A 57,671-nucleotide genomic window follows, 5' to 3' on the forward strand; every position below is an offset into this window, starting at 1 on the left:
ACCACCATTAAGTTGACTTGCTGTGCCACCCTGACCTCCTTGACCACCACTACTTCCCCCTGTTCCTCCCGCTCCACCACCAGCTCCACCGCCACCGCCAAAACCGGTACCATTTCCACCAGCTGTACCCATATAACCGCTGCCACCAGATCCGCCGCCAGGACCACCACCTGCTCCACCATCAGCCGAGACTATATGCGGTGTTATAAATAAGGGTATCATCGCAAAAACAGTAAAAGAGAGTCGAAATTTATCTTTTCTATTCTTCTCAATTAACTTGGGGTAGGGATTATGTTGACTAGTTTTAAAATACATTACCTCTCCTTGGCTATCCTATTGCATTACGTGAATAAAGACCTTGCCATCAAAAATTAGTAGGTGCGGCGGTCATTAAGCTAAAATTTGCAAGATCAAATGTAATATAATACTTTATTTTTAGTAACTGAATAAAATTTTAAGTGAACAAATTAAACTAAAATTATTAACTCATTTATTAGGAAGATTCAATGACTATAGCCCTTCTGGCAACTGGCGATGAAATTGTTCACGGGGACACGCTCAATACAAACAGTCATCAAATTGCTCATATACTTAGTTCTGAAGGCTTACCTTTAGGCTTTCACCTTTCTTGCAGTGACAAAGAAAAAGACATTGTTAATTGCCTGCAGTTTTTAACAACACACCACGATATTATTATCATTACAGGCGGTCTTGGTCCCACTACAGACGATTTAACTCGTTTTGCCCTAGCTAAATTTACTAATTCCTCTTTAGTGGAACATGCACAAGCCTTAGAACATCTTAAAATGCGCTTACAACATATAAAGGTCCCATTTAACCCAGGTAATCTGCAACAATGCTTATTTCCAGAGTCGGCAAAATTATTGCCCAACCCCAATGGAAGCGCTATGGGTTGTTATTACCGCTGGCATGATAAAATTTTTATTTTATTGCCTGGACCACCTCGTGAATGCTTACCGATGTTTAATCACCATGCATTTCCTTTGTTGCAAGAAACGTCACACAGTCAAAAACAAATCCTGAAATGGCGTGTCTTTGGCGTGCCAGAAAGCGAGTTAGCACAAATGCTAGAAGATGCATTGCGTGATGTGAACTGCCAAACGGGTTATCGCTGGGAATCTCCTTATATTGAATTTAAAGTCCGTTGCAAACACGAAATGGTGGCGCAGGTAAAACAAATTGTTGACCCTATTGTGGCACCGCACATCATCAGCAGTATTGATAAAAAAGCCTCAGACAGCTTACGTGAGTATCTTTTACAAAAGAATCAATCGATTACTATTATTGATGAAGCAACTGGTGGTTTATTACAAGCTGTTCTTTCTAAACCAAAATTACATCATTTATTACATTTTCATGAGGTAAAAAAAATCGAACCCTATTTTTATATTACCGGTTTAGAAGAATATTGGCAGCAAAAACCCATTACGGGTACAACGCAACTAACGATTCATTACAATAATGGGAAAAAAGAAAGAGCAGAAAGTCATATTATTCCTTATCGTACTCCAGCAGTTCTGGAACATGCTACGGAATGGCTAAGCTTCCGACTCTTTCAGCTCATCAATGAGTTGCATTAGGGAATAACACAGTTGTTGGGTTCCTTGCCCACTGATAGCAGAGATTGCAAAAACTTTGCCGCTCCACTCCAGGCCATCGATGATGGCTTGGATACGCGCTTGGCGCTGTGCTTCATCTGGCAACATATCGATTTTATTTAATACCAACCAGCGTGGTTTATCTAATAACTCTGGATTATAATCTGCCAGCTCTTTAAGAATGGCTTTGGCGGATACTACTGGATCACTCTCATCTAAAGGAGCAATATCAATTACATGTAATAAAACGCAGGTACGAGATAAATGTTTTAAAAAGCGGTGTCCTAAACCTGCACCAGCCGATGCACCTTCAATCAAACCGGGAATATCAGCCATAACAAAGCTTTTATGTGAAGAAACACTCACTACACCTAAGCCTGGATGTAACGTAGTAAATGGGTAATCAGCAACCTTGGCTTTAGAGCTAGAAACAGCACGAATTAATGTCGATTTACCCGCATTAGGTAACCCTAAAAGCCCTACATCCGCTAAGACTCGAAGCTCCAGGCGTAAATATCTGGATTCACCAGAACTACCAGGAGTAGTCTGTCGTGGAGAACGATTGACGCTGCTCTTATAGCGTGTATTCCCCAAACCATGAAAGCCCCCTTGTGCAATTAAAACAGGCACACCAACTTGATTAATATCACCCAATAATTCATTAGTATCAGCATCAAAAATCATGGTTCCGACAGGAACTTTGATGATGAGGTCATCTCCTTTTTTACCCGTACAATTGCCACCCATTCCTTGCTGGCCATTACCTGCTTTATAGTGGCGAGTGTAACGAAAATCGATGAGTGTATTCAGATCACTGCTGGCTTCAAAGAAAACGCTGCCACCATCGCCGCCATCCCCGCCATCTGGGCCGCCACGAGGAATAAATTTTTCGCGTCTGAAGCTTAGGCAGCCATTGCCACCTCGACCGGCTTCTACATTGATTAGCGCCTCATCAACGAATCTCATGACTTATCCTCAATATAAAAAAAACCCCGCTACTATCGGGGTTAGTAAAAAAACTGAAGGAGAAACATCAATTAAATTCAATAAATCAATTAATGTTAATCAAACTATTCGTTAACAGCTTGTTCTTCTTGCTCTGGAACAATAGTAACAAATTTACGATTTTTCTCGCCTTTGATAACGAATTTAACCAAACCACCAACCAAAGCATATAAGGTGTGATCACGGCCAACACCAACGCCTGGACCCGCATGAAAGCGTGTACCACGTTGTCTTACAAGGATTTCACCTGCATTAACATATTGACCACCATAGCGTTTCACGCCAAGGTACTTAGGATTCGAGTCGCGGCCGTTACGTGTACTACCGCCTGCTTTTTTATGAGCCATTGCTATCCCCTCTTACTTGCTAATAGCAGTAATTTTAATTTGTGAATAATACTGTCTGTGCCCCATCTGTTTCATGTGGTGCTTACGACGACGGAATTTGATGATTCTGACTTTTTTGTGACGACCATGGTCAAGCACTTCTGCTTTAACAGTTGCCTTAGCAATCAATGGTGTGCCGCAAACGATTTTGTCACCATCAGCGATCATTAATACTTCTTCAAATTTAATTTCATTGCCAACATCTTCAGGCAGCAATTCGATTTTAAGTACATCACCTTCCTTCACGGTGTATTGCTTACCGCCAGTTTTGATTACCGCATACATAATTTTTCTCCAAGTCGCCTGATTGGCTACCAAAAATTCAACAAAGTTGCATATTCTATGAAATTATGTAACTAACTTCAAGTGTAATTTCTATTTATGTTCATCTTAAATTATTGTATACTTCACCTCCCTTTCTGAATTTTTCACTAACAGTTAAATTTGGTATTTAATCTGGTCGCGGATTAAGTAAGGGGTAAATATACAAACTTTTGGAGCATTATATAATGTCAAACATTCTTTTAGAAGCAGAAACAAGAACGGATATGGGGAAAGGTGCGAGCCGCCGCCTACGTCGTCTTGAAAATAAAGTACCTGCGGTAATTTATGGCGGTGACAAAAAGCCAACGTCTATTCATTTTAACCACCACAAAGTAATCAAGGCATTAGAATCTGAAAGCACTTATTCAAGTGTTTTTGATATTACTGTTGATGGAAAAGTAGAACACGTTATTTTAAAAGCCTTACAACGCCATCCATACAAGCCTGTAATTTTACACATGGACTTGCAACGCGTATCTAAAAAAGACGTTCTGGTTAAATTGGTACCTATTCACTTTATCAATGAACAACAAGCTCCTGGTATAAAAGCTGGTGGCATGATCAACCACACGATGACTCAAATAGAAGTTCGTTGCCAAGCGCAAGATCTTCCAGAATTCATCGAAGTCGATATGTCTAAGGTTGCATTAGATGATGTAATTCACTTATCTAACTTGAAATTACCTAAAGGTGTTCACTTAACTGTTGACGTGACTGATGGCAGCCACGATGCTCCTGTTGTAAGCATCCATATGCCACGTGTCAATATAGTTGAAGAAGAAACTACAGCTGAAGAAGTTCCAGCATCTGATGTGCCTACTGTCAGTGCTGAAGAGAAAAAAGACGAAGAGTAATATCTCGTCCGCCTATAATAGACCTCTTGCCTAGCCTGCGGATTTTGCTGGTTATCCATGAGGTCTAATAAAAATATAACCCACAATAATAATCCATGTAGTAACATCAAAACGAGCTGAACATGGCTATAAAACTCATCATCGGATTACGAAACCCTGGCTCAGCTTATGAGCATACACGACATAATGCTGGTGCTTGGCTAACTGAAACATTAGCGCATCGACATAGCGCTTCATTCAAATTAGATAAAAAATTACAGGCTGAAATTGCGCAGCTTAACTTAAATAATCATTCAGGCAAATTGCTACTGCCTCTTACATTTATGAATCATAGCGGTCAACCAACGCGACTTGTCAGTCAATTTTACCGTATTCAGCCTGAAGAAATATTAGTCGTACATGATGAATTAGATTTACCGGCTGGCCGCATCAAGCTAAAAACCGGTGGTGGTCATGGCGGCCATAATGGTCTTCGTGACATTATTGCCCACTTGGGCAATCCTAATTTTCATCGTCTGCGCATCGGTATAGGTCATCCAGGCCATAAAGATTTGGTGCACCAATACGTACTTGGCAAACCCTCAGTACATGATCGGCAACAAATTTATGATGCCATCGATCGCGGCATTGTGGTGATACCACTTGTATTATCTGGCGATTTGGCCAGAGCAATGAATCAATTAAATGTTTAATAGAGGTACTATTCATGGGATTTAAATGTGGAATCGTGGGCTTGCCCAACGTTGGTAAATCAACTCTATTCAATGCGCTGACAAAGGCAGGTATTGAAGCAGCAAACTATCCTTTTTGTACCATTGAACCCAATGTAGGAATAGTTACTGTACCCGATCCTCGCCTTGATGCATTAAATGACATTGTCAAACCACAGCAGGTTCTTCCTGCCACAATGCAGTTCGTTGATATTGCCGGAATTGTTAAAGGGGCATCTAAAGGTGAAGGTTTGGGAAATCAATTTCTTGCCAATATTCGCGAAACTGATGCAATTGCTCATGTAGTACGTTGCTTTGAAAATACAGAGGTTGTGCATGTGGAGGGCAAAGTAAACCCTTTAAGTGATATTGAAGTCATCAATACTGAATTGGCTTTGGCAGATATGGAAACAATTGATAAAGCCATGCTTAAAGCAGGAAAAAACAGTCGTAGCGGTAATAAAGAAGCTCTTGCTGAAGTAAAAACTTTAGAAAAAATCAAAGTGCATTTAGATGAAGGCCTTCCTGTACGTACTTTGGAACTGTCTCCAGATGAAGAACTTATCGCCCGTCGTTTGTTTTTACTCACCGCAAAACCCGTATTATACATCGCTAACGTGGATGACAATGGTTATGAAAATAATCCATTGCTGGATGCAGTTAAATCCCTTGCTACTAAAGAAAATGCGAAAATAGTTGCCTTATGTGCGGCCACTGAAGCAGAACTCGTTGAGTTGGACAATGAAGATCGCAAAGAATTTATGGAAAGCCTAAGCTTAAATGAATCCGGTTTACATCGTGTGATTCGTGCAGGTTATGATCTTTTAGGTTTACAAACTTACTTTACTGCTGGCGTTAAAGAAGTAAGGGCCTGGACTATTCGTAAAGGTGCTACCGCTCCTCAGGCAGCTGGCGTGATTCACACTGATTTTGAAAAAGGATTCATTCGCGCCGAAGTCATTGCCTATGATGCCTTTATTGCTTTTGGTGGCGAGCAGGGTGCTAAAGAGGCGGGAAAATTGCGTTTGGAAGGCAAAGAATACATTGTTTGTGACGGTGATGTCATGCATTTTCGTTTTAATGTGTAATATGTTTGTTGGCCAATCGCCATTAATCTTCAGCAAAATTGCGCTTTGATTCACGGCGATGGTTTATACTTCATGCCAAGTTATGCACAATAACTCATGTTTACTTGACAATTCACATGTACAACTTTAGCATTTGTTCATCGAATGGTTGAGGATAAGCAATGACGATTGAGAGTATACGCGCGGCAGTAATTGATGATTTTAACGCGGTTAATGCCTTAATTGTTAACAAAATTGAATCTCAAATTGGTTTAATTGACGATATGTCCCATCATGTCATTGAAAGTGGTGGGAAGCGCTTACGTCCTCTATTAGTACTGTTAACCAGTAACGCCTGTGGTTATCAAGGCAATCGTCACATTGACCTTGCAGCCATGGTTGAATTTTTTCACACGGCAACTTTATTACACGATGATGTTGTTGATGAATCAACTTTAAGAAGAGGTCGGAAAACAGCAAATAATATTTGGGGTAGCAAAGCCAGTATTTTAGTTGGCGATTATTTATTTACCCAATCCATTCAATTAATGGTTAGTTCTGGCAATGATGAAATTCTAAAACTATTTGCCAATACCGCTTTAGATATTAGTTGTGGAGAAGTAAAACAACTCTCTAACCGTCATAATCCAACCTTAACCTTTGCTGAGTACTTTGATGTAATTCGCGCGAAAACGGCCTTATTATTTGCTGCAGCAGCTTGTATCGGGCCAATGCTTAGCGGTTCATCAAAAGAAGTTCAAGACAGTCTCTATGCTTATGGCTTGCATTTAGGTAATGCCTTTCAGCTTATTGATGATGCTTTAGACTATTGTTCGGATACCAAGACCATTGGCAAAAACATTGGTGATGATTTAGCAGATGGCAAAGCAACACTTCCTTTAATTCATGCCCTGCAACATGGTACAGAAACGCAAAAACAACAAATTATAGGCAGCCTTAAAAAAGGTAGCCTTAAATTTTTACCAGAAGTTCTTATTGCCTTGGAAGAAACTAAGGCCATTGAATATACTAGAAAAATTGCTGCTCAGGAAATTGATTCTGCTCTGTCGTTCTTAATGATCTTGCCAGAATCCAAATATAGAAATGCTTTGGCTGAATTAGCTCAGTTTGCATTGAAAAGAAGCTTTTAATGGAATAAAAATCCAAAAAGGTCAAAATAATTCCAAAATAAACTATACTCTCCTTAAGAACCGTACAATAATAAACCACTAAGGAGTTATATATGTTATCAACACATTTTAAAAAAATTTTAATGATTTTGGTAGTTAGTAGCTTTACCACCAGCAGTTTTGCTGCTTGGAATTGGAATCGTAATGTCACTAAATGTTATGGCAATAATTGTCATCACACGGTAGTGCATAAACATTGCAAAAATGGATATTGTACTGTTTGGCGCCACAATAATAGTTGGCATAGGTAAGCAAATATATTTCCGCGAACTCAATTTTGTCTAGGTTATAGCCCTCACTCTAACCTAGGCAAAATTGAGAGGGTATACCTGTTAAATTTATTCACAATGAAAATCTCATCCAAAAATATCACAGGAGTTTTCATAAAATACCTTCAGAGAAACATAATAATAACTTAAAAAAGGAATGGAAATGTCTTATTTTGTCTGTATTGCACAAATAAAAATCAATTCAGGTAAAGAAAAAAGATTACTTAAGGAGCTGTCCGCACTAATTAAACCAACCACGGCAGAACCTGGTTGCGTCAGTTATGAATTGTTCCAAAATGTGAATCAACCGCAAAGCTTTACGATGATTGAATTTTTTCACTCGAAAGAGGATTTTGATTTTCATCAATCGCAAGATTATTTGTTACATTATCGTGAAACCTCTAAAAACTTGATCGAATCATCACAGTTGATATTTTGCCTGACTATTGATTAAAATGCTGACCACATAGCAAATATAATCTGCATGCGGCATCGCATAAAGAAATATCAGCATCAATAGGAAAAAATTAAGACAAGAAACTCCATTTTCTTGCTTACATGATTACAAAGATTCCTTTATAGCAGCTTCATTGTCATTTTTAATCGTCTCATCTACGACTACATGCGAGGGCTCTGGTTCTACCTTAAAAAATCGTAACTGTGTGGAACTATTAACAACATCTTTAGGCAGCGAACACAATAAAGCAGAATCCATTTCAAGCATAACTACTTGCTGTGATATATCGTTCTCTGCAAGAGGCATTGAAACTTCCGCTTTTTTTGCCCTCTTAGCTAAAATAAAATCGTTAACTTGGCTTTCAGATTGAGAATGCCTTAAAATTTTATCAAGAAGATTATCATCATTAGGTGATTGTTCAGTCAAGAGTTTATAAAGAACAGTTGGTGTCAAATCCTTTCTCTCTAAAAACCTACTAATTAATTCATTAGTTGAACATTTGTTCGCTATTAAAGTTAATAATTCTTCATCGAATACATTAGTTTTATTAATCAACTCAAGCAATAGGGTTCCGATAAACTTAGGATGAGTAACCATCTTCTTAAGATTATCAGAATTAAGCTCCTTTTGAATCAAAATGTTAAAAGCCTGCTCGGTAAGATCTGGTCTTTCTAAGAACGTACTAATTAACTCATTATCGCTGCATTTATTTGCCAATAAAATTAATAGCTCTTCATTGCTTTCACTATTGATCGTTTTTTTATAAACCAACTTTAAAAATTGATTATTTTTCGCTTGATTAACTAGCAAGGTAATATGCCTTGAGTCAAGATTTTCTTTTTCTAAAACCAGAGACAATATTTTTTCATCTCCATTCGCCTTTTCAAGTACTAATTTAATGAGCTCTTTTGATTGCGCCTGCTTTGCTAATACTAACCAATCTAATTTAATAGGTTGTAGATGCATAAATGCGTTGACAATAACGTTATCAAAAATGAGTGAAGGCGTTGATTGATATCGTTTTAAAACTTGAGCCATAACTTTGTTTACAGTGCTAGAACGTACAAGTTTTTGCGTTGTTGTCAGTTGTTCTTCTCGCGGCATCATTTTGATTAATAGCTCCTGCGCTACCTTATCTGAGAAAAAAGCATGATTAGCTACTTGAGTAAGAAGAGGATAAGTTGCATTTGGTTGTTTGACTAATTCTACTAAAACTTCTTCACTTAAAGGTTGTGTTATCATTGTTTTTAATACCCTCTCTTCCGCAGTATTCTTTAAAGCATGCATTAATAAATTATTAGTTATTTTATTAGCATTTACCAAATTATTAATAATTTCAGAAGAAACAGGATAGTGATCCAGGATAAAATCGATTGTTTGAGCATTACAATAAGGATTGTTTAAAATGGACGGAATAACTTCTGCAGATATATTATTTTGTAATAGTTTCTGTAAAACTTCCGAAGAAAGAGCTTCCTTAGCAACAGCAATTAAATAACTGGTAAAATCCCTATTTTTCAACTTATCTTTTAATACAGAGTGACTAAATAAGACATTAAGAACAGTAATATTTATAATTTGCCAGGTTTTCCAGTGTTTATTACATTCTTTTGATATCTCTTTATCAAGGTTACTATGTGTAGGCACATGCTCAAACCGTTTATAAAAAATAGAAAGTGGCAACCCTAAATATACCTCCAACGTACTCTTTTCTTTTTTAGGTAAATCGACTAAAAACGATACTTCTTCGCAAGATAATATATGGAAAAGTAAATTTTTTAATGCATCTAATGTCTTGATATGCTCATTAATATAATTAAGTGTATTTATTGGCACATTAAACATGCTTTGGATGGCATTAATTGAAATATCCTTTTCTCTTTCTAAGAAATTTTTATTTACATAAATAAATGCCGCAGCCACTTGCTCGTACGCAGCAATTATAATTGGCATCGTTTTAGGAAATAATTTTTCCCAATTAACCTCTGTGAAATCATCAAACGGATGATTAACTATATAAATAAATCCTTCGTTATTACTTTCGCTTAATAACGATCTGAGAAGAGGAAACTCTCTCTGACTACCAGGCCTGTAGCGCATTAAACAAGTTTCAAAAAGATTAAGTTTTTCAATGGTATTTTGTGGTAACCACTGTAAAGGCACTTTTTGATTTAACAAAACTTTAAACTCCCCATTAAAAAATAAGGCTTGCTCACGTAAAGAATAATACATACGATTATTCTTTAATTTTTCTGGATGGTTACCTTCAAGAACAGTACCTTGAGTAGTAACTAACCAATTATTGGGTGAATTTTTTATGAAAAAAGTTAACTCTTGCGCTTCTTGGGGCGTCACAATTATGGCTTGTAACTTATCATTTTCATGCAGTCGATACCAAAGCAGAAAAACTGGTTTTAAAAACACATTAATATAGTTATTTTGTTCTTTATAAGTTGCTGTATAATTTTTGCTAACGTACATTTCATCATCAAAAAGGCCAGAAGAAATTTTATCCGAAGCAAAAAGTTTATTTAACTTTAAAATCATTTCGTCAATGGAAAATTGACGCCAACTCCACGTCGGGCTTTCGGTTAATTCAGGGTCATAACAAGCATCAAGCGCTAATAACTCCACTTGTATTTCCTTTTGAATTTCTTTTTGAATCTCAACTTCATTTCCTAAAGAATCATTGACCCATTCATATTCAGTTAAACAAACGGGTATCGCTTGATTAATAATTTCATCCAAACTGTTAGTAATCTTAATTAAGTCCTCGGGAGGCAAAGTTAAATTAGCGTTTTTAGCACAAGAAGACCAATAATTAATTAATTGGTTCTTCGATTGATTTAAAATTTCAGCAATAGGTACTTTTTTATGAATTGCCCCGTATAGCGCAAATAAATCGAAAGAAGGTGTCTCGACAAAAAACAATTTTAAATAGTGTAACAAAGTTGCCTTTTTCTTTGCCTCTTCTGCAGGTAAGTCTTGGATAACAGAAAGGAAATAACGTCGGAAGATATTAGCCATTTTCCCTTTGGCCGCAAAAATATTATCAACGAGTAGTGTTTCTTTCTCCTGCTTGACTAACTGTTGGCTCAATTCTTGTAGTGTTTTATTATTCCAGTATTTTGGTCCAATGAGTTCAACAGTTTGTTCTTGAGCCAAACGTCGCTGGCGCATATTACCTTGAATATAACTTTGAAAAGTTATCTTCTCATCCACCAATACTAGAGCATTTGCATTATCACATTGGGTAATATCTACTCCCATGATGTGAAGTTGGTCATAATAGGTAAATCGTTCAGCAGGCGTAGTTCTGAGAATAGTAGCTATTGATTTTTCATCACTGGTTCCTAATTCAATAATTTCCTCGAGTTTAGCAACTGCAAGAGCACACAAAACTTGATCCTCATTAAAATACAACACATGCTTAATAGTGTTGCTAAAATAGGAAGGATGCTTTTTTATAAATTCCGCTATCTCTTTTGCAACGCTGAAATTGCTAATTCCGGTAAAAGTCGCATTAATATCAATGATTGTGCGCGTTCTTTGTTGCGCTTTCGAGCCCATTAATATTGTTTCGATAAATTGGGATGCGCTATTATAATCATAACTTAAAATGGGCGTATTTTTACGGTTTAATACCTCAACAATATAGCCATCACTTCCAAGTGAAGTTGTCGCATCATAATTTAAACGCTGATGATAAGTAGTATAATTTGCAGGAGTACCAGTTAGCCCTTGCACACTTCGGTAAAGATCAACATGATTAAATGCATTGCTAGAAACAATAGTGGTATCATGTTGAATTTGTTTTAAAACTCGTTCAGCTAAAATTGAAAAAATTAATGCTCGGTTATATTTAAGAGACTCATGCAATTGATTTATTTGTGCTTCATCATGAATATTAATTTGACTTAAAGTAAGGTCGGATTGCCCTGTATAAAATTTAAACCCTTGGGCTGTGGGTGTCTCTTCAATTTGCTTTAACTTTTCATCTTGAAATAACTCTTGACGAGCTAATGCTTGCCACTGTGTTAATTTTTCTATGAGAAGATCTTTACTAATCCCTTTAATAAGCATCATTTGAATAGCATAATTAATTGATTCAAACTCATTACCAAAACGACTACGTTCATTCGGCAAATTATTGCCCGCATAAGGAATCGCTAGAGTATATTCGATAGGAGATAAATCTTTTCTTTTTGAAGCTCCATAATGTTCATTAAGCCTTTTCTTTAGAGTTACCGGCAGCACCTTGTTAATTTGTTGTTTATAAAAAGCGAGTATCGATTTTTCTTCCAAGGTTGCTTTTTGAATCGCTTGATTAATGGATTGGGATTCATCAGTAAGATAATCTATGAGTTCTTGTTGAATAAACTCCTTCTGAACAGCACCATCATAGTGTATTACCGCATTAGCAATAAATTCTTTTGCGTTAAAAGGTTTTGTTGATGTTTCAACAAGCTTTTTAGCCAGATTCCTTTTAAATTCGTTCCAATTATAATTATCTGCAAAAAACGGAGCTTCTTTAATAAGATTAATATCAATTAAATTAAAAAGCGCAACAGAACCTTCAATAAGCAAAGGGTTAATAGGCTTAGATTCGCCAATCGTGTAGTTTAATTTTTTCTTAATCCATAGACCTTGATGAATTTCATCTATTACACAATCAGCATAATCACGAAATAAAACAGTAAGCTTATCTAACCAAAATACTTGCTGTTGCCAATTATCATCGTCCTTAGCTTCTAACAAGAGCTCAATATATTTAAGTTCTAGAGACTGAATTGACTCGCTTGTAGTCACCAAATAGCTTTTAGTAGTCATTACTTCAATAAACCGTTGGTATAATTCTTCAAGTTGTTGGGGTGAACAATTACTATCTCTACTAAATTCAAAGCGATAAGCACGCTTACCAAACAAACGTTGCGAGGTGCGATTAAGGTCGACATAATTAGTCGCAAATAAAGCTGCTGGTACCTCCACCACCACTAAATTATCGCCACGGGCTTTTCTTTCTACAAGAATGGGCAAAATAACTTTTGACTTGCCACCACCAGGGATAATTTTTTCTACTGTCTCATGGATTTTTTCAGCTTTATCATTTCCAAGTAACTTTTTAAAAGCATTAACCTGACGTTTACGTAGTAAAATCGCCTCTTCATGTTGCATAAGAACAGTTGAAGGCTCGTCTAAACCAGGAATATCTTCAGTAGATAACAGTTCTAAAGCGTGTAACGTTGCATCCATATCATTAATATTATTTGCTTGCTCAATAGTACTCTTTAATTTTTGAGCCAGTTGATGCTGAATTCCATTTAGTAGTGCTCTATGGATTAAAGAATGCAGCTGGTTTGCTTGTTCTTGACTTAGTCCAGTCCTTTCAATGGTTAACGTGATATCACCTCGACAATACAAGGCTACCAAATCTTTTTTAGTTAATTTAGGGCGAACTTTCGCTCTCCTTTCAATTAACCATTGCTGTGCCTTTAAAGCATTTTCTGGACCTTGATTTGCAAATTTTAAAGCCTCTTGCCAACTTCTTTCACTTTTACTTGTTAAAGCAACTAATTCTACGTCAATGATATTTTTAATAATTTGTAGCAATTCTTTATCATCATTTAAGTGCTTAGCTAATCGTTTTTTCTCTTCTTCCGTAGCCGCTAACGTTTTACCCGCTTGTGTTTCAAGAGTATAATAATCTGCAGAATTCTCAGTTAGCTTTTTACCTAATACATTGATTTCGGCATTACCTTTTTCATCCATTTGTTGATAATTTTTAATTAATTGCTCCAACTCACTTCTTTTTTTCTCATCCGCAATCTGATTAAGTATTTTCTTAATAATATTCGGCACCAAAGAAGCATTATTTTGTTTTTCAATTACATAAGGGATACATTTAGGTCTCGAATGCGTAACAATTTCCTGCGGGGTTGCTAAAATTTCCTTATATACATCTTTAGATTGATATACTTTTATTGGAGTTACTTGATATTGACTGACAATATGAACTAATAATTTAAAATTAATTTCTTTTCCAATAAAGGATTTAAATTTATTATCATTTTCTATTACTCGATACAATATATTAGTTAAAAAAGGTATATAAGATGTTTGTTTTTGTAGATTGATATGTCGATTGGCAAGTAAAGTTTTACTACAGAAATTACGCAATGCTATTTTTTGTGTTTCATTCTCAGAATAGGCAATTTGCATTAACGCTGGAAAATGAATAAAAAACTCACTTTCTGATAGAGAACAGCTAAGTTGCTCAAGCGCCAACGTCAGAGCATTTTCATCTGGCAATTTTAATCCAGGCAGTTTATTGCGCCAATTATCAAAAGCAGCCCATGCTTTTGAACCAATTTTAAATTCATTTATTTCTATTTGAGTAGGTAGTGTTAAATCAATCTCAACAAGCTCTAAAATAGAGGTCTTAGCCATCACAGGGTGTAATTTTTTTATATACTCATCAATACGTTTTAATCTTTTTTTATCGCTAGGTGCACCATTATTTAGCTCAATACGTGCAGCAAGTGTTTCTCGTTCTTGCAATGTGGTTTCAAGGTTTAAAGTGAACCATTCGTAACCTAAAGCACCCCAAGCAACTCGATCTTGTGAGCGATAATAATAATTCAATAATTGTTTACGCTCACGATTGGATAGCTTATAAATATGCTCTAAATGTCGACGCATATTTTGTAATTTGCAAAATGACTGGTAGATAGTTTCGGGTAAATTAGTTAAAAAACTTTGTAACTGATGATATTGAATTGCAGCATAAATAGAATTGACTGTCCCATCTTGCTTTGGTTCAATTAAAGAAAATTGACGGTCTTGTAACAGATAATCACTTAAAAGACCCATTGCTTTAAGTTGACAAGCCACATATGGGGGAACTTTTCTAATGGCATCCTCTTTATTTATGCCCGATGAAGGTAAAATATGGGGCACATCATTGCAAATCCAAGCAATAAATTTTAATTCGTTTGAATCGCCTGTTAATCCGCCCCAATACTTATCGCAATGCTCTAAGACATGCCAGGTTTTCGCTGGTTGATTAGTTGCAAGATAAATATAAGCTAAATACAGTGCATCAGCGACCGTGTCAGCCATGGGCTCATTATTTTCTAAACGAAAACTGACAAATTGTTCGCTTTTTTCATAGTTCCACATTGGAATAGTTAACGGTGGACGACTTTTCCATTCCTCACTAACGGATTGATTGGCAATAATTCCATCAATATCATGGATTACCGGAAAAAAATCACTTTGTTCAGCATCTACCGTTGTTGCATAAAAGCGCGTAATCGGTATTAAATTACGCATTTGAGACTTTGTTTTACCTAGAACAACACCTGCCACTGTGGAATGAATAGGAGAGCCTCCTTTAATAATAAATTCGCCAGTTTGTCCAAAAATCAAGTCAAACTGATTATTATTTGCCTCAATAATTTCAAATTGTAAATTATATCGAGGTAAATTAATAAAATATCGAATTTCGTCAGATTGAGTAACAATAAATTGCCCACATTCAAAACATTTGATGGAAGAAAAAATGAACTCAGAGAAAGGCATTAATTGCTGAGCTGTTTCTCTACCCTCTTTATCAAGAAGAACCATTCTGTCCTGATAAACGGTACAATAAGGAATATTATTTTTAACGAGTAAACCATAATTAGGATAAGTAGTACTTTGCCAATAATCCATGGAATTATCTTTCAAAATGAAAGGAAGCCAAGAATTAACCAAGTTTTGTTTTAATGCGGCATTAAAGGCCAGGTGTCTATCAGAAAGTGCTTGTAATTCAAATGGTTGAGGTTGGTTTTGAATATTCCAGTTTTTATGTACAGTTAACTTACCCTGAGCGTGCCATAAGTGTACTTCATTTTTTTCATCTTGAAAAATCAGATAAGTACCCTCAGCGTTGGCTAAACAAGTATGGCGGTTGGCTAACTTTAAATGGTGTATAAGTGGGTGATTTTGAATCGCTAAGGGGACACCACTATGAGCTAAGTCTCGCTCAAAAAGTTTACCTAACAAAATATTCAAGGTTACTTTTTGCTCGCTAGAGCTCAATGTATAAAGAGGAAAAGTTCCTTGTTCAATAGCAAGACCTTTTAAAGTAGGTTGATTGAGAAGCATTGTTTCAATGACGGCCTTAATCTTTGCTTCGGGCTGCAAACTGGCTAAAATTTGAAATTTTGCAATGCTTCGCTCTATCTCGGCTCGGTGGGCTTCATCTTCTAAAATACGTGGGTTAGCATGACGTTGTATATAAACGTAAGCTTCAAAAGCCTGCGCAAATAATTCACTGTTTTCTTTTTCTAAATCCACTTGCACCATCAATGTCAAAAATAAGTATTGCTGCATAACGAACGTAACTTGTGGATCATGAGCTTGCAACACTTGTTTTTGTAATTCTTCTTGCATGCTTTGTATCAATACAAGTCCAGAAGCTTTGTTCATTAAATAAAAGTACTGCGTTACTAAAAAGTTAAGTCGTAGAAAGAAAAGAGACTCACAAGTATATTGTTCATCCTTATTATAAAAACGAAAACCCACTTCTAAAAAAGAGTTAAATTGCTTAAAGAATTCAGGAGATTTTAACGCCTCTAATAAAAGTCCTGGCTGAAACAGATTCGCCTCCACATAACGCTGATTCGCTTCGTCACTTAGCCTATCGATGTTGCATTTAAAATAATCTAAAGTAAGAGCAATTTGCAGTGACGTATTACTACGTAAGTGAAAGTAATCACGAGCTATGATATCCGATTGAGTTACAGGTTGTTGCTTTTCAGTAACTCGATTAGGATTAAGTTGAATTCCATTAGCCGTTCTTACGTCTATTTTTTTTTGATACAAAGTGGGAACATCGTGATATAAAGCTGCTTGCGCAGGAGAAAATTGCAATTTATATTTGTAATTTAAAATTTCTCTAGATAAAGATTGAAAGCTTCGTGTAGCAGTTTGTAAAGGAGTCTGAATCAAAAATTTTTTTGTATTATCACTAAAATGCACAAAATCAAGCGTCAACTTATCAGGACTCTTGAATTGATTTAAATAGAAAGGATTTACAACGTTGTTAATCTGAGCTTCATAGTCAGCATGTTTTTCAATTTTTTCGATAAGAAGAGTGAATTTACTATCTAGCTTTCTTTTTTCTAACAAATGCAAAGAAATCATATAAAGTGATTGAAATCCATGTTTTCTAATTTCTTGATGGTACTCATCATTTTCATTACCGTAATTGCTTGCATAAAGTTGATTTAACTCTTCATTTAAAGCTCTTTCAGAATCTAGAATTTGTTTAAAATAGGGAAAATATTGTTCTTCATTTACTAATGAAGCCCCTGTTGTTTTTAAACGTACTTGCATTCGCTGTAAATTTTTATCTATTTCAGGATGATTAGTAGCCCAAAAAGGATTACGGACTTGCTCGCCGATAATTGATTCTATAATGGAATTGGTAAACAATGTAAATTGAGGTGCATTATTTTTTTTAGCAATGTGAAATTGCGCATCGGTTTGTAATAGTAAAACGTGTAATCTTAAGATATTCAATGCGGGTATTTGTGCTTTTTTTAGCCAGTTTTCTTGCAGGTGTTGGATTACATTTTGAATTGCGTCAAGCTGTTTCTTAAAAGTCTCATAATGTTCTAGTGTGGTTAATTCTTTATAAAAATCTGTAAGTCCTACCATTATTGTACTAAACGGCAAATTTAAAACTAATTGTTTCACATAAAAGTACTGCATTGGTGCATCATTAATATTTTGAATAAATTGGACAATCGCGTTTAAATTTACTAATAAATTCGTTCCATTGTTTAAATTAACAGCCTGAAATGATAGCGCTTTATAAGTCAGCTGTTCAGAGGAAATTTGTTGTCCAGAAATAGACACATGATTTAGTTTGAAGAAAGGTATAGTAGTTTGTACGGCTGTTTTGGAAAGTACCGTTAAGGGCATATTTTTTAATTTTACTTTCAAATCTTTAACACGCTCCATATGTTTTTTAGTTTCTTCTTCACTAAATAAATTTGGTTTATTCAAAATTTTTAAGTTATTACTGATTGCAAGAATAATTTGTTGTTTCACTGCAGCAGTGAACGGTTGTGCTCCATTAAAACAAGCATTGGCGTAATCAAATACAGCATGTTGCTTAAATCCAAAAATAAAACGCTCATAAACTTCAGCAGATTCTGAATTAATCTTAAGCATCTGATGCAAGCAACGTTGCGAACAAGTTCCAGATAATTGACCTGAAGTATACATATAGTCCTGGATTTGTGGTGATTCAATTTCCTGGCCATCAAAATAAGCAATGCTTGCTAAAATGTGATTATAAAAATATTCCTCATCAATAATTTTGTTTTGACGTTCTGGTACAGCAGGACAGTCAGCCTGTATGATTTGATTAATAAAATGCAGTAATGCTTGTTTTTCTTGATCAGATTTCGGATAAGGAAAAGACCAAGTCTTCATCGGATTATAAAGCTCTTTTTCGTGACTTGATTTTTTTTGATGATACCCAATTCCAGCCCCCGAATTAATAACTGCAAACTGATAACCCTCGTCGGTTCGCAAAAATTGACAAACCATCGCATGTGCGTGGCCTTTAATGTTTGACCAAATACCTGGAATTTGCAGATTATTATTTATAGGGAGATTTAAAATATTATCAACAATTTCTCTTGCTATAATCTCTGCACCTCCTAATATTGGAGCAGCATTTAAGGCCCTTATTTTTTTCTGAATATCTACTAGATAATTCATCTGGTGTAAAATATTGACGTACACAGCAGGAAACTCTTCTTTATTTTCTCTAAGAATGTCCAGGTATTGCTTTAGATAAAGAACACAAATATTAAAATCCATACCCTTGAGACCATAAGTACCAGAAATATGGGAATCGTTTGTAATCTGAGCAAATAATGGCGCAGTTATTGGAAGCATAATAACCTCTAAGAATAAATAGAAAGCAAATTATAGAGGGGTTAGCTTAAGAATTTATTAAGCATCTGATTCAGTTCTCATGCAAAATATTTATTTTTAACAAAGACGTTAATACTTAATTAATATTTAAAGTATATAATTTAATTATCTTACCTTAAATGTGGGCGCTCTATGTTCGAAAGCAGCTATCGCTACATGCTTAAAAAAGCAAAAGAACGTTTTAAAGAAACATCATATACTTTTGAACATAAAACCCTTATAAACATATTACATTCAGCTGTGGAAGCAGCCATAAAAACCTATCAAAAAGGTTCCATTTCAGAAAATAGAAAAAAAGATATAGAAGTTATTGGATTGATTTTTAACAACTGCGATAGAGTAGACCAATGTCGTAAAAAGCTAGATCTTTATTTCTCAGGGAAATCAGTTGAGGAACTTTTTAAAACCGAACCGCTCTCTCAGACAGATAGAGAACTAGTTCAACAATTAAGTCATCATCAATTTAAAACTGGCTTTTTGGATGGCAGTAAATTAGAAGATTATGTTATTGCCACTGTCGATTCATTTTATGAACACATAGTGCAACCTCTTCTTTTTGACCAAGAAAATGAAAAGAATGTAGAAAATATCAAGAAATCGCTACATCAATGCCTACTAAATGCCAAATACCAAATTCAGAGCACTAAAACCAGTAAAGAACGAATTAATACTTCCTTTGATAAAATAGAAGCGCAAATTAATGAAATAACTGTGCAAAACCTAAACGAAATATTATCAAATTTTGCCAAGGAAAAATCAGCAAAAAATAGTCTTGAATCCCTCTTCAAGAATAACATTAAACCAATTTTAGATAAAAACGTACGATTTAATGAAGAATATTCTGAGAAATCCATTCAATATAACCTTAATGATTTTATAAATTTTCATATTGAAAAATATCGAAAAGAAAAAGGGAATAAGCAAGGTAAAGAATACATGGATGATGAACATATTATTGATTCTTTAAAAATGAAGTCTGATTTTAGTCAAATGTCTCCATCACCCCTATTGAAAAAACATATTGTTAATGCGTTTCAGGAATTTCAAAGGTATATAGCTAAATTTAGTGACCAACGTCTGGTAAAAATTAAAACATGGGAGAAACAACAAAAACCTTCTCCACAACCACCCAAGATTATTATTGCTTTACACGGATGGAGGGATAGTGTCGAGTGTTGGAACAATTTAGGTCAGAGCGCTATTGAAAAAGGGTATAAAGTGATTGCCTATGATCATCGGGGTTATGGCTTTGATGATGAGCGTAGAAATCTCGGCCACAATAATGATTATTTGACCATTGATTTTAGAAAATTTGTTCAGTCTGTTATCACGGAAAATCCAGAGGCTGAAATTAATTTGGTGGGTCATAGCATGGGTGGAGCCATTTTATTAAATAACCAAGATTTTATTGCAACGCAACCGGCCATAAAATCAGTGACCTGTTTTTCGCCTGCTGTTACCCCTTCACTATCTTCCTTTTTTAGTGAGTTACGTAACGCATTATTCGGCCGAGAAGCACATGAAGAAGCACTTGCTCGTCAGCAAAATAATCAACCACGTTTTGTAGCCAACTTATCAAAAATAATTACTACTTTGCCTTATCTTCTGTCTCTGATGACACAAGCCTATCAATCGCTTAAATCACTAGTTACCAAGCAATTTGCAAAAGACACTGCTCCTTCCTGGACTATTTTTTACGGTAAAAGAGACAAAGCTGTACCTTTTTCTTCTTTTGAAGAAGCTCAGGCAAATAAGCATAACGATAAAGTGTCTTTTGTACCATTATCTCGAGGGGATCATTTGTTAACGCAAGGACGTCATGCAACGGTTGCCATAGACGCATTTTTTGAAGCCATCGAAACCCAACAAAAAGCAAGCAGTAAAAATGATCTCGATAATATTAGTACCTATGGGCCGAGTCTAAAATAACATTACTTCGTTATACTGATTCCCCATTGAACATAGACGATTAATTGCCAACTAGCCATTTCGTTAGAAAATTAACACTATATTTATCCGAAACTCCCGTTAAATTATGTATTTTATTGTCCCTGTTTTCCTTTAAATGTCCCTTTCTCTAAAAATGTAACAATTAACTTCTTTGCCTCAGGATGATTCATAATAAAAGTATGAGTAGTACTAATAACTATCGGCTCTGCAAAACCATCCATACGCGCAGCTTCTGGGGGAACCTTAGCATCATAGCGCCCAGCAATAATCCCCATTTTTAGAGGAGGAATAGGTACCCGATGGACGTATGCTGAATGTTCAGAACTTAATTCAGATAATGGTTTAATCATGGACTTTAATATGGGAAATATATTTGTAGACAATTTTGCTAATTTGGAACCTTGATTAGGGGGGGCCATCATGACTAAATAGCCAATCTGATTGAATTCTTTTTTTGAAAGCCTGGATAAAGCTTCACGAGTAATAATTCCTCCCATACTGTGGGTAACAAAATGAATTTTTACTCCAGGATTTTCTGCTTCTAATTGTTTAATAAAATAATTTAACTGTTGTGCGTGTTGGTGAATACTGTATCGTGGTGATGGATAACTATAAATACGTACCTCATAGCCATGGCGCTGCAAATAAAATTTTAATGGCGCCATACTCAGTGAAGTACGCATCAAGCCATGGACTAAAACCACAATTTCCCGAGAGGCTACTTTTTGCGCTTGTTCCGCAAAAGGATTAATTTTGACAGGTATTAAAGCATAAGCTTGCAGCATACACGTTGTTGCAAAACCTAGAATCAGCATGAGCTTCATTATTTTATTTTTATTAAACATAGCTCTTACCATAATTTCCTGTGATAAAGCATAAAATATAACATGAGTTTACAAGTCTTGATAATCCACACACTCACTAGAGTGCGATTTTAAATGTGGTTGTGTTTTGCTCTATGAACTATAAGAATCTATAAGTAAATACGCTCGCCCAATTCATCCTCATAGCCAAATTCGTGTAGATCGCGCAAACGGTAAGGAAATAAAACGCCATCAAGATGATCGCATTCATGTTGGATGATTCGCGCATGAAAATCCTCGGCAACACGGGTAACCAAATTCCCTTCCAAATCATAACCACTGTATTCAATTTTTTTGAATCTGGGTACTAAACCTCTGATGCAAGGTACACTCAAACACCCTTCCCAGCCTTCAACCAACTCATCAGATAAAGGACAATACACGGGATTAATTAAAATGGTAAAGGGTACTGGTGCTTTATTGGGGTAACGCCTATTCTCCTCAAATCCAAACATAATAATTCGACGGTTACAACCTATTTGCGGTGCAGCAATGCCAACCCCTTCTTTAGCTTGCATGGTATCTTTTAGGTTTTGGACTAAATCAGCTAATTCGGGATGATACTGAAGCGGCTTTTCATAATGGATAATTGGAGAGGAAGGTGTAGCTAATTGCTTATTGCCCATTTTTACAATCGCTTGTGTCGCCATGACCATGATACCAATAAATGATTAAAATGACGTAATTTAAGTGGTACAGCCAACACCAGCATTAATTCGCTGATGAATATTTTTATTATAGTGATTTCTTGTTAAATTTTACAGATTCTGAGGCGAAATTACTAATGAGAAAATAATCTAAGCTGTCCTAGCACTCGAAAGACAGTGAGCAAAACTAAATATTGACTTAAGTTTTCATATAATGATAACCGCTTAAAGAGTAAAACAGAAAAAGTGTTCTCTAAAAAAGATGCAGAAGATGCTGTATTGAAGAAGCTGCGACGCCAATTAGGTCTTTTTGGTAATTTACAGACGGATAATTCACAGGCTGCCAATCCAGAAGGGACTAATAATTTAAAATATTAAGATTTCCTCGAATAATCTTCAAAGCTGAATTATGTGGTAACCTCACGGCGTATGTATATTTTGTCATTGCGAACGCAGTGCCAACGACAGTTCTTATCTCGTTCTTCAAAGAATGGCATACACCGTGAGGTTACTTTTTAAGTGAAGAAAATACGCTAGGATTCTTTAGGGAACTCAACAGATAAGCCCACTCCAGATAAGAATTTTGTTTGGCTTAGCTGAATCCGCTCCAAACCACCTAAATATGGGCGCAAAACATTAGGAATACGAATTGAGCTATCTTTTTCTTGGTAATTTTCCATTAAAGCAACTAAGGTTCTACCTACTGCTAATCCAGAGCCATTTAAGGTGTGTACCAACTCAATTTCACGAGTTTCAGGATGACGGTAGCGTGCTTTCATCCGGCGTGCTTGAAATGCCTCCATATTAGAGCATGAGGAAATTTCACGATAAGTATTTTGACTAGGTAACCAAACCTCCAAGTCATACGTTTTTGCAGCACCTGCACCAAGGTCGCCTGTACATAGAGCAACTACTCGATAAGGCAATTCCAAACGTTGTAATATTGTTTCTGCATGCTGCGTCAATTGCTCTAAAGCAACGTAAGAGTCTTCAGGCTTGGTGATCCACACTAATTCTACTTTTTCAAACTGGTGTTGTCTTATCATCCCTTTCGTGTCCTTACCATAAGAACCGGCTTCGCTACGAAAACAAGGTGAATGACAAGTGTAGCGGATAGGTAATTCTTCGGCAGATAAAATCACATCGCGAACAGTGTTAGTAACAGGAATTTCTGCAGTAGAGGTTAAATAATAACCTTGATCACCACTTAATTTAAATAAGTCTTCTTCAAATTTTGGTAATTGACCAGTACCTAAAAGGCTCTCAGCATTGACAATGTAAGGAACATAAATTTCTTGATATCCATGTTGTTGGGTATGGATGTCTAGCATAAATTGAATCAAAGCACGATGAAGCCTAGCTAATTGATTTTTCATGACAACAAAGCGGCTACCAGTAATCTTTGCTGCCAATGCAAAATCCATTTGGTCTAAAGCCTCACCTAGCTCATCGTGAGATTTGACTGGAAAATCAAAAGTAGGAACAGTTCCCCAACGTCTTATTTCTTGATTTTCAGTCTCATTGGAACCGACAGGAACCGATTCATCAGGGATATTAGGTAGTCGTAAAATAATGGCTTCAATTTGTTGTAGTATCAATTCAAGCTCTTCTTTTTTTTGCTCCAGCTCAACCCCCAAACGATTGACTTCTTCGCGCATGGGTTCAATATCTTCACCTCGAGCTTTAGCTGCTCCTATTGCCTTGGAACGAATGTTACGTTGATTTTGCAAGTCTTGAGTAACAACTTGCAAAGCTTTACGTTTTTCTTCTAAAGCAGTAAAGGTATCAACATCGAATTGAAAACCACGCGTTAATAACTGAGAAGCGACTAATTGTGGATCATCTCGCAACAATTGATTGTCTAACATAAGTTATCACTCTAAAATTAATTTATTGTACTCATTCAGATGCAAGAGCAATTGCCTCAGCCAATTTGAGACGGCCTCATAGTTCTTTTACCTTACAATACCACGTGTTGATTTATTCAACATATCAATCATAGGAATTACTTCAGGACATTCACCTTGCATCAATTCAAGCTCAGCAACAGCTTGTTGCACTGTTAATCCCTTACGGAAAATAGTCTTGTATGCACGACGTAAACAATTAATGGCATCCGATGAGAATCCACGACGACGCAAGCCCACGGTGTTAATTCCATATACCGATGAGGTATATCCTGCAACCATAATATAAGGAAGTACATCTTTAGGTACGTAAGTCGCTCTGGCCACAAAGGCATAAGCCCCAACATGACAAAATTGATGCACTGCAGCATAACCACCAATAATTGCATAATCATCAACGGTAACATGCCCCGATAAAGCCCCATAATTGATGATGATAATGTTATTACCCAACATACAATCATGACCAACATGAGTATAAGCCATTAAAAAATTATCATTACCTATACGAGTTAAACCACCACCTTTTACGGTTCCACGACTGATCATACAATATTCACGAATGATATTGTTATCACCAATTTCTAATCGTGTAAGCTCACCTTTATAAGTGATGTCTTGTGGTTGATCACCCAGTGAGGCAAATTGGAAAATTTTATTATTCTTGCCTATGGTCGTTGGGCCTTCGATTACAGCATAAGGACCAATCCAAGTATTTTCACCTATTTCAACATCTGCACCAATTACAGCACCGGCACTTACAGTGACGCCTTTTGCCAGTTTAGCAGATGGGTGAATTATTGCTCTTTCATCTATCACTTTTGAATTTCCTTCGCTGCACTTAATAAATCCGCAGAACAGGCCAGTTTATCACCTACATAAGCTTCGCCATGCATACGCCAAAATACATTCTTTTTCCCTAAAAATTTTACTTCCAGGCGTAATTGATCTCCAGGAGTTACTACATGTTTAAATTTTGCATTGTCAATGCCTGCAAAAAAATGCAATATATTATCTGGGTGTGGATGCGATACCGCAGCTAAAATCCCGCTCGCTTGGGCCAAAGCTTCAAGCATAAGTACGCCAGGCATAACAGGGTTTTCTGGAAAATGCCCAGTGAAAAAATGTTCATTCACCGTCACATTTTTTATCGCGGTCAAATGATCATACACTTTATAATCTAACACCCTATCAACCAAAATCATTGGGTAACGGTGAGGGATCAAATCAAAGATTTGTTTTATATCCAATGTAGATTCACTCATACGTAATTTCCCGGTTTATTATCAGGTTCTTTAAAAGAAGAGTCATTATCCTGATTTAATTAATCCAAATCAATTCTAAAAGTGATTATTCAATACTATTTAATTTTTTTTCTAACAGACTAAGCCTTATTATATAATCATCCAGGCGTCTAAATCGTGCGGCATTGCGACGCCAACGTTGATGCTCATGGGCAAGACTCCCTGACGAATAGATACCTGCTTTAGTAATGGATTTACTTACAGTAGACATGCCCGTAATAACAACATCATCTGCCAAATGGACTGCAGCAGCAATTGAACTTGCCCCACCAATGATGCAATCGGCACCAATTCGTACATGTGCACCGAGTGCAGCACAACCGGCGATGATCGTATTCTTACCAATAAGCACATCGTGGGCTACTTGTACTAAATTATCAATACACACCCCTTCAGCTAAATAAGTATCAGCAAACGTACCTCTATCAATCACGGTGTTCGCACCTAAATGCACGCGATCAGCCAGGAAAACACTTCCGACAACCGGCCCTTGTTGCCAACGTCCTTGGTGTTTTACATGGTTAAATGGAGAAGCACCAAGAATACAACCGGAATTAACAACAATATTTGCTCTCAGCTGACAGCCTGCATGAATCACTACATTATTTGCAATATGACTGTCTTTACCAATTCGCACTGATGCTTCAATCACCGTATTAGCACCAATATGAACCCCATCAGCTAATTGAACTTGTGGACCAATAATTGCTAAAGCGCCAATCGAGATATTCTGCCCCAATTGTACGCTAGGGTGTATTTGCGCGCTGAGATCAATTCCATGCTGCGGCACTACCCTTACGTCCAAATATTTTGTAGCAAGCATCATCGCGTGTAATGGATCGGAGACAATGATGCAATTACCATGATATAGAGACTGTTGTGTTGCTTTCAGAAATACAGCGCCTGCTGCGGTATTCTCTAAAAAGTGATGTGGAAAAACAGGATCATAATAAGAAATATCTTGTGCTGTGGCCTGCATTAAGGAAGCAAAAGAAAAAATGGCATGCTCAGCATTCCCATGCCACACGCCATCTACATGCTTTGCTAATTGTGCTAAAGTTAACAACTTGGCAACGTCAAATTAGTCAATGGCTTTAACAACTTTGTCAGTTACATCAAGAGCATCAGCACTGAAAGGTGCAGCATCTTTTTGAACGATAATATCGTACTTGTCTTCTTTAGCCACTTTAGAAATAGCTGCGCGAACCTTAGCGTATAAACCTTCCATTGATTCATTATTTGCAGTGCTTAATTCCTGTTGATATTGTTGACCATCACGCTCAAATTGCTGTTGAGCAGCAATGATTTTCTTTTCAAGATTTTTCTTGTCATTTGTACTCATTACTGCACTGTCACGCTTGAATTTTTCCATATCCGCTTTCAAGGTTGCTTCCATAGCAACTAATTTATCACGACGTGGCTTAAACTCTTTTTCCAATTTTTGTTGGATCTCTTTCATTTGACTTGAGGTCTGCATGATTTTTTGGAGATCAACTACACCAATTTTTGCAGCATCAGCAAATGCACACGCGCTAAAAACACTAAAAACCAAGGCTAAAACACCGGCAAACCGCTTCATCATGACTATCTCCTAAATTTAAAGACGAAGATGCTAGCATAATTTGAAATAGGTTGCGATATGTACAGCATAAAATTAATGGTTAAATATTTATTAATTTCATAAATGAATCTGGATTAGAGAGCGCTCTAATCCAGATAACGATTAGAACCCAGAAGATAAGGCAAATTGGAATAATTGTTGTTGATCGAATCGTTGTGGATTTAATGCCTTGGCGACACTAAATGCCAAAGGACCAAATGGCGAGCGCCACTCAACAGACACACCCGCTGAATAACGTATAGGTCCTGCATCAAAACCTGTAAACGCAGGCAAAGTACTCACTGCAAATACGTTACCGGCATCAGCAAATACTGTGGTTCTGACCGTATCGCGACTCAATGGATAAGGTAAAATCAAGCCCGCACTTGCAATAGTTAAAAAGTTTCCCCCCATGGAGTTATGTAAATTATCCAATGGACCTAAAGAGAAACTGTCATAACCACGAACCTGACCAGGTAGGGCAGTACCCCCTGCATAATAGTTTTCATAAAATGGCAAACCTTGGCTGTTAAACATATTTCCATAGCCTGCAAAACCTTGTACGGAGAATATCCATCCCCGAATTAAAGGCTGATATAAACGTGCCTGATAAGAGCCCTTATAATAGGATAAGGAATTACTGGTTGTAGGTAAAGCAACCACTGCCGTAATCTGTTGGTTTATACCCCGAGTTGGGTATGGGAATTGATCATAGCTATTTCTACTCCAACCCGACGATAAACGAATTTCCTGGAAGTGTTTGCCATAAACGCCTATGAAATTCTGAATTGGAATTACATAACCTACCGTTTTAACGTCTACATCTTGATAACCATAACCTAATTGGAAGTTACTGGCTTCTCCCAATGGGAAATTATAAGATACATCCCCTCCAAAACGGTTTGAGCTGTAGGTACTAACATTCAAGTTTCGCGGATCGACTCGCGCGAAATACAGGTTAATACCACGACCAATACCTGTGTCGGTATAAAATGGGTTGTAATAGTTAACATTATAATCTTGCCCCCACTTACTTGAAGTAAATGCAGCACCCATAGAACGGCCGGTACCCATAAAGTTATGTTGATTAATTGACGCATTGACTTGATAACCATTGGTACCATAACCAATAGAAGCACTGGCTTCAGCAGAAGGTGCCTCTTCAACTTGAACATCTAAATCAACTTGGTTATTTGCTCCGGGTACTGGCGTGGTTTTTATATCCACATTTTTTAAATACCCTAAAAGACGTAATTGTCGTTCTGATTCTTTAATATTGTGTAAAGATAACAAACCCCCTTCATCCTGACGAATGACGCTACGTAACACATAATCACCAGTTTTCGTATTACCATGGAATTTAATACGTCGTACGTAAACATGACGTCCAGGCTCAATCACAAAGGTGATGAATACGGTTTTATTTTCTTCGTCAAGTTGCGGTTCGGCGTTAATCGCTGGAAAGCCATACCCTACATCACCTAAAGCCAGACCAATAGCAGAAATGGATTCAGTTACTTTTTTACGAGAAAAAACTGCACCCTTATGCACTTGAATCAAAGAATCAATTTTTTCTTTAGGTACAACCATTTTCCCTACAACTTTGTAACCGGAGAAATGATATTGTGGTCCTTCATCAACATGAATATTAATGAAAACATCTTTTCTATCTGGTGAAAGTAGTACTTGTGAAGAAACTATTTTAAATTTCAAATAACCTCGATCCAAATAATAGGAACGTAGCGCTTCTAAAGAGGCATCCATACCTGACTTTGAGTATTGGTCTTTTTTGGTGAAATAAGTAAATAAATTCGAATTCGATAACGCTAACTGAGGTAATAATTCACTGCTCTTAAAATCATGGTTGCCAATGATTTTAATTTGTTTGATCCGCGATACACGCCCCTCAGAAATGGTGACATTAATTGCTACGCGGTTGTCAGTAAGTTCACTAACTCGAGTCTCAATGCGGGCATTATATTTTCCACGTGCATTATATGCTTTTTTCAATTCTTTTTCTAAGCGCTCTAAAGTTGATTTTTGGAATACTCGTCCTTTAACCAAACCCATTTCTTTTAAAAAAGCTTTCATTTTATCGCTAGGAATTTCTTTATTTCCAGTGACATTGATCGTACCGATTGTTGATCTTTCAACCACATTAACAATCAAGGTATTCCCTTGACGCTCCAAGGTAACGGACTGAAAAAAACCGGTATCATATAAAGCACGGATAATTTCTCCTGTGGAACTGGAGTCAACCTCTTCACCAATTTGTACAGGAATATAGTTTAATACCGTTCCTGTAGACACCCGATGTAAACCGGTTACTTTAATGCTACGAACGACAAACCCATCATCGGCCATTGTTTGAGAAGACCAAGCTAAAAGCGTGGAACAACAAACCCCTACTAACAACTTACTACTGATTTTTTTCATTATTATTTTACGTCCAGTTTTACTTTATACACCCAAATGTGGATACTTTAAGGGCAAACAAAGCATACATGTGTGTCCAAATCAAGAAACAATCGAACGCACCAAAAATTGAAACACTTTTTATAGGAAGTGGAAACCACTGTCAAGTTTCTGTCCTCTATCTTTTTTATTTGTTCAAAATCCATTGAGAGATAAAAAGCGCTTCCTAAACTTTATTATCGGCATCAGATTGGCCTACTAGCCCGTAAGTCTTGAAATATCATTAGACAAAGCAATAAACATCAAAGCGACTAATAACAACAGCCCCACATAAGCCCCTGCTGATTTTAAATTATCAGATACAGGCTTACGCTGAATTAGCTCCAAAACATAGTAGAGTAAATGTCCACCATCAAGCATAGGAATAGGTAATAAATTTAAAGCACCTAAACTAATGCTGACTAATGCAAGAAAAAACAAATAAGTTACCAATCCACCACGTCCAGAATCCCCTGCCCCTTGAGCAATACCTACAGGCCCACTAATATTATTTAAGCCTAATTTTCCAGTAACCAAACGGCCCATCAGGATAAACGTTGTCTCGGTAAGATGTACTGTTTGCTTTAAAGCAGTACCTAAAGCAGCAATGGGATGTTCTCGTTCTGTGCGCAACCAATGATCTGGCCAATTCACTTTTTGCGAACGCACACCTAAAAAGCCTTCTTCTTTACCGTTAACATCCTGGCTACCGGTATACACATTAATATCTTCGACAACACTCAAGCGTTTAACTTGAAGAATCAATTGAGTATTAGGACGTGCTTTTACATAATCGACAATAAATAACCAATCATCAAAAGCTTGGCCATCCACACTGATAAGTTTATCACCAACTTTCAAACCAGCCTTAGCTGCCGGGGAATCAGGCATAACTTCCCCAACAATCGCAGGAATTGTTGGGATAAAAGGTTCTATACCTAAACTTTGGAAAAGATCTGGTTTCTTATCATTTAAGTGCCAATCAGCAAGAGGAAGGTTAATTTCTGTGAGATGACCATCCACTAACGATTTAACCGTTAAATTTACTGTTTCTTTAGAGCCAACTAAAGGCATCATCGCATACTGAAAATCACGCCAACTGTTTATCTTGGTGCCATTTAAGGAAATGATTTCTTCTCGAGTTGTTAAACCTGCTTTAGCAGCAATACTGTCAGGTTTTACGGAATCAATCATTGGCGCTAAAGACTTCATGCCAATCACTAAAACCAACCATAAGGCAATAAATGCAAAAAGAAAATTAAACAATGGGCCGGCCAGTACTATGGCTATACGCTTCCAAATCAATTGATGGTTAAATGCTAAATGACGTTCATTTTCAGGAACCTCACCTTCAGATTCATCCAACATTTTAACATAACCACCAAACGGAAATAAGGACCATGCATATTCAGTTCCTTTTTTATCATGCCAGCGCGCTAAAATCGTTCCAAAACCAAAAGAAAAACGCAATACTTTCACGCCACACCAGCGTGCTACGATAAAATGACCGTATTCATGCACGGTGATCAGTAATAACAAGGCCAATAAAAAATACAGCAATGTTAAAAGCATATTGTTATCCCCAAATTAAACCGAAATAGAATAAAGGTAAAGCAGCAATCAGGCTATCTAAACGATCTAAAATACCACCATGTCCTGGAATAATAGACCCGGTATCTTTTAAATGACAGCGTCTTTTCAAAATACTGATAAATAAATCACCAAAAATTGAAATGATTACAGTACAAAAAGCTAAAAAGAACCAATACAGTTTATTTTCGAAAGCTAAATAAAAACTACCTACTGCAGCAACCAGCATAGCTAATAACACACCACCCAAGACACCTTCCCAAGATTTACCCGGACTTACTTGAGGAATTAACTTATGCTTACCAATCCATTTTCCGCTTAAATAAGCCCCAATATCTGAAGCCCAAATCAAAAATAGTAAATAGACTAATAACCCTTTACCATCAGGCAAATAATATAAATGCACCAAGCTTTGAATGAATAAAGGTAAAAGAATAAAACAAACACTCGCAACTAGTGCTGGAAATCCCCAATAATTTTGTGATTGTGGAAAACCAAGAATAGCAACAATATTCAACACCCAAAGAATCAAGCCTACTACAAGCCAATACGAAAACACATAACTACTACCCCATAAGCCCAAGACCAAAAGTGCCAAATACCCAATTTGTATGCCACGATTTTTTAGTGGAATTAATTGCAAGCATTCCCTACCTGCAGCCAGGAATATCAGGAGTACAATTCCACCTAATAACCAAGGATAGCCATAGAAAATAAGTAATAAAACCAAGGGCACTAAAATAAGCGAAGTGATTAACCGTTGTAAAAACATAGTGCTACCCTTTTATTGTGCTATTTATTATTATGCCAAGCTGTGCATTAATCACAAACAATGAACTCTTCTTTAAATGATTTGCCCAAATCTTCTTTTTCTTTTTGCAAAAGAAGCTAGAGCCAACTCTAATTCTTCCTCGCCAAAATCAGGCCAATGTACTTCAGTAAAATAGAGTTCTGTATAAGCAAGCTGCCAAAGGAAAAAATTACTGATGCGTAATTCCCCACTGGTACGGATAAATAGATCAGGATCCACCAAACCCTCAGTATCCAGATAACGAGCAAAAGTTGCTTCATTAATATCTTCTACCGCTAACGTTCCTTGCAGTACTGCTTGTGCTGCTTTTTTTGCTGCAGCTGTAATATCCCACTTACCACCGTAATTAACTACTACGTTCAAAGTCAATTGTGCATTGTTTGCGGTTACAGTTTCTGCCGCTTGCATTTGCTCTTGCAGGATTGGAGATAATAAACTGCGATCGCCCGTAAAACGCATTCTGATTCCATGCTGGTTCAACTCAACAAGTTCTTTGCGCAAAGATTCAATAAATAACTCCATTAAAAAAGTCACCTCCTCAATAGGACGCGACCAATTTTCAGAGCTAAATGCAAATAAGCTTAAACAGCGAACCTTTTTGGTCATGCATACACGAATAATTTTTTTGACTGATTCAACACCAGCCTTATGACCTTCAATACGCGGCAAACCACGGCTTTCAGCCCAACGACCATTACCGTCCATCACGATGGCAACATGCTGAGGAATATTCTGTTCCAAAACTACTCTTCCTACCCTAAAAAATGGTACATAGTCTAACCTTTTTAATACAAAAATTTAAGTGTTCGTCATAAATACTTAATAGGGTTGTTTGTATTTCTACTCTTCCGGTCAAAATGAGTTGATTTGGGTTCATGGTAGTAGAAATACAAACAGACCCTAGTATAATTGCTGTAATTTCCTTTACGGAGTACTGTATGCAAAAGAATACCCCTTTATTGCTAATCATATTAGATGGTTGGGGTTATAACAAAAATAATAAATACAATGCCATTGCTCAAGCGAATACACCTCAATGGGATGAATGGTGGCAAACGTGCCCACATATTCTTGTAGAAGCTTCTGGAACCCCTGTAGGCTTACCTGATACGCAAATGGGTAATTCTGAAGTAGGGCATATGCACATTGGCGCAGGACGCATTATTGAGCAAGATTTTACTCGTATTAATCACAGCATAGAACATGGGGAATTTGCGAAAAACCCGGTGTTTCTTGAAGTAATTCAGCAGTTAAAGAGTACAGGCAAGTCATTACACGTTATGGGATTATTTTCTCCTGGTGGAGTACACAGCCATGAACAGCATTTATTTGCGCTTTTAGCTCTGTGTGCGCAACAAAATTTCCATTCCGTATGTTTGCATTTGTTTTTGGATGGGCGTGATACCCCACCGCAAAGTGCCTTACAAAGTATTGAACGTTTGCACATAGAGCTAAAACAATCCCCTGTAGCAACCATTTGCTCTATCTCTGGACGCTACTACGCGATGGACCGAGACAATCGCTGGGAACGGATAAAACCGGTTTATGATTTATTGACTCAAAACCAAAGCGACAAACATTTTACAGATGCAGAAACTGCCATCAAAGCCTATTATCAAGACAATCTGTCTGATGAGTTTATTCCACCTACGCGCATCAGCTCTGGAAAGGCAATAGAAGATGGGGATGCCCTTTTCTTTTTTAATTTCAGAGCCGATAGAGCCAGACAATTAACCACTGCATTTATTGATCCGGCCTTTCACCATTTTCATCGTAAAGTGACTTCACATCTATCTTATTTCATCAGCATGACTCAATATGATAAAAATTTACCCACAACGCAAGCCTTTCCGCCGATTTCAATGAATAATACTTTAGGTGAAGTCTTGGCTACCCATGGTTTAAGGCAACTGCGTATTGCAGAAACTGAAAAATATGCCCATGTTACCTTTTTCTTCAATGGTGGCAATGAAAACGTATTTCCGGGTGAAGATAGAATATTAATTCCCTCGCCCAAAATAGCAACCTATGATTTGCAACCGGAAATGAGCGCGCCACAATTAACTGATCGCTTGATTGACGCCATTAATACACGCGCTTATGATGTCATTATTTGTAATTATGCCAATGCAGATATGGTAGGTCATTCAGGTAATTTTAACGCAACTGTACGCGCCATTGAATGTTTGGATCAGTGCTTAAATCGCGTGTGGCATGCATTAAAAAATCAAGGAGGTAAACTCTTAATCACTGCCGATCATGGCAATGCAGAAGAAATGTTTGACGAGAAAACCTGCCAGGCTCATACTGCTCATACAAGTGAGCCAGTACCTTTAGTCTATGTCGGTGGAGATTGGCATTTTATGCATACCAAAGGAAGTTTGACAGACATAGCCCCAACAATGCTGGCTTTGCTGAATATTAAACCTCCTCCAGAAATGACCGGACATCAATTGTTAGAAAAAGATACGCATGATTAAACGAAGTAAGAGATTACAAAAAAATTTAGTAGCAATGACTCTAGGCATACTGCTTTCTTTTGCCGCATACACCAATCCAGCGGAAATTCAACAAACCCAAAGTAAACTCAAACAGTTAGATGCGCAAATTGACTCGTTGCAGCAAACCTTAAATACAGCACACAATAAACGCAGTGTTTTAAATAAAAAGTTATCGTCAACTGAGCGACAAATAGGCCAAGGAATTCGTGATCTACACGACATTCAGCAAAGCATGAATGTCAAATCAGGAAAAATTAATATACTGCAAAATAAAGTAAATCAACTCAATCAGCAATTAATTACTCAGCAGCAACTGCTGGCAAGACATGTACGTACTCGCTATCAAATGGGTGAGTATCAACCAATGAAATGGCTATTAAATCAAGATACTCCCTATAAAATCAGCCGTATCTTAACTTATTATCAGTACATGATAAAATCGCGCCAACAATTAATTGCGCAAATCAATGCAACCAAGCAACAGTTAAATCAAAGCAAAGAAAGCTTAAATCTGGAGTTTGCTGAAAATCAAAAGCTCAAAGCTAAATTGACTAAAAACCAACAACAGCTTGAGAACCATAGAAATTATCATGCAACATTGCTTCAATCGCTAAATAATGAAATTCAAAGCAAACAATATAGCTTACGTGAAGCACGACGCAATAAAGAGAATCTTGCGCGTTTATTAAAAACGCTTGCACAGCAAAGTATTGCACAAGCGAGCAAGCCGTTTAATCAAATGCGTAAAAAATTGCCGCCTCCAGTCCAGTCTCAGAGCCGACCTTTACAAAAGATGAATCAAGGAGTGACATTTTTTGCCGATGAAGGCACACCAGTAACTGCCGTGCATCCCGGTAAAGTCGTTTTTAGCGACTGGCTAAATGGGTATGGCTTATTACTTATTATTGATCATGGCCAGGGATTTATGACCTTGTACGCACATAATGAGTCCTTATTTAAACGTAAAGGAGACAACGTCAATAAGAACGAGCAAATAGCGAGTGTCGGTCATAGCGGCGGAATTAAACAAAACGGTCTATACTTCGAAATAAGACTAAGGGGAAAAACCATCCCTCCTCTAGCTTGGTTATCTTAGGTTTAGGCATTTTACTTTAATTAAAAAATAATTGAGTAATTACGCTCAGTTAACATTAATAAAAAGTAATCGCCTCACCTCTGGCACTTAAATTGCATTTCAAATATATAAAAATAAAAAAAAGAAGAGGGCATCTGTAAATTAAGCCCGCATCTGAGGAGATCGCCATGTTGATAAGAAAATTACATCCATGCATGCTAGCAACAGTGTATGCAGTGTCACTGATGTTACCTCTGACAGCCTTCACCGCGGATGAATCTAATGCTGAAAGCACCAACACTAGCTCAAGCAAGGCAGTTCCATTAGAAGATGTGCAACGTTTTTCTAATGCTTTGGGTGAAATAAAGAAATACTATGTAAAACCAACAGATGACAAAGAATTGTTTGATAATGCCATTCGTGGCATGCTCAGCGGTCTTGATCCCCATTCAAGCTATTTGGATGAAGAGGAATTCAAAGAATTACAAACTTCCACCAGTGGTGAATTCGGTGGTTTAGGTCTTGAAGTCACTATGGAAGATGGTGTAGTCAAAGTAGTCACACCTCTAGTGGATACTCCTGCTTTTAAAGCGGGAATTAAATCCGGTGACTATATCATTAAATTAGGTAAAGAATCAGTACAAGGCTTATCCCTTAAAGATGCCGTAAACTTAATGCGTGGTAAAGCAGGCAGTACAATTCACTTAACCGTCTTACGTAAAGGGGTTAATAAGGCTTTGTCCTTTGATTTAATTCGTGAAGTCATTCAAATTAAGAGTGTACAAGCACGATTATTAGCTCCTGGCTATGCCTACATCCGCTTAACTCAATTCCAAGCATTAACCGGAAAAGACATGTTGCAAGCGATTGATCGTTTAAAACAACAATCTGGCGGTAACCTTAAGGGTTTAATCTTGGATTTAAGAAACAACCCAGGAGGGCTTCTTGATGCAGCCATCCAAGTTTCTGATGCTTTTTTAGGTAAAGACAAATCAGGCAAGCCAGAAACTATTGTTTCTACAAGAGGTCGACTCCCAGGGTCAGACTTCACTGCCTTAGCTAAAGGAATCGACATTTTAAATAATGCACCAATGGTGGTATTAATCAATAATGGTTCAGCTTCTGCAGCAGAAATTGTTGCTGGGGCTTTAAAAGATAATAAACGCGCCATTGTGCTTGGCACTACCAGTTTTGGTAAAGGTTCAGTGCAAACCGTGTTACCTCTGGACAGTAAGACTGGTATTAAGTTGACTACCGCTTTATATTATACCCCTTCTGGTACGTCAATCCAAGCCAAAGGCATTGTACCTGATATCGTCGTCAACGAATTGGAAATACCTAAAATTGCAGGTGCCAAAAACACTGATGCAACTGGTTTTAGTGAAGCCAATTTGAACGGACACATCATGAATAAAAACAATCCAGAAAACTCTACTGTGAAAAACTCTACAGAAAAACCTGAGGATTTGTTACACACCGACTACCAGCTTTATTCAGCTTTGACTGTACTGGAAGGTATGGCCCTAGCCAATAATAAATAGGCTCCATCTGTTCCCTCTTTCTTGTGAAAGGGGGTTTTTATTGCCAAAATTTAATCAAAATGATAAAATTATTTTATTTTTGGTGCTAATTATGTCATTTTTACACTATTTTCTACCCTTATTCTTCGCGCTCAGCTGGTCACTTCAATGCAAAGCTCAGACCCTACCTCCAGTGAGTTTACATGATAAAATCGGCCAAATGTTACTGATTGGTTTTGATGGAAAACAAATTAATGCGCAATCAGAAATAGTCAACGCCATTGCCAAAAACAATATTGGTGGTGTTATTCTTTTTGATTATAACATTCAAACCCAGACCTTTGATAAAAATATAGAAAGCCCTGCTCAAGTAAAACAATTAAATCATGATTTACAGTATTTTACGAAACAAGCTAATTTAACTCATCATCGGCCCAATTTACCTTTATTAATCTCTGTAGATTATGAAGGTGGTCATGTTACTCGTTTAAGTGAAAAATATGGTTTTCCTGCAACACTAAGCGCTGCAGAAGTCGGTGAAAAAAATGTTGAAGAGATTAATGCCAATGCAAAAATAATGGCAAATACTCTGGCTGCATCAGGCTTTAACCTGGATTTTGCTCCATTAGTGGATGTAAATGTCAATTCTGATAATCCGATTATTGCGAAGAAAGAGCGAAGTTTTTCTAACGATCCAGCACTGGTCACCCGCGACGCTAAGATTTATTCTCAACATTTCTTAAATCAAAAGGTGCAATGTGCTTATAAACATTTTCCCGGACATGGAAGCTCCACGTCTGACTCTCATTTAGGCTTTGTTGACGTCACCGATACCTGGAAAAATTACGAATTAGAACCTTATCAAAAATTATTAAATCAAAAGAATTCATGCGGAGTAATTATGACTGCGCATATTGTAAATCGTCAGTTAGATGACTCTGGATTACCGGCCACTTTATCGCATAAAATATTGACTGATCTTTTGCGCCATACACTTCATTATAAAGGAGTAATTATTACCGATGACATGCAAATGCGTGCGATTAGCGCTCAATACCCTCTTGAGCAAGCATTGGTACTCGCAATTAATGCCGGGGCAGACATGCTGATTTTTGGGAATGCGCTCTCACCCAAAGCACAAGATCCAGAGCAATTAGTACATCTTATTGAAACCAGAGTGCAATCGGGTGAAATCAGTGAAGAAAGAATTAATGAAGCTTACAAACATATTATTAATTTAAAAAAATCTTTAGTACATTAAATGCCTAATGTAATATGACAGGTATCATCACCTAACCTAAACATTGTTGATTAGCAAAGACCTCTGATGCGGCTCTGGTTTTATTCATGCCACTGCTTGAATAGGCAAATTCATAATTCTCCATGTAGCATTGTAATGTGTTTTGTGTATAAAACTTTGATTCCTCATAATCACTAATTTTAGTTGCTATTTGTAGTGCACCAGATCTTGGTTTATCCATTCCATTACTCTTAAAGGCAAAATTATACGATAATTTAAAAACGTTAAGATATGCTTCAGGACAGGATTTGCTCACTATACCAGTAGCAAATTTTTCTGCATTAGAGGTGGTATAATCTAAACCATCAGAACTATAAGACCATTTATAAGCTTCTTTAAATACACTAATTTTATTTCCACAAGTAATCTCATTGGGTTCATTTATAACTGTTGCAATATTATTGGAGAGTTCTTCTATTATTTTTTGTTTTTCAGGAGTTAACGCATATTCCATATAATGCATTTTTTCTGCTAATTGGTATAACTTATCATATAAACTAGAATTTCCTGGTGCTGCTATGACAATCGTAGAAACAGAACATCCAATCATGAATACAGCTTTTTTTATCATTTTCATTAATACTACCTCTAGTTAATATAAAAGCACTATTGCCTGGTTTTAAATCAGATAACACTCAGGCAGTTAACACTTCCTTTTTATAAGAAATACCCTTTTTATTTAGGCTAAATGTTCCCAATACCCCTTTCCCAGATTCCAAGGCCAATAAATGCGTAGTAATTGCTTGGCCAGAAAAATCAGTGTTTGCTTTCATTGCAATAACTGCACTATTATTCAAAACATGAAAAATATCGTAAGCATAACCCGCTTCAGTGACTGGGTGACTAAAATACTCTTTCTTAAACTGCGCTACAAATTTAGAACGCATCGCCGTTGTTAATACGGCACCATGTCGATGGTTTGGACTTTTGGTTTGAAAGTTATGTGTACCATCAGCAATAGCTCCATCACATCCCAAGCAAAAATGAATTAGCTTATTTTTTTTCGCTAAAGGAGCAACCACAGAAGCAGAAGTATCTCTCTCAGTTAAGAGTATATTGATGTGGTGGGCATCGATAAATTTTTGCAAGGTAGGCGCAGCGTTTGCATGATTTGAAACCAAGTCTAAAGTATAAAATTCATAATGAATTTCAGGATCTTTTAATTGGCTACGAGCAATTTCCATCGCTCCTAACATATTGCGGCCAATATATGCTGAATCGCTGGTAAAAGGCGCATAGATACCCACATTAATAGTTTTTTGAGATTGCTCTGCAGCCATTATATTGCCTGTACTTAGGAAAAATGCTGCCAAAGCCCCCAAAACAGCACGAAATCTTGATAAAAAATGAGTCATATTCGCCTTAATGGTTAGGAGTTATAAAAATCATTTTGCTATGAATAACAGTTAAATACAATGCTTGCTTTTAGATGTTCATCATCTTAAAGACAAACTGCTTGCGAATTTTTTATAATTACCTGATGATTCATGTTTTACCACCAAGATAAAAACCGATGAATGTTATTAAATCTATTTCTTACCTTTTTGGCCTTTTACTGTGCTCTCAATCTCTGGCTAGTGTACAATCTTATTTTGAACAGATCAAAACTGACCCTAATGCCTTATTTGCATTTTTTAAGCTGATGCCTAAAGGTGGGGAGTTACATTATCATTTAGCAGGTGGACCGTATCCAGAAATGATGCTGGATTTGAGTGCCAAAAATAACTACTGCCTCAATACCAATACCTTTGAGATACAAACAACTACCAATAATTGTAGAGGGATTAATACCAAAGAATTACTGAGTCAGCCAGAAATTTATGCCAACGCAGTACGCAGCTGGTCATTAAAAGACTTTACTCCTGGTAAAGAAAGCGCTCATGATCACTTTTTTAATACCTTTTTCAAATTCGGATCTTTTGTTTTTAAACACCGTCCGGAATTAGTGGCCGATGTGATAAAAAGAGCCGCGAATCAGAATGAACAATATCTGGAATTAATGATGTTACCCGATAATGCTAAATCACTTGGGTTTGGGACATTGATTAGAGATACAAATTCTTTTGCACAAAAAAGAGAAACACTGTTAGCAAATAAAGACTTTCAAGCGAATGTCGATTATACCGTTACCGAAACGGAGAGAGTCTTAAAACAAGCTCGCCAAGAGTTAGGTTGTAACACCAATCCGCAAACAATGAACTGTCAAATAACAATCAAATTCTTGTATTACTCTCTACGCGAGCAACCTTTTAATAATTTTTTTGCACAAACCCTCAATGCTTTTGAAGCAGCGGCCAAATCACAAAGTCAAGGAGGTAATTTGGTTGGAATAAATTTAGTGCAAGCTGAAGATGGCATTATTTCTTTACATGATTACCACAAACAAATGCAGGTATATCAATGGATGCATCAACTGTATCCACAGGTTAATATTACGTTACATGCAGGCGAACTAACTCAAGAGTTAGTGCCCCCTAAAGATTTAACCTATCATATTCATGACGCGTTAATGACAGGCCAAGCGCAACGAATTGGTCATGGAGTGGATATCGCTCATGAGGATGATGCCAAAGGCACCGTGAATTACATGGCCAAGCAGCATAAGGCTGTAGAAATTAATCTGATTAGCAATCAAAAACTCTTAAACGTCTCGGGAACACAGCATCCACTAAATTATTATTTAAACCATCATGTCCCTGTTGTTTTGTCTACCGATGACGAAGGAATATTACGTACTAATTTAACAGAACAGTATGTAGATGCAGTGCTAAATCATGGTTTGGATTATTCGACACTGAAACAAATTAATCGCAATGCATTAACCTATGCCTTTGTTGCTGGAAAAAGTATTTGGGCAGATCCCGAACATGCTGTATTGGTACAAGAGTGCCAGGATCTGAATAACGTAAACTGTAAAGAGTTCATTAAAAACAATGAAAAAGCGCGTTTGCAATGGAGTTTAGAACAGAAATTACAAACATTTGAATCTTTGTGGCAATAGCGAAGCTCACATTTTAATCAAATGAAAATGAAATTGATGCGTATCGAAGCAGCTCAGAGCCTAAGCATGAAAAAATCGTGACTTCCTCGTTCTGCGGTTTATACGCGAAATCTAACCACATTGCTAGATCACGCGAACAAGTCAACGGATTTCCGTGCAAGAAAAGACAATACTCTTAACTTAACATGAAACGTTAAATGGATCCTGAAGAATAATTGTAGAATCGCGCTCAGGACCAGTTGAAAGCATATGAATAGGAACATTTAATAACTGTTCTATTCGCTGCAAATAAGCAATCGCATTTGCAGGTAAGTCAGCCATATTGGTCACATCAGCAGTAGAAGCATTCCACCCTGGCATTTCTTCATAAACTGGCTCTAATCCCTCAAAATCAACCGCTGCTTGTGGAGGACGAGACAACAGATTGCCATTGCTGTCCTTATAGGCTACTGCAATGCGCAACACATCCAAGTTATCCAACACATCTAATTTCGTAATGCACAAACCAGTAATGCTGTTAAGTTCAATAGAACGCTTCAATAATACGGCATCAAACCAACCACAACGGCGTGGCCTACCAGTAACGGCGCCAAACTCTTGGCCACGTTCTGCAATTTGCTTACCTACATCATCAAAAAGCTCTGTAGGAAAAGGACCACCACCAACACGAGTTGTGTACGCTTTAGTAATTCCTAAAACATAATCAATGTACTTAGGGCCGAAACCAGCACCATTCACTACGGAACCAACACAGGTATTTGATGAAGTAACAAAAGGATAAGTGCCGTGATCAATATCCAGATATACCCCTTGTGCTCCTTCAAAAAGGATATTATCGCCTTTCTCACGATGTTGGTGTAACGCTGTAGGCACATCACAAACCATTGGGCGTAATTCTTCAGCCCAAGTCAACGCAGCATCCAATATAGGCTGCATTTCAACTGCAGGTTGCTTAAAGTACTGAGTTAGCACAAAATTGTAATAATCTAAAAGTTCCGTCAGTTTTTGAGTAAAACGTTCCGGGTGAAATAAATCACCTACTTTTAATGCACGTCGGGCTACTTTATCCTCATAAGCAGGGCCAATACCACGACCTGTAGTACCAATCGCCGCTTTACCCATATGAGCTTCACGTGCTTTATCTAAAGCCACATGGCAAGAAAGAATTAATGGGCAGGCCAAGCTCACGCGCAAGCGTGAACGGACATCGATTCCGGTAGCTTCTAATTCTTTGATTTCACCTAACAAAGCTTCTGGTGAAAGCACCACGCCATTAGCAATGTAACAAGTAACATATGGACGCAACATCCCCGAAGGAATCAAGCGCAAGACCGTTTTCACTCCATTAATTTTTAATGTATGGCCAGCATTATGACCACCTTGATAACGGACAACGACCTGCGCATCTTGCGTTAACAAATCGACAATTTTTCCTTTGCCTTCATCGCCCCACTGTGTACCTAAAACAACAACGCTCTTACCCATCTTCTACTCTTAATCTGCACCATGCTATCAAGCACGAAAATTGCACCTGATTTCAGCAAAATCGGACATTATAGTTACTTTTTAATACTTACACCATCATTTTTTGGTGTTGCCTGTTTAAAATAATCGAAAAAAGCACTGCTTTGATCTAATACCAAAATATCCTTCTTACTTTGGAAGCTTTTCTCATAAGCAAGTAAACTACGGTACAAAGCAAAAAAATCCTTATCCTTACTATAAGCCTCAGTATAAATTTCTGCAGCTTTTGCCTGGCCAATTGCACGTGCTTTTTGTGCCTCGCTTTTGCTGGTAGCGATTAACACCATTACTTGAGCGTCAGCCTTTGCTTTTACTTCCTCTGCCATTGCCTTACCATCGGCACGATGCTGGTTCGCAATATTTTGCATCTTAATTCGCATATTCTGATAGATGGCATTACGAGTATTAGCTGTCGGTTCAATGCCCTTAATCTGCACATCAATGATTTTTAAGCCAATTTCTCTTGCTTGTTGTTCGGCTGTAGTACGCAATAAACTTATTACTTCATTATGGTTTTCAGAAACGAGTTCTGAAACTGTTCGTTTGCCAAATTGCATACGCAATAAAGAATTTAACTGCTGCTCTAACAAGGTTTTTGCTTTAAAATCATTACCATCTGTTGCCATAAAATATTTGGCTAAATCATCAATCTGCCATTTTACATAATAGTTTATTAATACCACATCATTCTTTTCTTTGGTAATAATGCGCATTGACTTAATGTCTATAGTCTGGATACGGGTATCAAAAATACGAACACTCTCAATGAATGGCGTTTTAAAATGCAAACCCGGATTAAACACCTTAACTTGTCCATCTTCTTTAAGCACATGCCCTAAGCGCAAAATAAGGCCTTGCTGGCCTTCTATTATGGTAAACAAACTGCTAATAAGTAATAAAATAAATAAAAACAATAAGATACCAAGGGTTTTACTGATGCTCTTCATTATTATTCTCTCCCCTGACGATAAACGGGTCTAGTCACATCACGCCCATCGACTAAACTGCTGGTATCTGTATTATCATCCGTATCTATTTTAATGCTTTTCGTACTTGTTGCAGATACACTCTCGGATTGATTTTGCCATAATTTATCTAAAGGCAAATACAATAAATTGCTTGATTTGCTATCAACAATAATTTTACTGCTATTTTTTAATACTCTTTGCATGGTCTTAAGGTACATATGTTCCGCAGTGATCGCAGGAGCAGCTGTATATTGTGGTAATAAGGCTAAAAATTCAGAAACCTCTCCTCGAGCGCGTAATACCACTTTCTGGGAAAAAGCTTCTGCTTCTTGCTGAATGCGGCTGGCTTTGCCTTCAGCAGCAGGAATAATTTTTGCTGCATAGGCATTGGCCTGGTCTATGAAACGCTTCTTATCGTCTTTAGCTTTAATCACATCATCAAAAACATCTTGTACGCCTTCTGGAGCGCGTATTGGCTGGGGTGAAACATTGACAACCAAAATGCCAGATTTGTATAACTCAAGCATTTTAGCCAAGGTTTCCTGGACCTTGCTCGCCCAAACATCCACATCTTCTGCAAGCACCTGATCCAATGTATTTGCACCAATAACTTGCCATACGGCACTGGATACTGCCTGTTGCAAACTATCTTCGGGGTTAGCAACATTAAATACATACCGTTGTAAATCACTGATTCGGTATTGAACCACTAAAGATACGGCTACTAAATTTTTATCACTAGTAAGTACTTGGGTTGAATAAGAATGATCCACCACCTTATCGACATTTACCACTGTTTTGGAAGAGATAATACGAGGAATCCAATGCAAACCAGGACCAACAGTTTCTATATACTTACCAAATCGTAGAATAACTGCTTGCTCTGCCGGGTCCACAATAAAAATTCCTGATAATACCCACAAGAGAAATACAGTAAATGCAATCATCATTGCAATTATACCTGTATTTGAGTTTTGGGGTGACTCACCTAACGGTTTTCCAGTATCGCCAAAAAGAATTTTCTTCAATTTGCCATGCACACGTTTAAGAGCTTCATCTAAATCTGGAGGCTGATTCTTGCCTTTCCAAGGATCCTTGCCTTTATCTGGCTCATTCCACCCCATGTACGACTCCCCTGACTAATTTTAACAAAACTGGAATTTTATGGGGTATATGCAGTTTAAGCAAGTAGCGCTTTGGATTAGATTAAGATAATGCACTTTTCAACAACAAGCTCTACTAAACCTTAATGAAGATTAAATCCCACACACCATGGCCCAAACGCTCGCCACGTTGCTCAAATTTGGTTAAACCACGTGACTGAGGCTTTGGAGAATATCCTCCATCAACTTGTGAATTACGCAACGCTGACTCTGACGATAATACCTCAAGCATATGCTCGGCATATGCTTGCCAATCCGTAGCACAATGAATAAAACCCGCTGGTTTTAATTTTTGTGTTAATAAGCGAATGAACTCTGGTTGAATCAAGCGCCGCTTATGATGACGCTTTTTATGCCATGGATCAGGAAAAAAAATCTGCACCCCACTTAGCGAGTTATCTGCAATTTGCGTTTTAAAGACTTCTACCGCATCATAGGCAACAATACGCACATTAGTTATTTTATGATCATGCAAATCTGCCGCAAGGCTACCAACTCCAGCTTGATGCACTTCAATACCTATATAATTTAATTCGGGACTATTTTGCGCCATAGTTAATAACGAAGTTCCCATACCAAAGCCGATTTCCACAATCGTGTCCGCCTGACGGCCAAAAATCGTTTCTAAATTCCAAGACGTTCCAGTTATGAACAATTCATAATCTTGCAGCCAAAAATCTAATCCTTGTTGTTGCCGATTGCTCACTCGCCCTGCGCGCAATACATAACTTTTAATTCTACGATGCATCATAATGACTCAATTTATAAAAAATGTGATTATATGTTTCTACAAAAATCTTGCAACTATTGCATTTTTTTGATATAAAACCGCTCTTGTATTTTACATATGGCTAATTGCCCAGAATATTACAAAGACGATCACTAAATATATCTAAATTTGGAGTAACACAATGTCTAGAGTATGTCAGGTAACTGGCAAGCGACCCATGACTGGTAACAAAGTGTCGCACGCTAACAACAAAACCAAAAGACGCTTTCTACCCAACATTCAAAATCACAAGTTCTGGGTTGAAGAAGAGAAACGATTTGTCACTTTACGTGTCAGCACTAAAGGTATGCGTATTATTGATAAATTAGGTATTAAAGCGGTTCTGGATAAACTCAGAGCTACTGGCGAAAAAGTATAATTAAGAGGATAAACCATGGCAGCTGTTACGATTAAAGTGAAAATGGAATCCACCGCAGGAACTGGATACTATAAAACCACTACTAAGAACCCACGTAACCATCCGGAAAAGATGGAATTAATGATGTACGATCCTAAAGTACGTAAGCACGTTCTCTTCAAAGAGAAAAAAGTTAAATAATCAATTTTAAAGCCCCATGAATTAGGGGCTTTTTATTAACTCCATACCCCAACATAGTAAAAAACCTAGCAAAGTTAATTAAATATTAAGCAATTTTCAGTACTTACAGCAAATTAACCTTAGTAAACACTGGATAATCCTTGTGAATCGTTTAAACTGATAATTAATAGCAGTTGAAACAAAGAGGATTTGTATGAAACCGTCACTGCAGCTTAATATAGGCCAACATCTGACGCTCACTCCACAGCTACAGCAAGCAATTAGGCTATTACAATTGTCGACAATTGATCTCCAACAAGAAATACAACTTGTTGTTGAATCAAACCCTATGCTCGAAGCTACTCCTAATGAAGATAAAGAAGAGCCTAGGCATGAAGAAGTGACCACAAATCCAAATGATGAATTTGTTGATTTTCAATGGTCTGAACTGTATCAAATATCTAATAATCGCTATAACATCAATAATGGTGATTATAATTTTGATAATTTGCATTGCAGCACCACCAACTTACACAGTCATCTGCGTTGGCAGCTGGATCTTTCTTCTATGAGCGATGTGGATCGCGTCATTGCTACAGCAATTATTGATGCCATTAATGATGATGGTTTCCTAAGCATACCCATTGCTGAATTACATGCCAGTTTAACTAGTGAAGAGCATCCTTTAGATATCGAAGAAATTGAAGCTGTACGCCATCGTTTGCAATTGTTTGACCCAGTAGGTTGCGCTTCTGTAAATTTAGCAGAAACATTACTTATCCAATTGGAACAATTACCTTTGGATACGACACATTTAACCTTAACGAAGAAAATTATTATTGAAGACCTTGATTTGCTTGGTCAACACAATTACAAGCAATTAATGAAAAATCATCAGATTAATGAAAAAACAGTTGATGATATTTTGCGTATCATCCATGGTTTAAACCCTAAACCAGGAAATTTAATTCATCAAGACATTACAGAATACATCATTCCTGACTTAACCGTAAAAAAAATGAATAATGAATGGCAAGTAGTTCTCAATCAAAACATATTGCCTCATTTAAGTATTAATAACCAATATGCCTCACTCATTCAAAGAGCAGATAATAGTGCGGATAATCAATTTTTAAAAAATAACTTGCAAGAAGCACGCTGGTTTTTAAAAAGCATTCAAAGCCGTCAAGAAACGCTACTTAAAGTTGCAACATGTATTATGGATTATCAAAAAAGCTTTCTCGAACTTGGGGAAGAAGCCATGAAGCCATTAATTCTGAACGATGTTGCCTCAGCGTTGGATATGCATGAATCAACTGTATCACGTGTTACTACGCAAAAATTTATCCATACCCCACGTGGGGTTTTTGAGCTAAAATATTTCTTTTCTAGCCATGTAAATACTAACGCCGGTGATGAATGTTCATCTACTGCAATACGTGCCGTGATAAAAAAAATAATTACTGCTGAAAATCGGAAAAAACCCTTAAGTGACAGCAAAATTGCCTTAATATTGAAAGAACAAGGAATTAATGTAGCAAGAAGAACTGTGGCAAAATATCGAGAAGCAATGGGAATTGCTCCCTCGAATGAAAGAAAGAATATCCGTAATTAATTAGTAAACATAGGAGATTTGTTATGCACATCAACATTACCGGACATCAATTAGATGTTACTCCTGCGCTCAAAACATTTACCGAAGAAAAGTTTGATAAGCTTGAGCGTCATTTTGACCAAATCACTAAAATTAATGTTATTTTTGGTGTACAAAAGTTAAGACAAATTGCTGAAGCAACTGTTTTTGTTGCTGGTGGTGAATTACACGCGAGTTCTGAATCAGAAGATTTATATGCAGCTATTGATACCTTAATCGATAAACTGGATCGTCAATTGCTCAAGCATAAAGAGAAACTTCGTAGCCATTAATCTCTTCTAATTGGGCCAACCGATGGCCCAATCCCTTAAAACATTTTAACTTCTTTTACGCAGGAATTTCTGTACCCCACGTCTACTTCATGATACATTTATTGTCATGATAAAGACTAAAATTAAAATCATCAATAAATTAGGTTTACATGCCCGCGCTTCGGCTAAATTTGTGTCAACTGCCGCACGCTATCAAAGCCATATTGAGGTTACTAAAAATTCACAAACTGTTAATGGTAAAAGCATTATGGGTATCATGATGCTTGCTGCGAACCAGGGTAGTGAGCTACTGTTGGAAATTGAAGGTCCAGACGAAACCCAAATGCATGATGCCTTAGTATATCTTATTAATGATTACTTCGGTGAGGGTGAATAAGAGTATAATAACGGGTTACGGGAAACTCATTCCCCGAGCTATTATTTAGTCAGGGAAACCTCTGTTTCTTACCTTAAAAAACTACCATCTAAACCTTCTCAGTATGTTTTCTTTGTTTTCTTACTCTATGAACTACGAATAAAGTCACAACCAATCCAGACAAAGCATAAATACTAAAACCAACAAAAATGACCCAAGAGGGATTTGCAGCAATAGCAACGAATAAAACAATCATCAGCAATACATATAAAAATGGCACTTTACCTTTAAAATCAATTTCTTTAAAACTGTAATAGCGAAAATTAGAAACCATGAGTACGGAAATGACTAAAGCTAAAACTGCTGTCAACACCGCAACAGACATACCATGCCAATTATTCTGCGTACAAAGCCAAGTAAAAGCAGCCATAACTGCAGCCGATGGGGGACAAGGAAGTCCTTGAAAATAGCGTTTATCCGCCACTTCAAGCTGTGTATTAAAACGTGCAAGACGCAAAGCCACAGCAGCCGTATAAACAAAAGCAACTAGCCAACCAATCTTTCCTAATTGCCCCAAAGTTAAATTATAAATCAATAAGGATGGTGCCACACCAAAAGTCACCATATCAGATAAACTATCGTATTGAGCTCCAAAGGCACTTTGCGTATTTGTTAAACGTGCAATACGCCCATCTAAACCATCAGCAATCATCCCAATGAATATTGCAACAACTGACACTTCAAATAAACCTTTTGTTGAAGCAACAATAGAATAAAATGCAGCAAATAAGCTGGCCGTTGTAAATAAATTAGGTAATAAATAAATACCTGAATGACTTTCTTTTTTCATTCCTAATCAACCTTTATAAAACACTAAACAACAATGATCTGACATAATAGGGATAAAATCGACTTTTGCAAACACAAATATATTGCAATAAATCGAATAAATTTCAATACAGACATGTTTGTTTGATGTTATACTTATCACACTGTATTGATATTGCATAGAATTATGGCTGATCCAGAAAAAAAAACAATCGTTATCGAAGGCATTACCTCTCAAGGAAAAACATTTCGCCCAAGTGACTGGGCTGAGCGAATGAGTGGTTCACTGGCAAGCTTTAAAAACTGTCGTATTCGGTACTCTCCTCTTTTGCGTCCAAGCGTGAACAGCAATGGTTATCAATGTGTTTTACTTGATCCCAAGCTCAAAGAATCCAGCCCATCACTTTATCAATCCATTATAGACTTTGCCAAAGCAAATAATTTGCGTATTTGTGGAGAAGAGTAGCTCAGCATGTTGGGCTGCGCGTATGGCAATCGCACTTAATTTTGAAAAGTATTAAAAAATTAAATAGCTCGCGCAAGCGCTCATTCACGTGAACGTTTGCCTGCCCGTTTGCGTTCCCGAAATAATGTTGCCCTCAGTAACTACACTTCAGTAGAATACCATGACCAACTTGTGCCCATGGATGAACTCATAAAATGCAGTATTTTGATCATGAAAAGCTTGATGTATATCAAAAAGCTATTGAATTTGTTGCTCTCATTGAGTCCATTGTAAAGCAGTTCCCTAAAGGACGCGCTTATTTGATTGACCAACTACAACGAGCAGGTTCTTCAGTAGTACTTAATATCGCAGAAGGAGCCGGAGAATTTTCTATGAATGAAAAAATTCGGTTCTATCGAATGGCAAGACGTTCTGCAACAGAATGCGTAGGTATTCTCGACATCTGTATGCATTTCAATTTGATCGATGAAAACATAAGCTTAAAATCACGTAACCTATTATTACGAATCGTTTCCATGTTGACCAAAATGGCTCGAATCACTTCGGGAACGCAAGCGGGCAGGCAAACGTTCACGTAAATGAGCGCTTGCGCGAGCTAGTTAATTTTTTAATGTCCTTCAAAATTGAGTGCGATTGCCATAGAAGCAACCTTAAAACTGTTTGCCCAATTGGTAGATAACTCAATACATGGATATGCGATCATTAGCCATTTTGTAAAAATTGTTGGTAGTATTAATATTTAAAGCAATTCAAAACGACCATAAAGTGGTAAATGATCCGATAACATCCGCCAAGGTTTCCCTTGTAAACAAGCGACTTCAAGGACCCGCATACCACGAAAATAAACGCGATCAATACAAAAAGCCGGGCGAATCGCTGGGAATGAGCGCGCATGTTGTCCCTCAAGGGAAACAAAAGCTTCTTCTATATTTAAATACTCTGCCAAAGGTTTAGAAATTATATTGCGCCAATCATTAAAATCACCGGCCATTAATAACGGCTCATCTTGGGGTACAACTTCTTGGATACGACGCATCAAAGCCAGAGATTGCTCTGCACGTTCGCGTTTAAATAATCCCAAGTGCACACATAACAAATGAATAGTGCTACCATCTAAAACCAATTGTGCATGCAAAATCCCACGTGAAGCACGGCGTATACTTGCCAAATTAATATTATCAATCTGATTAAAAGCATATTTGCTTAAAATAGCATTTCCATGATGACCCGATTGATAGACCGCATTTTTAGCATAAGTATAGTGAGGCCAAATATTTTCGGCAATGTATTCACATTGGGTTGCTACTGGCCAATTACCAATTCTTTTTTGTCTTTTTCGATGTTCCCCTTGCACTTCCTGCAAAAACACAAAATCAGGATTTAATGCGGTGATTGCATCCCGCATCTTAGGAAGTAAAAAACGAATTGCACCAACTCCAAAACCTTTGTGGATATTGTAAGTGAGCAATGAAACACTACGCCTTGCTTGCTGCATAAAATTCACCCCATTCAGGCTTCTGTTTTAATCATAACATTAAATCAGAAAAACCTTGAGCTAATCACCGCCCTTATCTGTATATCGGTATTCGTCTATACTCCATTAATCTCTTTTATAAAGCTACAAATACAAAAATGAATGAAATCAAAATCAAGATTCCAGGATTTACTCTTGCAGGTAAAACATGGGGAAATCCTAAAAACCCCCCGATCCTTGCCCTACACGGATGGCTGGATAATGCTAATAGCTTTGCCCTAATGGCGCCTTATCTTCAAACAGACTACTATTTTATCGCTATAGATTTACCAGGACATGGCCTTTCTTCACATTTACCCGAAGGCTGTAATTATCATTTTTTTGATGCAATATTTATCGTCATTGAGCTCATCAAAAAACTAAATGTAGGTAAAGTGCATTTATTAGGCCATTCCATGGGGGCATGCATTGCGAGTTTACTAGGAGGGGTTGCGCCAGAACTAATGAGCTCTATTTATTTCATTGAAGCCTTAGGTCCCTTTTCCGCAGCTGGAGAAACAGCTTGTCAACAATTAACTACCTACGCGCAATTTCTTAGTAAATTTCACCATTTTCAATCGTCCAAAGGATATACTCACTTTGAGAGCATGACCCAAGCCAGAGCATCGAAAGGTTATGTTTCTAAAAAAATTGCAACCATTCTTTGTGAACGCGCAGTAGTAGAAAAAAAAGGACTCTTCTATTGGCGTCATGATAAACGTTTATTAGCAAATTCCCCTTTACGCATGACGGAAGAACAAATTTTATCCTGTCTACACAATATTACAGCGAAAACTCATTTATTATTAAGTCATGATGGATTTTCTTTTGATCCAGATATTATAGAAAAGCGTATTAATGCAGTGAATAATTTGCAGATTAGCAAACTTGCTGGCGGACATCACATCCATATGGAACAGCCAGAAACAGTTGCACAACTTCTGGCTGCATTTTATCAAACGCTCTAATTAATCCTGTGCAGAACAAAAGGTGTAATTAATTGCTATTACTTTCAATGAGGCTTTGACTGTCTCCACTGAATAGCCCAAATCTTTTGCAGCACTGATCACCCCACAACCTGCTTCATCAAAAGTAGTATAAGGAGTCCAATAATCCATGTTGGCCTTGACCATCACATCAAATGCCAAACGTGTATTCCAGTTTGCTTTGTGTGCTAAAATGTAGAATAAATGGTTAAAAACACCACTTGAATAGTGTACATCAATACCACCATAATACTCATCCGCAGTATCGATAGAATCACCATCGCGACTTGGTCTATCCATGTAACGAAGGGCATCATAACCACTGTCTTCTTTCATAATTTCACCACCAATAGTCCAGGAGCTTTTACCTAATGAATAGTACTCAGCAGCTTGGGCGGCCATATCCGAGAATGATTCATTAATACCACCAGATTGGCCATAATATTCAAGATTTGAATGTTGTTCAGTAAAACCATGGCTGATCTCATGAGCCCCAACACCTAAAGAAACTAAAGGATACATCATGGTATCACCATCACCAAAAGTCATTTGACGGCCATCCCAATAAGCATTCTCATAACCCTCACCATAGTGAACACGCATCACCAGTTGCATTGGCAAGCCATCAGGTTTGGTTAACGCTTCAATACCATACCAATCATGATACATATGTTTAATGACGTACCCCGCATACAAAGCATCATTAGTTGGAGAGGCTGCACCATTTTCTTTATCGTAACCATCACCTTTATAACCTGTTAAATACACATCTGCATCATTATCAGCACAATTAAACTTCATTGCTTTGCCTTTGCTACTGTACTTGTGTCCCATATCAATGACCTTGACATTAGGGTTTTCCATGAAACATTCACCACTGCTTTTATCACGACTTATTTCAAGATAAGGCAAACCTTGACCATCATATTGATAAACACCTATTTTATGGTTTCCACCAAAACCAGTGCTATTAGCAAGAATTTTTCTTGTTTTCACATCGTCCCATTGAAGAAATGGCTTAAATGTTTGCGCATCAATAATTGCGGTTGGGTGAGCAGGAATTTTATCTTTATAGGTAACAAAAACGCTGACCTTATACGCCCAATGAGCTTGATGCTGTTCATCAATGTAAATTATTGGCGTAACGAAGGCGTTACTGAGTTCATTTCCTACATATGGAGCTTTAAATTGTGCCAAAGCGAAGGGCGCATTAGAAATAAACGCAGCACTTGGCTTACCTAACTCAGCTTGAAGTCCTTGATATACAATCCCGTTCATGGTCACCTTCGCTTGAGTGGTCGCTAATGATTTTACGTTACTTGCGCTATGGATAATCGCATAACCACCAAAAACAGGAAATCCGGTATAATACTGTTGCATGCGAACATGGGTTATTTTGTTGCTGTCGGTATGTTCTTTAATAAAACTTAAACTGTCGGCGAACGCAGAAATATCTTGTGTTACCAATGCAAATTTTTGTTTTAATTGAACAAAAGATACATTTTGTAGCAGCATAGGCTCTGCAGCGCGTCCAGGAGATGCTATTCCTATAGCCAAAGCAACTGCTAATGGGGATAAGTAGTAATTATGATGCATTGAAAGACTCCTTTTTACAACTCACTAAAAAGTAACTCTTCTACTGCCGAAATAAATTTTCATCCCGAAAATTCAAGCCATGGAATAACTTGCCATTATTCCAACAGTGAGTCACACACTTTTATTGTTCTAAACATCACAACAGTTCAACAAACTAATCCAAACTAGCATAATTTTACCTGTCTTGAAAATATATTAGGCGGATTATTATGAATAGAAGCGACTGAGGTAAGTAATATGAAAATATTATGTTTTAATAATGATCAACGTGAGATATCATGCAACTTTTGACGTGCAGTTGGAACAACACTAACTTTATAGTGAAATAAATTTGGGATACCAACTAATTGATACATAAACCTCAAAATAAAACGATTCACCTGAGAAACTTGTGGGAAAACTTTAAGTATCATGCAGAGATCTTGCTGATATCCTCGTAGATATATGGACAATGATGCAAAGATAGGGCAAAATTTGCCGAAATTACCTTATAATACGGAATGATGAAAAAAATCCTGGTTTTGCATGGTCCAAATCTGAATCTCCTGGGTACTCGCGAACCAGCACTTTATGGTTCAACAACCTTAGAGCAAATTAATGAGCGCTTAACTCAAGAAGCTTCTCATGCTGGATTAACACTTTCTTGCTTTCAAAGCAATTGCGAAGGAGCATTCATTGATAAAATTCAGCAAGCGCAACAGGAAAAAACCGATTTCATCATTATCAATCCAGCGGGCTATACGCATACCAGCATCGCCTTACGTGATGCGCTCAGTGCTGTTGCGATTCCGTTTATAGAAGTACATCTCAGCAATATTTACTCCCGTGAATCCTTTCGCCACCACTCCTACTTTTCTGATATTGCCAAGGGGACTATTAGTGGTTTAGGGGCATTAGGATATTCGTTGGCATTAACCTCAATTATTGAAGAATTAGAGAGAATCAAATAATGGATATTCGTAAAATTAGAAAACTCATTGAATTGCTTGAAGAAACAGGCATTTCCGAAATTGAAATCAAAGAAGGCGAAGAATCATTACGATTAAGCCGCTACAGCAATGTACCAGAAGTAGTACCACCAGTCCATTATGTTACAGCGCCTGCACCTGCCGTTGCTCGTCCAGAACCAATCATCACTGCTGAAAGTACTGAACTTAAAGCAGCTCCAGCAGTAGTCTCTGGGCATAAAATTCGCTCACCAATGGTAGGTACTATGTATACTTCTCCCTCACCAGACAGCCCTCCCTTTGTCACTGTGGGGCAATCAGTCAAAGTTGGCGATGTGTTATGTATTGTTGAAGCAATGAAAATGTTCAATGAAATTGAATCGGATCGCGCGGGTAAAGTTGCTGCCATCCTGGTAGCTAATGGAGAACCTGTTGAATATGACCAGGTTCTGTTTACCATAGAATAGAGGTGCATTTATGCTCAGTAAAATAGTTATTGCCAATAGAGGCGAAATTGCACTTCGCATCTTACGTGCATGCAAAGAGCTTGGCATCCAAACTGTGGCAGTACATTCTGATGTGGATAAAGATTTATTACACGTTCGTCTTGCTGATGAAACCGTATGCATTGGCCCTGCTCCAGCACAAAAAAGCTATCTAAATATCCCAGCAATTATTTCCGCGGCAGAAATTACTGATGCCGTAGCCATTCACCCAGGCTATGGATTTTTATCAGAAAATGCTGATTTTGCTGACATTGTCGAACAAAGTGGCTTTAAATTCATTGGGCCTCGTGGAGATACCATCCGTCTAATGGGCGATAAAGTATCCGCCATTAATGCAATGAAAGCAGCAGGTGTTCCTTGCGTTCCTGGTTCAGATGGACCTTTAGGCGATGACGAACAGCGTAATCTAGAGATGGGGCGCAAGATTGGCTACCCTGTGATTATTAAAGCTGCCGGTGGCGGTGGTGGGCGTGGTATGCGCGTAGTGCATGGCGAATCCAACCTTCTCAATGCAATTGCGTTGACACGTAGCGAAGCTAAAGCAGCGTTTAATAATCCTACGGTTTACATGGAAAAATTCTTGGAAAATCCTCGCCACATTGAATTTCAAGTCTTAGGCGATGGTAAAGGGAACGCGGTTTATTTGGGTGAACGCGATTGCTCCATGCAACGACGGCATCAAAAAGTGGTGGAAGAAGCTCCAGCACCAGGAATTACCGAAGAATTGCGTCAAGAAATTGGAATGTCTGTGGTTAGGGCCTGCGAAGAATTAAACTATCGCGGTGCAGGAACTTTTGAATTCTTATATCAAGACGGTTGTTTTTATTTTATTGAAATGAATACTCGTATCCAAGTGGAGCATCCTGTCACAGAAATGATTACTGGCATCGACTTAATTAAAGAGCAAATCAAAATTGCCAGCGATTTACCCATGACTCTAAAACAAGAAGACATTAAACTGCGTGGTCACTCCATCGAATGTCGAATTAATGCAGAAGATGCGAAAACATTCATGCCTTCACCTGGATTGATCAGATTATTGCATCAACCTGGAGGGCCTGGTATACGCTTTGACTCTCATATTTATAGTAGCTATACTGTACCACCTAATTACGATTCCATGATTGGTAAATTAATCAGTTATGGTGAGACTCGTGCTGAAGCAATTGCCAGAATGCGTAATGCTTTGGATGAAATTATTATAGATGGCATCAAAACTAATATTGAATTACATCAACGTATTCTCCATGACCAATCTTTTGTTGCTGGGGGCACTAATATTCACTATCTAGAAAAAATGCTGAAGGATTAATGCTGTGTGGTTTCAATTAAAAATAGAACATTGTCCCGTTGACCAAATAGATGAATTAAGTGAGGAATTAGAGGAGTTCGGTGCATTATCCATTATGCTTACCGATAAAAACGATAATCCTGTTCTTGAGCCAGAGCCCGGAACAACTCCTTTATGGCCTGAAGTGATTATTCAGGCCTTATTTTCTGACGCTTTGCAAGCACAACACACACGTGATCAACTCCTACCTATTAATCCTGATTTCAAACTCTCTATTGAAGTGTTAGAAGATAAAGATTGGGAGCGTGCATGGATGGATGATTTTAAACCACAGCGTTTTGGTAAGCGGCTATGGATTTGCCCTACCTGGTCTACGCCGCCAGAGCCAAAAGCAGTCAATTTAATGCTTGATCCTGGTTTGGCTTTTGGTACGGGAACTCATCCAACCACCTCTTTATGTTTAACCTGGTTGGAGCAAGCTCCCTTACACGAATATACAGTAATTGATTATGGTTGTGGCTCGGGCATTTTATCTTTAGCTGCATTAAAATTAGGTGCAAAGCAAGTATATGCCGTTGATATTGATCAACAAGCATTGCAAGCAACACAAAATAATGCGCTTAGTAATAATTTAGATACGCAAAAATTAAGCATTAGTTATCCTGATGAATTAGCTACTCCAGTAAACTTGATTATTGCCAATATTTTATTAGCTCCATTAATCTCGTTAAGAGATCGTTTTCAACAATTGCTTCATCCTGAAGGTCTCTTAGTAGTTTCGGGCTTATTAACCGAGCAAGCCCTTATTCTTATTGAATCCTATCGGTCAATGTTTCACTTAGTGAGTCAAGAAAAATTACATGACTGGTCTTTATTAGTTTTTGCTCGTAAGT

51 protein-coding genes (1 of these 51 running past the window's edge) are annotated in these 57,671 nt (G+C 37.3%); 26 read left to right on the plus strand and 25 right to left on the minus strand.

Annotated elements, in window-relative coordinates:
- On the minus strand, positions 1–315 hold a 315-nt coding region (locus QM652_RS04325), incomplete at its 3' end, for a hypothetical protein (RefSeq protein WP_415073215.1).
- A 191-nt stretch (positions 316–506) separates the two neighbouring features.
- On the opposite strand from QM652_RS04325, the gene QM652_RS04330 reads away from it, so the two are divergent.
- Positions 507–1,601 (plus strand): competence/damage-inducible protein A, encoded by a 1,095-nt coding sequence (locus tag QM652_RS04330; protein WP_415073217.1) that lies wholly within the window; start codon positions 507–509, stop codon positions 1,599–1,601.
- Here the strand turns inward: QM652_RS04330 and cgtA are convergent.
- The 3 genes from cgtA to rplU form a co-directional block, all read right to left on the minus strand.
- Positions 1,560–2,585 (minus strand): Obg family GTPase CgtA, encoded by a 1,026-nt coding sequence (gene cgtA / locus QM652_RS04335; protein WP_415073219.1) that lies wholly within the window; start codon positions 2,583–2,585, stop codon positions 1,560–1,562. The two genes, QM652_RS04330 and cgtA, sit on opposite strands and share 42 nt — an antisense overlap.
- A gap of 104 nt (positions 2,586–2,689) precedes the next feature.
- Positions 2,690–2,971: a 50S ribosomal protein L27 gene (gene rpmA / locus QM652_RS04340; protein WP_415073221.1), complete on the minus strand. Its 282-nt coding sequence runs from the start codon at positions 2,969–2,971 to the stop codon at positions 2,690–2,692.
- A gap of 12 nt (positions 2,972–2,983) precedes the next feature.
- Complete coding sequence (rplU, locus tag QM652_RS04345; RefSeq protein WP_415073223.1) at positions 2,984–3,295, minus strand: 50S ribosomal protein L21; 312 nt, start codon at positions 3,293–3,295, stop codon at positions 2,984–2,986.
- A 224-nt stretch (positions 3,296–3,519) separates the two neighbouring features.
- On the opposite strand from rplU, the gene QM652_RS04350 reads away from it, so the two are divergent.
- From QM652_RS04350 to QM652_RS04375, 6 genes are all read left to right on the plus strand, one after another.
- Positions 3,520–4,188 carry a 50S ribosomal protein L25/general stress protein Ctc gene (locus QM652_RS04350; RefSeq protein ID WP_415073225.1) on the plus strand — a complete coding sequence of 223 codons (669 nt, stop codon included), beginning with the start codon at positions 3,520–3,522 and terminating at the stop codon, positions 4,186–4,188.
- Positions 4,189–4,310: 122 nt separating this feature from the next.
- Positions 4,311–4,880: an aminoacyl-tRNA hydrolase gene (gene pth, locus QM652_RS04355; protein WP_415073227.1), complete on the plus strand. Its 570-nt coding sequence runs from the start codon at positions 4,311–4,313 to the stop codon at positions 4,878–4,880.
- A gap of 14 nt (positions 4,881–4,894) precedes the next feature.
- Positions 4,895–5,986, plus strand: a complete 1,092-nt coding sequence (gene ychF / locus QM652_RS04360; protein WP_415073229.1) for a redox-regulated ATPase YchF — start codon at positions 4,895–4,897, stop codon at positions 5,984–5,986.
- Positions 5,987–6,147: 161 nt separating this feature from the next.
- Positions 6,148–7,116, plus strand: a complete 969-nt coding sequence (locus QM652_RS04365; protein ID WP_415073231.1) for a polyprenyl synthetase family protein — start codon at positions 6,148–6,150, stop codon at positions 7,114–7,116.
- Between the two features lie 92 nt (positions 7,117–7,208).
- The gene (locus QM652_RS04370) at positions 7,209–7,406 is read left to right on the plus strand and encodes a hypothetical protein (RefSeq protein ID WP_415073233.1); all 198 of its coding nucleotides are present in this window, start codon (positions 7,209–7,211) and stop codon (positions 7,404–7,406) included.
- 181 nt (positions 7,407–7,587) lie between these two features.
- Positions 7,588–7,878: a putative quinol monooxygenase gene (locus QM652_RS04375; RefSeq protein ID WP_415073235.1), complete on the plus strand. Its 291-nt coding sequence runs from the start codon at positions 7,588–7,590 to the stop codon at positions 7,876–7,878.
- A gap of 108 nt (positions 7,879–7,986) precedes the next feature.
- On the opposite strand, the gene QM652_RS04380 is transcribed toward QM652_RS04375, so the two are convergent.
- The gene (locus tag QM652_RS04380) at positions 7,987–18,840 is read right to left on the minus strand and encodes a DUF3638 domain-containing protein (protein ID WP_415073237.1); all 10,854 of its coding nucleotides are present in this window, start codon (positions 18,838–18,840) and stop codon (positions 7,987–7,989) included.
- 171 nt (positions 18,841–19,011) lie between these two features.
- Between QM652_RS04380 and QM652_RS04385 the strand changes: the two genes are divergently transcribed.
- On the plus strand, positions 19,012–20,808 hold the full coding sequence (locus QM652_RS04385; protein WP_415073239.1) for an alpha/beta hydrolase: 1,797 nt from the start codon (positions 19,012–19,014) through the stop codon (positions 20,806–20,808).
- Positions 20,809–20,921: 113 nt separating this feature from the next.
- On the opposite strand, the gene QM652_RS04390 is transcribed toward QM652_RS04385, so the two are convergent.
- Positions 20,922–21,674 carry an esterase/lipase family protein gene (locus QM652_RS04390; RefSeq protein ID WP_415073241.1) on the minus strand — a complete coding sequence of 251 codons (753 nt, stop codon included), beginning with the start codon at positions 21,672–21,674 and terminating at the stop codon, positions 20,922–20,924.
- 128 nt (positions 21,675–21,802) lie between these two features.
- On the minus strand, positions 21,803–22,342 hold the full coding sequence (def, locus tag QM652_RS04395) for a peptide deformylase (protein WP_415073243.1): 540 nt from the start codon (positions 22,340–22,342) through the stop codon (positions 21,803–21,805).
- 243 nt (positions 22,343–22,585) lie between these two features.
- On the opposite strand from def, the gene QM652_RS04400 reads away from it, so the two are divergent.
- On the plus strand, positions 22,586–22,717 hold the full coding sequence (locus QM652_RS04400) for a hypothetical protein (protein ID WP_415073245.1): 132 nt from the start codon (positions 22,586–22,588) through the stop codon (positions 22,715–22,717).
- Between the two features lie 155 nt (positions 22,718–22,872).
- Here QM652_RS04400 and serS read toward each other — a convergent pair whose 3' ends face one another.
- The 9 genes from serS to QM652_RS04445 all read right to left on the minus strand — a co-directional run bounded on the left by serS (position 22,873) and on the right by QM652_RS04445 (position 32,746).
- Complete coding sequence (serS, locus tag QM652_RS04405; RefSeq protein WP_415073247.1) at positions 22,873–24,207, minus strand: serine--tRNA ligase; 1,335 nt, start codon at positions 24,205–24,207, stop codon at positions 22,873–22,875.
- A gap of 87 nt (positions 24,208–24,294) precedes the next feature.
- The gene (gene lpxA / locus QM652_RS04410; RefSeq protein ID WP_415073249.1) at positions 24,295–25,065 is read right to left on the minus strand and encodes an acyl-ACP--UDP-N-acetylglucosamine O-acyltransferase; all 771 of its coding nucleotides are present in this window, start codon (positions 25,063–25,065) and stop codon (positions 24,295–24,297) included.
- Complete coding sequence (gene fabZ, locus QM652_RS04415; protein WP_415073251.1) at positions 25,062–25,511, minus strand: 3-hydroxyacyl-ACP dehydratase FabZ; 450 nt, start codon at positions 25,509–25,511, stop codon at positions 25,062–25,064. The genes lpxA and fabZ overlap by 4 nt, the downstream gene beginning before the upstream one ends.
- Positions 25,512–25,596: 85 nt before the next feature.
- A complete protein-coding gene (gene lpxD, locus QM652_RS04420) occupies positions 25,597–26,616 on the minus strand; it encodes a UDP-3-O-(3-hydroxymyristoyl)glucosamine N-acyltransferase (protein ID WP_415073253.1) in 1,020 nt (339 codons plus the stop codon).
- Between the two features lie 15 nt (positions 26,617–26,631).
- Complete coding sequence (locus tag QM652_RS04425; protein ID WP_415073311.1) at positions 26,632–27,129, minus strand: OmpH family outer membrane protein; 498 nt, start codon at positions 27,127–27,129, stop codon at positions 26,632–26,634.
- Between the two features lie 144 nt (positions 27,130–27,273).
- Positions 27,274–29,586, minus strand: a complete 2,313-nt coding sequence (gene bamA, locus QM652_RS04430; protein WP_415073255.1) for an outer membrane protein assembly factor BamA — start codon at positions 29,584–29,586, stop codon at positions 27,274–27,276.
- A gap of 237 nt (positions 29,587–29,823) precedes the next feature.
- On the minus strand, positions 29,824–31,176 hold the full coding sequence (gene rseP, locus QM652_RS04435; RefSeq protein ID WP_415073257.1) for an RIP metalloprotease RseP: 1,353 nt from the start codon (positions 31,174–31,176) through the stop codon (positions 29,824–29,826).
- Positions 31,177–31,180: 4 nt separating this feature from the next.
- Positions 31,181–31,966 carry a phosphatidate cytidylyltransferase gene (locus QM652_RS04440; RefSeq protein ID WP_415073259.1) on the minus strand — a complete coding sequence of 262 codons (786 nt, stop codon included), beginning with the start codon at positions 31,964–31,966 and terminating at the stop codon, positions 31,181–31,183.
- Between the two features lie 72 nt (positions 31,967–32,038).
- Positions 32,039–32,746 (minus strand): isoprenyl transferase, encoded by a 708-nt coding sequence (locus QM652_RS04445; protein ID WP_415073261.1) that lies wholly within the window; start codon positions 32,744–32,746, stop codon positions 32,039–32,041.
- 197 nt (positions 32,747–32,943) lie between these two features.
- On the opposite strand from QM652_RS04445, the gene gpmI reads away from it, so the two are divergent.
- From gpmI to QM652_RS04465, 4 genes are all read left to right on the plus strand, one after another.
- Positions 32,944–34,485: a 2,3-bisphosphoglycerate-independent phosphoglycerate mutase gene (gpmI, locus tag QM652_RS04450; protein WP_415073263.1), complete on the plus strand. Its 1,542-nt coding sequence runs from the start codon at positions 32,944–32,946 to the stop codon at positions 34,483–34,485.
- On the plus strand, positions 34,478–35,602 hold the full coding sequence (locus tag QM652_RS04455) for a murein hydrolase activator EnvC family protein (RefSeq protein ID WP_415073265.1): 1,125 nt from the start codon (positions 34,478–34,480) through the stop codon (positions 35,600–35,602). The genes gpmI and QM652_RS04455 overlap by 8 nt, the downstream gene beginning before the upstream one ends.
- Positions 35,603–35,769: 167 nt before the next feature.
- Positions 35,770–37,122 (plus strand): S41 family peptidase, encoded by a 1,353-nt coding sequence (locus tag QM652_RS04460; RefSeq protein WP_415073267.1) that lies wholly within the window; start codon positions 35,770–35,772, stop codon positions 37,120–37,122.
- Positions 37,123–37,213: 91 nt separating this feature from the next.
- The gene (locus QM652_RS04465) at positions 37,214–38,362 is read left to right on the plus strand and encodes a glycoside hydrolase family 3 protein (protein ID WP_415073269.1); all 1,149 of its coding nucleotides are present in this window, start codon (positions 37,214–37,216) and stop codon (positions 38,360–38,362) included.
- Between the two features lie 31 nt (positions 38,363–38,393).
- Here the strand turns inward: QM652_RS04465 and QM652_RS04470 are convergent, their stop codons facing one another.
- Together QM652_RS04470 and QM652_RS04475 are read right to left on the minus strand one after the other, a co-directional pair.
- Positions 38,394–38,978 carry a hypothetical protein gene (locus tag QM652_RS04470; protein WP_415073271.1) on the minus strand — a complete coding sequence of 195 codons (585 nt, stop codon included), beginning with the start codon at positions 38,976–38,978 and terminating at the stop codon, positions 38,394–38,396.
- 58 nt (positions 38,979–39,036) lie between these two features.
- The gene (locus QM652_RS04475) at positions 39,037–39,756 is read right to left on the minus strand and encodes a branched-chain amino acid ABC transporter substrate-binding protein (RefSeq protein WP_415073273.1); all 720 of its coding nucleotides are present in this window, start codon (positions 39,754–39,756) and stop codon (positions 39,037–39,039) included.
- Positions 39,757–39,914: 158 nt separating this feature from the next.
- Between QM652_RS04475 and QM652_RS04480 the strand changes: the two genes are divergently transcribed.
- Entirely contained in the window at positions 39,915–41,402 is a 1,488-nt protein-coding gene (locus QM652_RS04480) for an adenosine deaminase family protein (RefSeq protein WP_415073275.1), read from the plus strand.
- 180 nt (positions 41,403–41,582) lie between these two features.
- On the opposite strand, the gene QM652_RS04485 is transcribed toward QM652_RS04480, so the two are convergent.
- The 4 genes from QM652_RS04485 to trmB form a co-directional block, all read right to left on the minus strand.
- The gene (locus QM652_RS04485) at positions 41,583–42,887 is read right to left on the minus strand and encodes an adenylosuccinate synthase (protein WP_415073277.1); all 1,305 of its coding nucleotides are present in this window, start codon (positions 42,885–42,887) and stop codon (positions 41,583–41,585) included.
- A gap of 74 nt (positions 42,888–42,961) precedes the next feature.
- Positions 42,962–43,873, minus strand: a complete 912-nt coding sequence (gene hflC, locus QM652_RS04490) for a protease modulator HflC (RefSeq protein WP_415073279.1) — start codon at positions 43,871–43,873, stop codon at positions 42,962–42,964.
- A gap of 2 nt (positions 43,874–43,875) precedes the next feature.
- The gene (gene hflK, locus QM652_RS04495; RefSeq protein WP_415073281.1) at positions 43,876–45,018 is read right to left on the minus strand and encodes an FtsH protease activity modulator HflK; all 1,143 of its coding nucleotides are present in this window, start codon (positions 45,016–45,018) and stop codon (positions 43,876–43,878) included.
- A 115-nt stretch (positions 45,019–45,133) separates the two neighbouring features.
- Positions 45,134–45,805 (minus strand): tRNA (guanosine(46)-N7)-methyltransferase TrmB, encoded by a 672-nt coding sequence (gene trmB / locus QM652_RS04500; protein WP_415073313.1) that lies wholly within the window; start codon positions 45,803–45,805, stop codon positions 45,134–45,136.
- A 163-nt stretch (positions 45,806–45,968) separates the two neighbouring features.
- Between trmB and rpmB the strand changes: the two genes are divergently transcribed.
- The 5 genes from rpmB (at position 45,969) to QM652_RS04525 (ending at position 48,666) form a co-directional block, all read left to right on the plus strand.
- Positions 45,969–46,205: a 50S ribosomal protein L28 gene (gene rpmB, locus QM652_RS04505; protein WP_415073283.1), complete on the plus strand. Its 237-nt coding sequence runs from the start codon at positions 45,969–45,971 to the stop codon at positions 46,203–46,205.
- 15 nt (positions 46,206–46,220) lie between these two features.
- On the plus strand, positions 46,221–46,385 hold the full coding sequence (rpmG, locus tag QM652_RS04510; RefSeq protein WP_003635328.1) for a 50S ribosomal protein L33: 165 nt from the start codon (positions 46,221–46,223) through the stop codon (positions 46,383–46,385).
- 193 nt (positions 46,386–46,578) lie between these two features.
- On the plus strand, positions 46,579–47,979 hold the full coding sequence (locus tag QM652_RS04515; protein WP_415073285.1) for an RNA polymerase factor sigma-54: 1,401 nt from the start codon (positions 46,579–46,581) through the stop codon (positions 47,977–47,979).
- A 23-nt stretch (positions 47,980–48,002) separates the two neighbouring features.
- On the plus strand, positions 48,003–48,290 hold the full coding sequence (gene hpf / locus QM652_RS04520; RefSeq protein WP_415073287.1) for a ribosome hibernation promoting factor: 288 nt from the start codon (positions 48,003–48,005) through the stop codon (positions 48,288–48,290).
- A gap of 106 nt (positions 48,291–48,396) precedes the next feature.
- On the plus strand, positions 48,397–48,666 hold the full coding sequence (locus QM652_RS04525; protein WP_415073289.1) for an HPr family phosphocarrier protein: 270 nt from the start codon (positions 48,397–48,399) through the stop codon (positions 48,664–48,666).
- An 88-nt stretch (positions 48,667–48,754) separates the two neighbouring features.
- On the opposite strand, the gene pssA is transcribed toward QM652_RS04525, so the two are convergent.
- Positions 48,755–49,495 (minus strand): CDP-diacylglycerol--serine O-phosphatidyltransferase, encoded by a 741-nt coding sequence (gene pssA / locus QM652_RS04530; protein ID WP_415073291.1) that lies wholly within the window; start codon positions 49,493–49,495, stop codon positions 48,755–48,757.
- 165 nt (positions 49,496–49,660) lie between these two features.
- Here pssA and QM652_RS04535 point away from each other — a divergent pair, with 165 nt between their 5' ends.
- Together QM652_RS04535 and QM652_RS04540 are read left to right on the plus strand one after the other, a co-directional pair.
- Positions 49,661–49,939: a DUF3579 domain-containing protein gene (locus tag QM652_RS04535; RefSeq protein WP_415073293.1), complete on the plus strand. Its 279-nt coding sequence runs from the start codon at positions 49,661–49,663 to the stop codon at positions 49,937–49,939.
- A 194-nt stretch (positions 49,940–50,133) separates the two neighbouring features.
- Positions 50,134–50,517: a four helix bundle protein gene (locus QM652_RS04540; RefSeq protein WP_415073295.1), complete on the plus strand. Its 384-nt coding sequence runs from the start codon at positions 50,134–50,136 to the stop codon at positions 50,515–50,517.
- 161 nt (positions 50,518–50,678) lie between these two features.
- Here the strand turns inward: QM652_RS04540 and QM652_RS04545 are convergent, their stop codons facing one another.
- Positions 50,679–51,434, minus strand: coding sequence for an endonuclease/exonuclease/phosphatase family protein (locus QM652_RS04545; protein WP_415073297.1), 756 nt, complete (start codon positions 51,432–51,434; stop codon positions 50,679–50,681).
- Between the two features lie 137 nt (positions 51,435–51,571).
- Between QM652_RS04545 and QM652_RS04550 the strand changes: the two genes are divergently transcribed.
- On the plus strand, positions 51,572–52,420 hold the full coding sequence (locus tag QM652_RS04550; RefSeq protein ID WP_415073299.1) for an alpha/beta fold hydrolase: 849 nt from the start codon (positions 51,572–51,574) through the stop codon (positions 52,418–52,420).
- Here QM652_RS04550 and proA read toward each other — a convergent pair whose 3' ends face one another.
- The gene (proA, locus tag QM652_RS04555; RefSeq protein WP_415073301.1) at positions 52,421–54,034 is read right to left on the minus strand and encodes a zinc metalloprotease ProA; all 1,614 of its coding nucleotides are present in this window, start codon (positions 54,032–54,034) and stop codon (positions 52,421–52,423) included. It abuts the gene before it with no gap.
- 503 nt (positions 54,035–54,537) lie between these two features.
- Here proA and aroQ point away from each other — a divergent pair.
- The 4 genes in view from aroQ to prmA are tightly spaced (at most 10 nt apart) and all read left to right on the plus strand, a layout consistent with a single transcriptional unit that may run on beyond the window.
- Entirely contained in the window at positions 54,538–54,984 is a 447-nt protein-coding gene (aroQ, locus tag QM652_RS04560) for a type II 3-dehydroquinate dehydratase (RefSeq protein WP_415073315.1), read from the plus strand.
- Positions 54,984–55,448 carry an acetyl-CoA carboxylase biotin carboxyl carrier protein gene (accB, locus tag QM652_RS04565; RefSeq protein WP_415073303.1) on the plus strand — a complete coding sequence of 155 codons (465 nt, stop codon included), beginning with the start codon at positions 54,984–54,986 and terminating at the stop codon, positions 55,446–55,448. The genes aroQ and accB overlap by 1 nt, the downstream gene beginning before the upstream one ends.
- Before the next feature lie 10 nt (positions 55,449–55,458).
- Positions 55,459–56,799, plus strand: a complete 1,341-nt coding sequence (gene accC / locus QM652_RS04570) for an acetyl-CoA carboxylase biotin carboxylase subunit (protein WP_415073305.1) — start codon at positions 55,459–55,461, stop codon at positions 56,797–56,799.
- Positions 56,800–56,803: 4 nt separating this feature from the next.
- Positions 56,804–57,671 carry the 5' portion of a 50S ribosomal protein L11 methyltransferase gene (gene prmA / locus QM652_RS04575; protein ID WP_415073307.1) on the plus strand. The gene runs 2 nt beyond the window's last position, so 868 of the gene's 870 nt are visible here — the first part of the coding sequence; its start codon is at positions 56,804–56,806; its stop codon straddles the right edge of the window (only 1 of its three bases is visible, at position 57,671).

Origin of the sequence: Legionella sp. (assembly GCF_047605385.1) — a bacterium.
In the GTDB taxonomy this organism is placed as follows: domain Bacteria; phylum Pseudomonadota; class Gammaproteobacteria; order Legionellales; family Legionellaceae; genus Legionella.

What these genes read in the sequence shown, in the direction of transcription:
- rpmG (WP_003635328.1), top strand. Translation starts at nt 46,221, where the DNA reads ATGGCAGCTGTTACGATTAAAGTGAAAATGGAATCCACCGCAGGAACT.
- QM652_RS04375 (WP_415073235.1), top strand. Translation starts at nt 7,588, where the DNA reads ATGTCTTATTTTGTCTGTATTGCACAAATAAAAATCAATTCAGGTAAA.
- rplU (WP_415073223.1), bottom strand. Translation starts at nt 3,295, where the DNA reads ATGTATGCGGTAATCAAAACTGGCGGTAAGCAATACACCGTGAAGGAA.
- accC (WP_415073305.1), top strand. Translation starts at nt 55,459, where the DNA reads ATGCTCAGTAAAATAGTTATTGCCAATAGAGGCGAAATTGCACTTCGC.
- rseP (WP_415073257.1), bottom strand. Translation starts at nt 31,176, where the DNA reads ATGCTTTTAACATTGCTGTATTTTTTATTGGCCTTGTTATTACTGATC.
- cgtA (WP_415073219.1), bottom strand. Translation starts at nt 2,585, where the DNA reads ATGAGATTCGTTGATGAGGCGCTAATCAATGTAGAAGCCGGTCGAGGT.
- QM652_RS04470 (WP_415073271.1), bottom strand. Translation starts at nt 38,978, where the DNA reads ATGAAAATGATAAAAAAAGCTGTATTCATGATTGGATGTTCTGTTTCT.
- fabZ (WP_415073251.1), bottom strand. Translation starts at nt 25,511, where the DNA reads ATGAGTGAATCTACATTGGATATAAAACAAATCTTTGATTTGATCCCT.
- QM652_RS04540 (WP_415073295.1), top strand. Translation starts at nt 50,134, where the DNA reads ATGCAGTATTTTGATCATGAAAAGCTTGATGTATATCAAAAAGCTATT.
- QM652_RS04390 (WP_415073241.1), bottom strand. Translation starts at nt 21,674, where the DNA reads ATGTTTAATAAAAATAAAATAATGAAGCTCATGCTGATTCTAGGTTTT.
- rpmA (WP_415073221.1), bottom strand. Translation starts at nt 2,971, where the DNA reads ATGGCTCATAAAAAAGCAGGCGGTAGTACACGTAACGGCCGCGACTCG.
- QM652_RS04515 (WP_415073285.1), top strand. Translation starts at nt 46,579, where the DNA reads ATGAAACCGTCACTGCAGCTTAATATAGGCCAACATCTGACGCTCACT.
- QM652_RS04440 (WP_415073259.1), bottom strand. Translation starts at nt 31,966, where the DNA reads ATGTTTTTACAACGGTTAATCACTTCGCTTATTTTAGTGCCCTTGGTT.
- trmB (WP_415073313.1), bottom strand. Translation starts at nt 45,805, where the DNA reads ATGCATCGTAGAATTAAAAGTTATGTATTGCGCGCAGGGCGAGTGAGC.
- pssA (WP_415073291.1), bottom strand. Translation starts at nt 49,495, where the DNA reads ATGAAAAAAGAAAGTCATTCAGGTATTTATTTATTACCTAATTTATTT.
- def (WP_415073243.1), bottom strand. Translation starts at nt 22,342, where the DNA reads ATGGCGACACAAGCGATTGTAAAAATGGGCAATAAGCAATTAGCTACA.
- QM652_RS04475 (WP_415073273.1), bottom strand. Translation starts at nt 39,756, where the DNA reads ATGACTCATTTTTTATCAAGATTTCGTGCTGTTTTGGGGGCTTTGGCA.
- QM652_RS04535 (WP_415073293.1), top strand. Translation starts at nt 49,661, where the DNA reads ATGGCTGATCCAGAAAAAAAAACAATCGTTATCGAAGGCATTACCTCT.
- bamA (WP_415073255.1), bottom strand. Translation starts at nt 29,586, where the DNA reads ATGAAAAAAATCAGTAGTAAGTTGTTAGTAGGGGTTTGTTGTTCCACG.
- hflC (WP_415073279.1), bottom strand. Translation starts at nt 43,873, where the DNA reads ATGAAGAGCATCAGTAAAACCCTTGGTATCTTATTGTTTTTATTTATT.
- proA (WP_415073301.1), bottom strand. Translation starts at nt 54,034, where the DNA reads ATGCATCATAATTACTACTTATCCCCATTAGCAGTTGCTTTGGCTATA.
- ychF (WP_415073229.1), top strand. Translation starts at nt 4,895, where the DNA reads ATGGGATTTAAATGTGGAATCGTGGGCTTGCCCAACGTTGGTAAATCA.
- gpmI (WP_415073263.1), top strand. Translation starts at nt 32,944, where the DNA reads ATGCAAAAGAATACCCCTTTATTGCTAATCATATTAGATGGTTGGGGT.
- QM652_RS04385 (WP_415073239.1), top strand. Translation starts at nt 19,012, where the DNA reads ATGTTCGAAAGCAGCTATCGCTACATGCTTAAAAAAGCAAAAGAACGT.
- hflK (WP_415073281.1), bottom strand. Translation starts at nt 45,018, where the DNA reads ATGGGGTGGAATGAGCCAGATAAAGGCAAGGATCCTTGGAAAGGCAAG.
- QM652_RS04545 (WP_415073297.1), bottom strand. Translation starts at nt 51,434, where the DNA reads ATGCAGCAAGCAAGGCGTAGTGTTTCATTGCTCACTTACAATATCCAC.
- QM652_RS04455 (WP_415073265.1), top strand. Translation starts at nt 34,478, where the DNA reads ATGATTAAACGAAGTAAGAGATTACAAAAAAATTTAGTAGCAATGACT.
- QM652_RS04465 (WP_415073269.1), top strand. Translation starts at nt 37,214, where the DNA reads ATGTCATTTTTACACTATTTTCTACCCTTATTCTTCGCGCTCAGCTGG.
- QM652_RS04365 (WP_415073231.1), top strand. Translation starts at nt 6,148, where the DNA reads ATGACGATTGAGAGTATACGCGCGGCAGTAATTGATGATTTTAACGCG.
- rpmB (WP_415073283.1), top strand. Translation starts at nt 45,969, where the DNA reads ATGTCTAGAGTATGTCAGGTAACTGGCAAGCGACCCATGACTGGTAAC.
- accB (WP_415073303.1), top strand. Translation starts at nt 54,984, where the DNA reads ATGGATATTCGTAAAATTAGAAAACTCATTGAATTGCTTGAAGAAACA.
- QM652_RS04485 (WP_415073277.1), bottom strand. Translation starts at nt 42,887, where the DNA reads ATGGGTAAGAGCGTTGTTGTTTTAGGTACACAGTGGGGCGATGAAGGC.
- hpf (WP_415073287.1), top strand. Translation starts at nt 48,003, where the DNA reads ATGCACATCAACATTACCGGACATCAATTAGATGTTACTCCTGCGCTC.
- QM652_RS04380 (WP_415073237.1), bottom strand. Translation starts at nt 18,840, where the DNA reads ATGCTTCCAATAACTGCGCCATTATTTGCTCAGATTACAAACGATTCC.
- QM652_RS04480 (WP_415073275.1), top strand. Translation starts at nt 39,915, where the DNA reads ATGAATGTTATTAAATCTATTTCTTACCTTTTTGGCCTTTTACTGTGC.
- QM652_RS04425 (WP_415073311.1), bottom strand. Translation starts at nt 27,129, where the DNA reads ATGAAGCGGTTTGCCGGTGTTTTAGCCTTGGTTTTTAGTGTTTTTAGC.
- QM652_RS04330 (WP_415073217.1), top strand. Translation starts at nt 507, where the DNA reads ATGACTATAGCCCTTCTGGCAACTGGCGATGAAATTGTTCACGGGGAC.
- serS (WP_415073247.1), bottom strand. Translation starts at nt 24,207, where the DNA reads ATGTTAGACAATCAATTGTTGCGAGATGATCCACAATTAGTCGCTTCT.
- aroQ (WP_415073315.1), top strand. Translation starts at nt 54,538, where the DNA reads ATGAAAAAAATCCTGGTTTTGCATGGTCCAAATCTGAATCTCCTGGGT.
- QM652_RS04370 (WP_415073233.1), top strand. Translation starts at nt 7,209, where the DNA reads ATGTTATCAACACATTTTAAAAAAATTTTAATGATTTTGGTAGTTAGT.
- QM652_RS04525 (WP_415073289.1), top strand. Translation starts at nt 48,397, where the DNA reads ATGATAAAGACTAAAATTAAAATCATCAATAAATTAGGTTTACATGCC.
- QM652_RS04350 (WP_415073225.1), top strand. Translation starts at nt 3,520, where the DNA reads ATGTCAAACATTCTTTTAGAAGCAGAAACAAGAACGGATATGGGGAAA.
- QM652_RS04460 (WP_415073267.1), top strand. Translation starts at nt 35,770, where the DNA reads ATGTTGATAAGAAAATTACATCCATGCATGCTAGCAACAGTGTATGCA.
- QM652_RS04550 (WP_415073299.1), top strand. Translation starts at nt 51,572, where the DNA reads ATGAATGAAATCAAAATCAAGATTCCAGGATTTACTCTTGCAGGTAAA.
- pth (WP_415073227.1), top strand. Translation starts at nt 4,311, where the DNA reads ATGGCTATAAAACTCATCATCGGATTACGAAACCCTGGCTCAGCTTAT.